This window comes from Marinagarivorans algicola (assembly GCF_001292705.1).
GTDB lineage: Bacteria > Pseudomonadota > Gammaproteobacteria > Pseudomonadales > Cellvibrionaceae > Marinagarivorans > Marinagarivorans algicola.
This window is the reverse complement of the sequence record NZ_LGAK01000032.1, coordinates 1-57,671: the sequence shown is the minus strand read 5'-3', so window position 1 is coordinate 57,671 and position 57,671 is coordinate 1. Positions and strand designations below refer to the sequence as shown.

At 45.0% G+C, this 57,671-nt stretch carries 42 protein-coding genes, 2 tRNA genes and 1 other RNA gene (1 of these 45 running past the window's edge); 25 read left to right on the top strand and 20 right to left on the bottom strand.

What is annotated here, in order from left to right:
- The 9 genes from AC438_RS11660 to pseF all read left to right on the top strand — a co-directional run.
- Window positions 1-4 (top strand) — tRNA-Lys (locus AC438_RS11660) (it extends 72 nt beyond the left edge of the window).
- Window positions 5-89: 85 nt separating this feature from the next.
- A tRNA-Lys gene (locus AC438_RS11655) sits at window positions 90-165 on the top strand.
- 185 nt (window positions 166-350) lie between these two features.
- On the top strand, window positions 351-1,427 hold the full coding sequence (nadA, locus tag AC438_RS11650; protein WP_053981435.1) for a quinolinate synthase NadA: 1,077 nt from the start codon (window positions 351-353) through the stop codon (window positions 1,425-1,427).
- Between the two features lie 897 nt (window positions 1,428-2,324).
- Complete coding sequence (locus tag AC438_RS11645; protein ID WP_053981434.1) at window positions 2,325-3,866, top strand: 2-isopropylmalate synthase; 1,542 nt, start codon at window positions 2,325-2,327, stop codon at window positions 3,864-3,866.
- A gap of 77 nt (window positions 3,867-3,943) precedes the next feature.
- Window positions 3,944-4,807 carry a hypothetical protein gene (locus AC438_RS11640; protein WP_053981433.1) on the top strand — a complete coding sequence of 288 codons (864 nt, stop codon included), beginning with the start codon at window positions 3,944-3,946 and terminating at the stop codon, window positions 4,805-4,807.
- Window positions 4,808-5,317 carry a ribosomal protein S18-alanine N-acetyltransferase gene (gene rimI / locus AC438_RS11635; protein ID WP_053981432.1) on the top strand — a complete coding sequence of 170 codons (510 nt, stop codon included), beginning with the start codon at window positions 4,808-4,810 and terminating at the stop codon, window positions 5,315-5,317. It begins immediately after the preceding gene.
- Between the two features lie 215 nt (window positions 5,318-5,532).
- Window positions 5,533-6,528, top strand: a complete 996-nt coding sequence (pseB, locus tag AC438_RS11630; RefSeq protein ID WP_053981431.1) for a UDP-N-acetylglucosamine 4,6-dehydratase (inverting) — start codon at window positions 5,533-5,535, stop codon at window positions 6,526-6,528.
- Window positions 6,525-7,886, top strand: a complete 1,362-nt coding sequence (gene pseC / locus AC438_RS11625) for a UDP-4-amino-4,6-dideoxy-N-acetyl-beta-L-altrosamine transaminase (protein ID WP_053981430.1) — start codon at window positions 6,525-6,527, stop codon at window positions 7,884-7,886. The genes pseB and pseC overlap by 4 nt, the downstream gene beginning before the upstream one ends.
- A complete protein-coding gene (gene pseF, locus AC438_RS11620) occupies window positions 7,879-8,574 on the top strand; it encodes a pseudaminic acid cytidylyltransferase (RefSeq protein WP_202904753.1) in 696 nt (231 codons plus the stop codon). The genes pseC and pseF overlap by 8 nt, the downstream gene beginning before the upstream one ends.
- A 46-nt stretch (window positions 8,575-8,620) precedes the next feature.
- Here the strand turns inward: pseF and AC438_RS11615 are convergent, their stop codons facing one another.
- From AC438_RS11615 to argC, 6 genes are all read right to left on the bottom strand, one after another.
- Window positions 8,621-10,714 (bottom strand): motility associated factor glycosyltransferase family protein, encoded by a 2,094-nt coding sequence (locus AC438_RS11615; protein WP_053981429.1) that lies wholly within the window; start codon window positions 10,712-10,714, stop codon window positions 8,621-8,623.
- Between the two features lie 109 nt (window positions 10,715-10,823).
- Window positions 10,824-11,909, bottom strand: a complete 1,086-nt coding sequence (locus AC438_RS11610) for a DNA alkylation repair protein (protein WP_053981428.1) — start codon at window positions 11,907-11,909, stop codon at window positions 10,824-10,826.
- 368 nt (window positions 11,910-12,277) lie between these two features.
- Complete coding sequence (gene erpA, locus AC438_RS11605; protein ID WP_053981427.1) at window positions 12,278-12,631, bottom strand: iron-sulfur cluster insertion protein ErpA; 354 nt, start codon at window positions 12,629-12,631, stop codon at window positions 12,278-12,280.
- 166 nt (window positions 12,632-12,797) lie between these two features.
- Window positions 12,798-13,229: a bactofilin family protein gene (locus AC438_RS11600; protein WP_053981426.1), complete on the bottom strand. Its 432-nt coding sequence runs from the start codon at window positions 13,227-13,229 to the stop codon at window positions 12,798-12,800.
- 18 nt (window positions 13,230-13,247) lie between these two features.
- On the bottom strand, window positions 13,248-14,012 hold the full coding sequence (locus tag AC438_RS11595) for a DUF6776 family protein (protein ID WP_053981425.1): 765 nt from the start codon (window positions 14,010-14,012) through the stop codon (window positions 13,248-13,250).
- Window position 14,013: 1 nt separating this feature from the next.
- Window positions 14,014-15,063, bottom strand: coding sequence for an N-acetyl-gamma-glutamyl-phosphate reductase (argC, locus tag AC438_RS11590; RefSeq protein WP_053981424.1), 1,050 nt, complete (start codon window positions 15,061-15,063; stop codon window positions 14,014-14,016).
- 428 nt (window positions 15,064-15,491) lie between these two features.
- Between argC and AC438_RS11585 the strand changes: the two genes are divergently transcribed.
- Window positions 15,492-17,249, top strand: coding sequence for a chloride channel protein (locus AC438_RS11585; RefSeq protein ID WP_053981441.1), 1,758 nt, complete (start codon window positions 15,492-15,494; stop codon window positions 17,247-17,249).
- 65 nt (window positions 17,250-17,314) lie between these two features.
- Complete coding sequence (locus AC438_RS11580; protein ID WP_053981423.1) at window positions 17,315-17,743, top strand: CopD family protein; 429 nt, start codon at window positions 17,315-17,317, stop codon at window positions 17,741-17,743.
- A 934-nt stretch (window positions 17,744-18,677) separates the two neighbouring features.
- Here the strand turns inward: AC438_RS11580 and AC438_RS11575 are convergent.
- From AC438_RS11575 to dksA, 5 genes are all read right to left on the bottom strand, one after another.
- Window positions 18,678-20,072 (bottom strand): sigma-54-dependent transcriptional regulator, encoded by a 1,395-nt coding sequence (locus AC438_RS11575; RefSeq protein WP_053981422.1) that lies wholly within the window; start codon window positions 20,070-20,072, stop codon window positions 18,678-18,680.
- Window positions 20,073-20,077: 5 nt separating this feature from the next.
- On the bottom strand, window positions 20,078-23,068 hold the full coding sequence (locus AC438_RS11570) for an ATP-binding protein (protein ID WP_053981421.1): 2,991 nt from the start codon (window positions 23,066-23,068) through the stop codon (window positions 20,078-20,080).
- Window positions 23,065-23,256 carry a hypothetical protein gene (locus AC438_RS11565; protein WP_053981420.1) on the bottom strand — a complete coding sequence of 64 codons (192 nt, stop codon included), beginning with the start codon at window positions 23,254-23,256 and terminating at the stop codon, window positions 23,065-23,067. Before AC438_RS11565 ends, AC438_RS11570 begins: the two co-directional genes overlap by 4 nt.
- A gap of 119 nt (window positions 23,257-23,375) precedes the next feature.
- Entirely contained in the window at window positions 23,376-24,281 is a 906-nt protein-coding gene (gene gluQRS, locus AC438_RS11560) for a tRNA glutamyl-Q(34) synthetase GluQRS (protein ID WP_082354126.1), read from the bottom strand.
- Window positions 24,282-24,478: 197 nt separating this feature from the next.
- Window positions 24,479-24,916, bottom strand: a complete 438-nt coding sequence (gene dksA / locus AC438_RS11555; protein ID WP_053981419.1) for an RNA polymerase-binding protein DksA — start codon at window positions 24,914-24,916, stop codon at window positions 24,479-24,481.
- Window positions 24,917-25,114: 198 nt separating this feature from the next.
- Between dksA and sfsA the strand changes: the two genes are divergently transcribed.
- The gene (gene sfsA, locus AC438_RS11550; RefSeq protein WP_053981418.1) at window positions 25,115-25,849 is read left to right on the top strand and encodes a DNA/RNA nuclease SfsA; all 735 of its coding nucleotides are present in this window, start codon (window positions 25,115-25,117) and stop codon (window positions 25,847-25,849) included.
- Window positions 25,850-25,881: 32 nt separating this feature from the next.
- Here sfsA and AC438_RS11545 read toward each other — a convergent pair whose 3' ends face one another.
- Together AC438_RS11545 and AC438_RS11540 are read right to left on the bottom strand one after the other, a co-directional pair.
- On the bottom strand, window positions 25,882-26,256 hold the full coding sequence (locus AC438_RS11545) for a Rieske (2Fe-2S) protein (protein WP_238376378.1): 375 nt from the start codon (window positions 26,254-26,256) through the stop codon (window positions 25,882-25,884).
- Window positions 26,257-26,360: 104 nt separating this feature from the next.
- Window positions 26,361-26,660: a TfoX/Sxy family protein gene (locus tag AC438_RS11540; RefSeq protein ID WP_053981417.1), complete on the bottom strand. Its 300-nt coding sequence runs from the start codon at window positions 26,658-26,660 to the stop codon at window positions 26,361-26,363.
- A 324-nt stretch (window positions 26,661-26,984) separates the two neighbouring features.
- On the opposite strand from AC438_RS11540, the gene AC438_RS11535 reads away from it, so the two are divergent.
- The 3 genes from AC438_RS11535 to AC438_RS11525 all read left to right on the top strand — a co-directional run bounded on the left by AC438_RS11535 (window position 26,985) and on the right by AC438_RS11525 (window position 29,588).
- Window positions 26,985-27,671: a M15 family metallopeptidase gene (locus AC438_RS11535; protein ID WP_053981416.1), complete on the top strand. Its 687-nt coding sequence runs from the start codon at window positions 26,985-26,987 to the stop codon at window positions 27,669-27,671.
- Window positions 27,672-27,774: 103 nt separating this feature from the next.
- The gene (locus AC438_RS11530) at window positions 27,775-28,503 is read left to right on the top strand and encodes an HAD family hydrolase (RefSeq protein ID WP_053981415.1); all 729 of its coding nucleotides are present in this window, start codon (window positions 27,775-27,777) and stop codon (window positions 28,501-28,503) included.
- Between the two features lie 218 nt (window positions 28,504-28,721).
- The gene (locus AC438_RS11525; protein ID WP_053981414.1) at window positions 28,722-29,588 is read left to right on the top strand and encodes a hypothetical protein; all 867 of its coding nucleotides are present in this window, start codon (window positions 28,722-28,724) and stop codon (window positions 29,586-29,588) included.
- Window positions 29,589-29,604: 16 nt separating this feature from the next.
- Here the strand turns inward: AC438_RS11525 and AC438_RS11520 are convergent, their stop codons facing one another.
- On the bottom strand, window positions 29,605-30,198 hold the full coding sequence (locus tag AC438_RS11520) for a GspH/FimT family pseudopilin (protein ID WP_053981413.1): 594 nt from the start codon (window positions 30,196-30,198) through the stop codon (window positions 29,605-29,607).
- Window positions 30,199-30,420: 222 nt separating this feature from the next.
- Window positions 30,421-30,954 (bottom strand): inorganic diphosphatase, encoded by a 534-nt coding sequence (gene ppa / locus AC438_RS11515; RefSeq protein ID WP_053981412.1) that lies wholly within the window; start codon window positions 30,952-30,954, stop codon window positions 30,421-30,423.
- Window positions 30,955-31,168: 214 nt separating this feature from the next.
- Here ppa and AC438_RS11510 point away from each other — a divergent pair, with 214 nt between their 5' ends.
- The 4 genes from AC438_RS11510 to rpoS all read left to right on the top strand — a co-directional run bounded on the left by AC438_RS11510 (window position 31,169) and on the right by rpoS (window position 35,433).
- Window positions 31,169-31,837 (top strand): protein-L-isoaspartate(D-aspartate) O-methyltransferase, encoded by a 669-nt coding sequence (locus tag AC438_RS11510; RefSeq protein ID WP_053981411.1) that lies wholly within the window; start codon window positions 31,169-31,171, stop codon window positions 31,835-31,837.
- A complete protein-coding gene (locus tag AC438_RS11505) occupies window positions 31,834-32,784 on the top strand; it encodes a DUF368 domain-containing protein (RefSeq protein ID WP_053981410.1) in 951 nt (316 codons plus the stop codon). Before AC438_RS11510 ends, AC438_RS11505 begins: the two co-directional genes overlap by 4 nt.
- A gap of 185 nt (window positions 32,785-32,969) precedes the next feature.
- Window positions 32,970-33,818, top strand: coding sequence for a peptidoglycan DD-metalloendopeptidase family protein (locus AC438_RS11500; protein WP_238376377.1), 849 nt, complete (start codon window positions 32,970-32,972; stop codon window positions 33,816-33,818).
- A 322-nt stretch (window positions 33,819-34,140) separates the two neighbouring features.
- Window positions 34,141-35,433 carry an RNA polymerase sigma factor RpoS gene (rpoS, locus tag AC438_RS11495; RefSeq protein ID WP_238376376.1) on the top strand — a complete coding sequence of 431 codons (1,293 nt, stop codon included), beginning with the start codon at window positions 34,141-34,143 and terminating at the stop codon, window positions 35,431-35,433.
- 510 nt (window positions 35,434-35,943) lie between these two features.
- Here the strand turns inward: rpoS and AC438_RS11490 are convergent.
- Window positions 35,944-38,340, bottom strand: coding sequence for a DUF5666 domain-containing protein (locus tag AC438_RS11490; RefSeq protein ID WP_053981408.1), 2,397 nt, complete (start codon window positions 38,338-38,340; stop codon window positions 35,944-35,946).
- 584 nt (window positions 38,341-38,924) lie between these two features.
- On the opposite strand from AC438_RS11490, the gene AC438_RS11485 reads away from it, so the two are divergent.
- The 4 genes from AC438_RS11485 (at window position 38,925) to AC438_RS11470 (ending at window position 42,961) form a co-directional block, all read left to right on the top strand.
- Window positions 38,925-39,779, top strand: coding sequence for a DUF6502 family protein (locus AC438_RS11485; protein ID WP_053981407.1), 855 nt, complete (start codon window positions 38,925-38,927; stop codon window positions 39,777-39,779).
- Between the two features lie 114 nt (window positions 39,780-39,893).
- A complete protein-coding gene (locus AC438_RS11480; protein WP_156317068.1) occupies window positions 39,894-41,468 on the top strand; it encodes a DUF5666 domain-containing protein in 1,575 nt (524 codons plus the stop codon).
- Between the two features lie 197 nt (window positions 41,469-41,665).
- Entirely contained in the window at window positions 41,666-42,427 is a 762-nt protein-coding gene (locus AC438_RS11475) for a ParA family protein (protein WP_053981405.1), read from the top strand.
- Window positions 42,428-42,586: 159 nt separating this feature from the next.
- Entirely contained in the window at window positions 42,587-42,961 is a 375-nt protein-coding gene (locus tag AC438_RS11470) for a VOC family protein (protein WP_238376375.1), read from the top strand.
- 119 nt (window positions 42,962-43,080) lie between these two features.
- Here the strand turns inward: AC438_RS11470 and pbpC are convergent, their stop codons facing one another.
- Both pbpC and AC438_RS11460 read right to left on the bottom strand, forming a co-directional pair.
- Window positions 43,081-45,450, bottom strand: a complete 2,370-nt coding sequence (pbpC, locus tag AC438_RS11465) for a penicillin-binding protein 1C (protein ID WP_053981404.1) — start codon at window positions 45,448-45,450, stop codon at window positions 43,081-43,083.
- A 180-nt stretch (window positions 45,451-45,630) separates the two neighbouring features.
- Window positions 45,631-51,747, bottom strand: coding sequence for an alpha-2-macroglobulin (locus AC438_RS11460; RefSeq protein WP_053981403.1), 6,117 nt, complete (start codon window positions 51,745-51,747; stop codon window positions 45,631-45,633).
- 322 nt (window positions 51,748-52,069) lie between these two features.
- On the opposite strand from AC438_RS11460, the gene ssrA reads away from it, so the two are divergent.
- Window positions 52,070-52,459, top strand: a transfer-messenger RNA (tmRNA) gene (ssrA, locus tag AC438_RS16615).
- A gap of 309 nt (window positions 52,460-52,768) precedes the next feature.
- On the opposite strand, the gene AC438_RS11455 is transcribed toward ssrA, so the two are convergent.
- Both AC438_RS11455 and AC438_RS11450 read right to left on the bottom strand, forming a co-directional pair.
- Window positions 52,769-53,848, bottom strand: coding sequence for a recombinase family protein (locus AC438_RS11455; RefSeq protein ID WP_053981402.1), 1,080 nt, complete (start codon window positions 53,846-53,848; stop codon window positions 52,769-52,771).
- Window positions 53,849-53,872: 24 nt separating this feature from the next.
- Complete coding sequence (locus tag AC438_RS11450) at window positions 53,873-55,243, bottom strand: Fic family protein (protein WP_053981401.1); 1,371 nt, start codon at window positions 55,241-55,243, stop codon at window positions 53,873-53,875.
- Between the two features lie 1,198 nt (window positions 55,244-56,441).
- Between AC438_RS11450 and AC438_RS11445 the strand changes: the two genes are divergently transcribed.
- Window positions 56,442-57,344: a hypothetical protein gene (locus AC438_RS11445; RefSeq protein WP_053981400.1), complete on the top strand. Its 903-nt coding sequence runs from the start codon at window positions 56,442-56,444 to the stop codon at window positions 57,342-57,344.
- Window positions 57,345-57,671 lie beyond the last annotated feature (327 nt).

The window sequence follows — 57,671 nt, the reverse complement described above, 5'->3', positions numbered from 1 at the left end:
ACCATATAAAGAAAGTATTTATTGGTGGATAAATATTTTTAGGTGACGGCAATTAATCTTAATGATTGTTTAACACCATTACCAAGTTCGGGTCGTTAGCTCAGTTGGTAGAGCAGTTGGCTTTTAACCAATTGGTCACTGGTTCGAATCCAGTACGACCCACCACTTTTTAAAAGGGAAGCTTAGGCTTCCCTTTTTTTATATCTTTTTTTTGCCGCTATAATGCGCTACCTAGTTTGCACGTGATTTAGGGTTGCACGTGTTTAGGGTTGTACGTCATTTAGGGTTGTGTGTGTTTAGGGTTGCATAAACCTACGCTATTTTAGGATTATATAAATTTAGAGGTTGTTATGACGGTGTCTGAAGTGTCAGCCCCTTCGCATAAGGTGTCATCTGAAAAAAAACGCTCTCCCCAAGAGATTGTTAAAGCGCATTTGGAGCAGTTACCGACAAAGCTCAAGGCCGACCACGCTAATGAGGCTGAGCAAAAAGAAACAATCAAGCATCTCCTCAAAAAGCATAACGCCGCCATAGTTGCTCACTACTATACCGATCCCGTTATTCAAGCCCTTGCTGAAGAAACAGGCGGTTGTGTGTCCGATTCGCTAGAAATGGCACGTTTTGGTAAAAATCATGAGGCTAAAACCTTAATCGTCGCAGGTGTTAAATTTATGGGGGAAACCGCTAAAATCCTCACACCTGAAAAGCGCGTGTTAATGCCAACTCTTGAGGCAACATGCTCTCTTGACTTGGGTTGCCCCATTGACGAGTTTAGTGCCTTCTGTGACCAACACCCTGACCGTACAGTGGTCGTTTATGCTAATACATCGGCCGCTGTTAAGGCGCGTGCTGACTGGGTGGTAACATCGAGTATCGCTAAAGAAGTCGTTGCTCATCTAGATAGCTTAGGCCAAAAAATACTCTGGGCACCCGATAAGCACTTAGGCGCTTATGTGCAGCGTGAAACAGGTGCCGACATACTGTGTTGGGATGGTGCGTGTATTGTGCACGAAGAGTTTAAGGCCCAGGGTTTACTCGATTTAAAGGCGCTATACCCTAATGCCGCTGTTTTGGTACACCCTGAGTCGCCCGCATCGGTTGTTGAGCTAGCTGACGTGGCAGGCTCGACCTCGCAGTTGATTCATGCCGCAGCGACATTACCTAACCAAGAGTTTATTGTGGCAACTGACCAAGGCATTTTTTACAAAATGCAGCAATCTTGCCCTGATAAAACACTCATTGTTGCGCCTACAGGGGGTAATGGGGCAACTTGTCGCAGCTGTGCCAACTGTCCGTGGATGGCTATGAATACACTGGATGCCATGATTGCGGTCTTTGATCAGCAAGATAATGAAATTTTTGTTGACGAGGACTTGGCTGCTCGCGCTATGAAGCCGCTGCAAAGAATGCTAAATTTCAAACGTTAAGGTTATCGATAGTGCGGCGTGCCATGGTTGGCGCTGCATTTATTATCTGTATGTTATTCGTAGTGCACGCGATTACAGTATACGCAATTTAAGTACACGCAATTTAAGTACACTATGCGCTTTTTAAGTCACTAAAGTATAGGGCTTTGCAGGCATAGCAGAGAGTAAATGGTGTACTTGCGACAAATATGCAAAATGGAATTTTGTAGGAGTTGCAGTTGAGGTGCATACACTGAGAGGTGTACGTACTGAGAGATGCGCAGCACAAGCCTGCAGAGGGCTTAGCGGCCTAGTCTGGACTTTATGTGTACTCAGTATTGGTATCTCTGAATAGTGAGTTTGGTGGTCATCTAATATTAAAGCCGCAAGTTATTTAATGAAACCGCAGATTATTGTGATCTGCGGTTTTTTTATGCCTGCTGATATGTGGTACGTATTGCTGCTGAGTTGACTAGCTGTTGCGTTGATTGGCACCGCAAACACGCCGATGTGCTTTATTCTTTATTGTTTTTAGTTTTTATCCTAATAAATGGTAGTATTTAGATTATATTTTTTATTTTTAGGGTTTTTTTTAACTTAATAGTGCAGTTGCATCCTAATTTTTTTATTTTTTTAGGATGCTTGTTGATGTGGTTTTTGTGCGCAGATAATATAGAGGCACTATTCATTACCTATTTAGAGCGACACAGTGTTTTCTCGTATTTCATCTATTCTTTGTCTTATATTTGCGTGCTGGGCGGCTCTTTCTCTGGGCGGTCACGGTTTTTCTATCTTGAGGCTGAGCCGTCCTGCGACCTAACAAAACAACCTCATATGATAGGGCTTTGGTTGTTTGCGCCTGCCCGTCATCCTATTCTTTACTTTTCGGCATGAAAGCCCTACAAGGGAGTTTGCACTATGAGTCACCAAGGTTTAATTATTTTTGACACCACATTGCGCGATGGCGAGCAAAGCCCTGGCGCTTCAATGACTAAAGATGAAAAAGTGCGCATTGCAAAAATGCTCGAAAAACTGCGCGTAGATGTTATAGAGGCAGGTTTTGCTATTGCGAGTAAAGGTGATTTTGAGTCGGTTAAAGCTGTCGCTGAGGCGGTAAAAGACTCTACTGTGTGTAGTTTGGCGCGCGCCGTCTATGCCGATATTGATCGCGCGGCAGAAGCTTTAAAGGGGGCGAATACTTCGCGTATTCATACTTTTATTGCAACTTCGCCGATTCATATGAAATATAAGTTACAAATGGAGCCCGCAGACGTCTTAGCGCAGGCTATTAAGGCGGTCAAGCGCGCACGTAATTACACCGATGATGTTGAATTTAGTTTGGAAGATGGCAGCCGGAGCGAGTTTGATTTTATGTGCTGGATCACCGAGGCGGCAATTACCGCAGGGGCCACCACCATCAATGTGCCCGATACCGTAGGCTACGGCGAGCCACAAGAGTACGGCGCCATGTTTAAGCGCTTAATGGAGGCGGTCCCCAATAGTGATAAAGCGATCTTTTCAACGCATTGTCATAACGACTTGGGGCTAGCAGTCGCTAACTCCTTGTCGGCAGTGATGAACGGCGTGCGCCAGGTTGAATGTACCATTAATGGTCTGGGCGAGCGTGCCGGTAATGCCGCATTAGAAGAAATTGTGATGGCGGTGCAAACGCGCAAAGATATATTTCCTGTGCAAACGCGTATTGTGAGTGAGCATATCGTGAGTACCTCGCGTTTGGTTTCGGGTATTACGGGGTTTCCTGTACAGCCTAATAAGGCGATTGTGGGAGCCAATGCCTTTGCGCATGAGTCGGGTATCCATCAAGATGGCATCTTAAAGCATCGTGAAACTTACGAAATCATGAGGGCTGAAAATGTTGGCTGGAACACCAATAAAATTGTTTTAGGTAAACACTCTGGACGGGCGGCAGTGAAGGCGCGCTTTGAAGATTTGGGTGTTACTTTTGAGGATCAAGATCAACTCAATGCTGTGTTTATTCGCTTTAAAGCCTTGGCGGATAAAAAACATGAGATTTTTGACGAAGATTTACAGCGCTTAGTCTCTGAGGCTGCCAGTAAGGTAGAAGATATTTATGCATTGGTTAGCTTGGACGCGTACACCAAAACGCACCAAAAGCCCGAAGCGCAGATCACTTTTACCGTAAAAGGCGAACAAAAAACCGCCACGGCTACCGGCAGTGGTCCAGTGGATGCAGCATATAAAGCCATAGAACAAATAGTCGCTAGCGCTACAGATTTATTATTGTATTCTGTCAACGCAATTACCAAGGGAACCGAGTCGCAAGGTGAGGTTACCGTGCGACTTGAGCGTAAAGGTCAAATTGTCAACGGTGTGGGTAGTGATACTGATATCGTTATCGCCTCTGTTAAAGCGTATTTGAATGCTTTAAATTTATTGGAACACAGTGCCGTGCGCTCTCATCCACAACATGGCGTTTAGCCAAGTCATAGAGGGGCGCAGCCTCTCTATTAATGATCTAAAAGGGAGGGCAGCGGCGACCAGAACGAGCCTGTACTATGAATGAATTAAACCGCATGCAATATCTTGATGCTATGGGTATCGAGATGTTTGTGCCGCGCAAAATATTGCCTGCTGCCAAAATGAGTACGGCATGCGCTGTGTCTTGTCTTTCGCAGGCGCAAGATTCAGCGCTTACTGGCGGTATGCAAGCGTTAGCCGTGAGCGCTCAAGCTCAGTTGGCTCCGCCGCATGCAACGGGCATGGCTGAGGCGCCTGAAATAGCACCTTCGGCGGCAACACGAGAAATTGTGACAGACTGGCTCGCACCCAGTAAAGCGGCAAACGCTAAGCATGAGACGCCAGTTCAAGACAATACGCCAGCAGAGCGCACTTTGCAGCAAGTCGTCAGTCAGAAAAAACCACAACTATTACGCTTTAACTTAGGCCTGTGGCAACTGGCCAACGGTGCGCTGTTTATTGATACCCGTGAGCCCAGGGCTGCACTGCCTACGACCACATTGCTGCGCAACATTATAGCCGCCATAATGCCTGCTATGCTCGCTGAGGGCCTACCTAAAGCAGATACCATTAATTGGCCGTTACTCGAAAGCCCCATTGCCAACCCCAATGAGCTGGCCCAAGCGCGCGAGATGACGCATGCATTTTTGGCCAGCCGCTTCGAAAAAACCAGCCCCAAATTAATGATTGTTATGGGCGAGCAAGCCTTTGATATTGTGGCCGCAAGCCAGGGTATGACGACCCCCAAATATGGTGAGTCAGTGAGCCCTACGCATTTGCCGAGCCCTGTCATTTATTTGCCAAGCCTCACGCAGCTGCTCAATGAGCCGTTACTGAAGCGTTTTGTATGGCCTGCTATAGCGCCATATTTTTTAGAGTCAAAACCAAAAGGTCGACAGTAAATGTGGTGTGAATTTAATTTTGTGCACAACACTTTGGGTGAACTCAGCGCTAAAGCACTCACACCAGAGTACTTAGCAGCGCTTGTGGCCATCGAAAAGCGCAGTCATTTAACGGCGTGGAGTGAGGCGAATTTTAAAAGCTCGCTAGCATCTCATCATGTGGTGGTGGGTCTTTTTGATAGTACAGGTACGCTGCTGGCTTATGCGGTTGTTTCACTGGTTGCTGGTGAGGCAGAGCTTTTGTTATTTGTGGTTGATGAGGTACTGCAAGGCAAAAAGCTTGGTACCGCCTTTTTGCAAGAGATTATTCGGGCTTTACAGCACTCGAAGAAAGCTCAGGCCTTTTTTTTAGAGGTGAGAGCGGGTAACGTACCAGCGATCACAGTATATGAAAATCTCGGTTTTAATCAGGCCGGTGAGCGGCCTAATTATTATGCAACTCCTTGGGGGCGTGAAGATGCTTTAGTGTATGTATTAGACTGGAGCTGTGAGTTTTTGAGAGCGAAATAAGGCTCCTTACAATTTATACCCAGGGCGGCAATCGCTATGCAAATGCGGTGAATTCTTGCGTCATCATGTTACTTTAGATGTCTTGTTTTCAATAAAAAGGTGTTGAGTCTGTAAAACTTAGTGTCATTAAATGCCTTTGGCATATCCCCTGCTATATTCATAGTCAAAGCGTCAAAATTTCGACTTGGCGCCTACAAGCATCAGGGTACCGTTCTATGTTTAATAATGCATCTATATTAATTACCGGCGGCACAGGCTCGTTTGGTAAAAAACTCACTCAAACACTACTGGCAAAATTTAAGCCTAAAAAAATCATTATATTTTCACGTGATGAACTTAAGCAATTTGAAATGCAGCAACAATTTAATAACGAAACCATGCGTTATTTTATTGGCGATGTACGTGATAAAGAGCGTATTTTGCAGGCGTGTGAAGGGGTCGATTATGTGATTCATGCGGCGGCTTTAAAGCAGGTGCCAGCGGCTGAATATAATCCGACTGAATGCATTAAAACCAATATTGGGGGTGCCGAAAATGTCATCCGCGCTGCACTTGCGAATCGTGTTAAAAAAGTGATTGCCTTATCAACCGATAAAGCCGCTTGCCCGGTTAATCTTTATGGCGCGACTAAATTAGCTTCTGATAAATTATTTGTTGCGGCAAATAATATGGCCGCAGGCAAGGCGATGTTTTCGGTGGTGCGCTATGGCAATGTTGTTGGGTCTCGTGGCTCGGTGGTGCCCTTCTTTAAGCAGTGGTTAGATGAGGGAAATAAAAGTTTACCCATTACAGATAAAAGTATGACGCGCTTTTGGATCACATTGCAGCAAGGTGTTGACTTTGTATTGACCAATTTTTCGCGTATGCAAGGTGGTGAAATCTTTGTACCTAAGATCCCAAGTGTTAAAATTACCGATCTAGCACATGCTATAGCTCCTGGAGTCCCCACAACGATTATCGGGATACGCCCTGGTGAAAAACTCCATGAAACGATGTGCCCACTCGATGATTCTCATCTTACACTTGAGTTTCATGATCACTATGTCATTACTCCGACGATTAAAATGTTTAGAGATGTACATTTTGAAAAAAATGCTATTGATGAGCGAGGTAAAAAAGTTTATCAGGGCTTTGATTATAGCTCGGGTACTAACCCTGAGTTTTTAAGTGTGGAGGCTATTCGAGATTTACATGCGAGTGTCGATTTATGATTCCATATGGTCGGCAATCTATTAATGCATCTGATATACAGGCTGTAGTTGATGTCCTACAGTCAGACTTTTTAACGCAAGGCCCTGCTGTTGATCAACTCGAAAGCGGTTTGGTTGCAAACTTTGGCTCGCGCTATGCAATAGCGCTAAGCAATGCAACGGCGGGTTTACACTGCGCTTGCTTGGCTTTAGGTTTACAAGCGGGCGATGTTTTGTGGACAACGGCTGTTTCTTTTGTAGCGTCTGCTAATTGTGGTAAGTATTGCGGTGCAAGTGTTGAGTTTGTTGATATTGATCCAATAACTCGCAATATATCAATAAGCTGTCTTCAGCATAAACTTAAGCAAAGCAAAATTGACGGTCATTTACCCAAAGTGTTGGTTGTTGTACATTTTGCCGGTCTGCCTTGCGATATGAAAGCGATTGCGGCGCTTGCTCAAGAGTATGGTTTTTATATCATTGAAGATGCGGCACATGCTATTGGTTCGGAGTATGCAGGTAAGCCTGTTGGTGCCTGTCATTATAGTGATGCTGTGGTATTTAGTTTTCACCCAGTTAAAACGATTGCGGCCGGTGAAGGCGGCGCTGTATTGGTGAATGATGCTGCTTTGGCCAAGCGTATTAGGCAGTTTGCATGTCACGGTATAGAGCGCGACTCAGTCTGCTACCAACAGCCACATACATCACCTTGTTATTACGAGGTACAGTTATTGGGTTTTAATTATCGCTTAAGCGATATTCATGCTGCGCTGGCGCTATCTCAATTAAAACGCCTGTCCATATTTGTTGCAAAAAGGCAGTATTTGGTGAATCGATATAATCAATTATTGTCGGGCTATCCAGTTAAATCTCATCAGGGACCATCGATCTTAGGCGATAAAGTAGCATGGCATATTTATGTGGTAGAGTGTGAAAATCAACACGTGCGTGATCACCTGCATGCTTTTTTAAAGCAGCATGACATCCATACTAATGTACATTACATACCGATTTATCAGCAGCCTCTTTATCACGCTGCTATTGGCGCCTCCTCTATTGGTATGCCGTCTATTTCTGCACAATCTTCAAAAGTACAATCTTCAAAAGTACAAGCCTCAAAAGCACAGTCGCCCAAAAAACAATGCTTAAAGCCACGCAGTGAAAAGCCTCAAGATGTTGAGGCTTTAAATTATGATGTGCTATATCCTCATGCGCAATCTTACTATCGCACAGCGATAACTTTGCCCTTATATTTTGATTTGTCGGATGAGCAGCAATTAAATATTATCGCATGCATACATACTTTTTTTGATCAACATTGGGTTCAACTGAACAATGACAGGCACAGTGAAGCGCATAGAGAGGTGAGGCGTGATTAATGTTGCTATTATACCGGCACGCGGTGGTAGTCAGCGTATACCCCAAAAAAATATAAAACCTTTTTTGGGTAAGCCTATTATTCAATACGCAATAGATACCGCAAAAGCCTCGGGTTTGTTTGACCACATTGTTGTCTCGACCGATAGTCAAGCGATTGCCGAATGCGCATTAGCTTTAGGCGCAGAAGTGCCCTTTATGCGCCCTGCAGCCTTAGCAGACCATTTTACAGGCACTCATGCAGTGATGGCACATGCTATTTTAGCGTGCAGTGAGTATTATCATCAAAAAATTCAGTATGCCTGTTGTATTTATCCAACAAGCCCTTTACTCACTGTTAAGTCATTGATTAGAGGACTGGATTTATTGCAGGCTGATGAGTGTGATTTTGTGGTATCAGCGACCGAATACCCCTTCGCGATTCAGCGCGCTATTTTGCCTGTCGGTAATCATTTCTTTGTTCCCCACAATCGCTCGGCTATGGCTATGCGTTCACAAGATTTACCAGTTATGTATCATGATGCCGGACAGTTTTACTGGGGCAGTGCACAAGCTTACATCGATCATGCTCCTTTATGGGGAGATCGCACTCAGGCTATTATTTTGCCTCGTACACATGTTCAAGATATTGATACGTTGGAAGATTGGCAACTCGCTGAAATGAAGTATCAATTAGCTTACCCTAAATAAGCGCTGTAGATAGTGGTCGGAGTGCTAAAGCGAGTAACCTTTACTTCTAGGGAGTATTGTCTTGTAGACGTACGGCTTCTGTGTCAATGGTGGTATCGCACTCTAAGGGTTTATGCTCCATTTTTTTGAATATTTGACTCAGCATTTGTGAGTATATAGCGTTAATTTTTTTGTAATTAACAATAAAATCAGACTTGTTTTTACTAAACAATAGTGTTTGCATTATGAGTGTAAATGCTGAATTTATCGTACCTCGCATTAATAATTTTGAAATGGGATCTGCGTTGAGTATGGCTTTAAAGGCTGTTTGCATGGCGTTATGCAGTTGTTTCTTGTCTTCAATATGAGGAGATAAACTGATTTGATGCTTTAGTTTTTTAATTTTATTAAAGTATTCTGCTTTGAAGTCGTCTTCTGTGATTATTTTTTTATCGTAGCGCACCATGTTTTGCATTCTTATTTTTTCAATAATCAAGTGCTTATCTTGCTCTAAGTTATGAAATACTGGGAGATCACACGGTTGAATAGATGTTGTTTCTTGTATAAGCGCCCCATTATTGGGGTTTAAAATGCTCACATTAATACCTTGCCGTTGTGCTTGGCGTAGTAATATCTCCATGTTATTTTTTGATGCATGTAAAACAGGATTAGTCTTTACGGTTTGGCCAAAATTACCTTCTATATCATAATTTTTACTGCTTGTTTCTTGATTCTCTGCTTGGCTTTTTTCAGTCTCTTTCTTTTTGTCAATATCATGGTAAATACTTAAAGAAGAGTGATGCTCAGCGTCTGTGGGCATACCTAAATCTATTCCTAAAAATATTAGCTGTCTAAAACCCAAAGTTATCGCGGCAGACAAGCCTGCATTAGTGACTGTGGGGTTGCATAGAGTCAGCTTAGCAGGGGTTTGATCGGGATAAATTTGACTGATAAGCTGGCTCCCTAAGTCGTTAGGTTTAACGGCTAGACAGATATCATCAAAAAGCGCGGTCATTTGCGGGGCTGCAGTATTAAGGCAAATCAGTGTGATGCCTTTGCGGTACTCGGCTGTTGTACCATGCTGAATATAAGATGGGGTAATGGCACTGCGCTCCATTTCAATATGAAAGTCGGGTTTGATGCCTGTTTTGGCCAGAGAGCTAAGTGCTGTACCGCAGGTGATGATTATGGCGTTGCTCTGATACTTTTGGATGTAGCCAATATGAGTGTCTAGTGACGGGCCATTACCAATTAGAAATACAGGCACATGATTGATGGCTAAGTTACTATAGATTAAGAATTTATAGTTTTGATTAATGTTGAAAATGGTATGTGCAAGACTTATTTGCTCATCGTCATAAAATCCAACACCTGTTGCTGCTAGGTGAAATTCTTTGCGGTAGAGCGTGTAAAATTCAGTTTCTTTTTTACTATTAAAATGCCTAAAAACAAAGGTATACACAAAATTAAATAAGCCTATTTTGTCACTCAGTAGTTTCATATCTGCCATGGCGTCTTTGGGTTCCACGCCAATAAAAAGCTTTAGCATGCGGCCTTTGCTAGTCATTTTTTGTAAGATAGGTAGCCAGTCAATCACATGCAGTGAGGCATAAAAAGAGTCTTTGTGTGGGTCAAAAATACAAAGGTTATGGATATCTAGTTCGTGGACCATTTGTGCAATGTGATAGCCCAGCCCGCAGCCTGTGACCAACATAAAGCCAATAGGCACATTGCAGTTCTTGTCTTGTTCGGTTTCGAGTGATGTGTAAAAGTCCACCATGCGATTAATCACGGTAGGGTGAATATGATCTTGATTGGATATTTTGGTTTTAGAAAATTTAATATTAGACAGCGTTGGGTGATGTTTGAAATGCTGGAACTGTTCGTGGCAAAACTCTTTAGGGTTGCCCTTGTAGACCGGTTTATTATTGAGTTTAAAATTAACGAGGTTTAAATAGCCCTCTTCGGTGTACGTTAATTTTAACTCTTGAGGCTGATAGTCAATATACTGGCTGTATATTTGTGGAGCAATTTTTTGGAAAGCCGCCATATTGCGCTTAAAGGTGATCTCTAGCTCTAGCTGTAATTGTTGCATCTGCGCTTTGCGAAGCACTTGTTGAATATTTGACGGTTGCTTGGGGCTCGTGTGTGCTTCGGTCATGAGAGTACCTAAAAGTGCCTATCTATTGACGTTTATAAGTCTGAGTGTCGACTTATTGTTTGAATTGTAGATATGAGCAAATTTTAGGCCTAGGGTAATACTGAGGGGCTTATTTAAATGTAAAGCATTGGCTCGCGACAACTTTTCCATTAATTTGTAAGCTAAGCGTATGTTGTCCTAAATAATATCGGCGCGTACTAATCGGTTTGAATGAATAGTGCTTTTTAAGAGTAATATGTTGACCTTGCGTAGCGTTGAATGTTTTAAGCTTAAAAACCTTACGGTTATAACGGCCGTTGGCGCGTAAAAAATCGATGGCGTAATCAATAATCAAGGCTTGATCTTGGGTGCTCATGACAGTGAATTCAAAGCTGAGAGGGGAATTGACTGTGGCAACGGCGCTGCACTTAAGCGCCACGCCGTTAATTTGAGCGGGGTTAAAGCCTAATAATGCTAAGCATTGGGGATGACCAGCTTTGATTAGCGTACGGCAAGCGTGTTTTATAATCCATTGGGTGTGCGTGGTTGTACACTTGTGCTGCCATTTTGCGCAGTGTTGCAGCATGGTAATGGGGTGATCTTTACTGATGTCGTTTAAATTGTTGGCCACTGATTTACGAACATACAAGCTACTGTCACTTTTGAGCGGTTCTAAAATAGCAAAGATGGGTGATGGATCGGCAACTAGGGCTTTGAGTTGTATGCCCCACGGCAAGCGTGGGCGACAGCCCTCACTAGCCAAGCGGCGAACGTGTTCATTGGTGCTTGTTGTCCATTGTTTAAGTTGGGCGAATGCCTTGGTGGGGTAGCGCTCAATAAATGGCCGTATTGCAAACTCCGCGCTAAATAAGTGGGTGATGGCTTCGAGTACTGTAAAAGCGAGTTCGGGATGCTCTATGCCGTGCACGGCTACATAATCAATAATTGGCCAAGCGGCAAAGCGATGTTGCGCCTCGTTAGGGTCACCTTGATCCCAGTGTTGGGGGAGTTGGCAAAGCTTGGGTGCGAACTGCTCGAATGAGGGTAAGTGTTGATGGAGGCAAGCAATAATATGATTCACGCGCGCTTTAAGTGCGAGATTGTCTAGCCCTTGCAGAGCAGATTTTTCAAAATTATCGGCACTAAAGCTGGGTTCTATTGCCGCTAAGCTTTGACTAATATGCATAATAGCGGGGTGAGATAAGCCCTGTTTCATGATGTTACCTTTTTGTAACTCTTCAGAGGTCTCGAAATAATCATTGAATGGGCTGTGCAAGCTCTCGGAGACTTTGTGCTCCTCGACTTTGTGTTCCTACACAGTTTACCCCTTCTTACTCTCCAAGGTCCGCACTCAAAGGCCCGAAAATAACCCATCATCACCTCATAAGGCGAGGCAGTGTATTGCATAATATGTATCTGTTGTACTCTGTCGGCGTGTTATGTCGGTGCGCTTTGTCGATATGTCTTGTCGGCAGGTGTGCTTTGGTGGTGGCCAAGTAGGCCAAAGTGCTGGGTGTTAATCAGCACATCAAGACTGGCTATATGAGATTGTGTATTGTGTGTAACGGTTATTGCTAAAAGCTGTCAGACTGAGAATGAGGCTCCGCAGCCACAAGTCGAGCTGGCATTGGGGTTTTCGACGGTAAAGCGTGAGCCCTGTAAGCCCTCTTGGTAATCAACGCGCGCGCCAACCAAATAGGGGTAGCTCATAGGGTCTACTACCACACGAATGCCTTCCTTTTCTATCAATGTATCCTCTTCATCTAGCTCTTCATCAAAGCTAAAACCGTACTGAAATCCTGAGCAGCCTCCGCCTGTAACGTAAACACGCAGTACCAAATTTGGGTTTTCTTCCTCTTCGACTAGGCTACGCACTTTGGCAATAGCATTTTCGGTGACTTGAATGGGTGTGGGGGTATAGGTTTGCGCTGAACTCATATTGGCCTCAACAGTTGTTGGTAGGCGATTATTGATAACCTGAGTGTTTTAGTCAAGTATTGGCTTTGCCGCATAAGCACGCTGTGATTAAAAGCATGTGATGTGCGGCGTTTTTGCGAATCAGGTGCAATCTTGTTACTGATGGGCACTGCGCAGTACCGCATGGCTAGACTGCGGATGAAGCGGGTTTGTTTTTAGCGACATCGATACTTTCGACTTTGTTGGTGTTATCGGCTGTTTCGTCAAAGTGTACGAGGTTACCGTTAACCTGCGAGCCTTTCACCATCTCGATAATTTTGTAGTACACATTACCCTGAATGACAGACTTCGAGGCGAGCTCCAAATGCTTTGTTGAGCGTACATCGCCGCGCACATTACCGTTAATGACAGCGCTAGGGGCGCGTACTTCGCCTTCTACTAGGCCTTTGTCGGCAATCACTAAACGTGCATCGTTGTTACCTTCAGCAATCACATTGCCAATCACTTGGCCTTCAATTTGTAATTCACCGGCGAAATGGATGTCGCCTACAATTCTGGTGCCGCGCGAAATTAATGTATGGTTGCTGCCGTGGTCTATTGTCTTTTTTGATCCGAACATGGTTTCCCCTAATGACTGTTACCAGTCATAGCTTTTAGTGATAGTTTGCGTTTTTTTACCTTCGATCATAAGGTTAATCGTGACTTGCTGTGGTGTAAAATTTTTAGGTAATTTAAACGTCCCGGTGAGTGTTTGAAAGTAACGAAAGCGAACATTGAGTACTGAGGGGTCGTTCTTTGCTGTTGTATCTTTTGTGTCGTTCGTCGCTTGTGGTATAGCGAGCGTCTGGTAGTTTAAGGCTTGTGCCTGGCCTTGGGCGTCTAGCCCACTAATGAATAGCTCGACTCGACCTTTGACCCAGTGGGTGTGTTTGGCTAATTGTTTGACAACAAGTTTAAAATCGTATTGCTCGGTGACACCATTAGGGCTGACCTGCCACTGCCCAATAGCGGGACCTTTTTGGCCCTTCGGAGGGTTCATAATATTGCGGTAAAAGGTGTTTTCTTCTTGGGTTTTTTGCAATGTACTTTTAAGGGTGAGTAACTCTTGACGAATCGTTTCACTGGCCCCGCGATCAACTTCGGCGCCAGTTTTAGTATTAACCAATTGCTGGGTGAGCGCGTTGAGTTCGGCTTTTAGTGACTGTGCAGCTTCCTGCTGCTCGGCCAGCGCTTGCTCGAGTGTCTCTTGTTGATGGCCGCCTGTATAGTAACCGACCATGTATCCGCCTATTCCGGCTCCGGTAATGGCAATAAATAATGTGAAGCGAATCAACAGATTGAGAGCAGGGCGGTGACGAACAACAACTAAGCGGTGCTGTTTACTTGCTTTAACACTGGCCATATTAAGGTAGTAACGATGCTAGTTCTAAACCGCAGCGCTCCTCTAAGCCAAACATAATATTCATATTTTGAATGGCTTGGCCTGATGCGCCTTTTGTCAAATTATCTTCTACTACGGTGATAACGACAGTATCGCGTCCTTGTGGTTGGTGCACAGCAATACGACACATATTTGTCCCTTTTACTGTGCGCGTTTCAGGATGACTACCTGCGGGCAATACATCGATAAAAGGTTCATTAGCGTAAGCGCTTTCAAATAACGCTTGTAAGTCGATGCGGGTATCGGTGAGCGTTGCAAAGAGCGTGGAGTGGATACCGCGACTTATGGGCAGTAAATGCGGAACGAAGGTGAGCTGAATATCACTGTTTTGCCCAGCGGCCTTGGCAAAATCGCCGAGGCCTTGTTCTATTTCGGGAAGATGGCGATGGCCTGTAGCGCCGTAGGCTTTAAAGCTTTCGCCTATTTCGGTTAATAGCAGGGCGCTATTAGCCCCGCGCCCAGCCCCGCTAGCCCCGCTGGCCGAGCTTGCAATTAGATGCTGAGTGTCAACTAAGTTATTCTCTATGAGTGGCTTAAAGCCTAATAGGACAGACGTAGGGTAGCACCCTGGACAAGCAACAAGGCGTGCGTTTTTTACGGTCTCACGATTAAATTCGGGGAGCCCGTAAACCGCTTCAGGCAGCCACTGCTCAGCGCCATGCGCTTGGTTGTACCAGTGTTCCCATGTTGCAATATCGCGCAGACGAAAATCCGCAGATAAATCGATAATCTTAGCGCCCCCTTCGAGGAGTTCACCTGCTGCAGCTTGGGCAACGCCATGGGGTGTTGCAAAAAAAATGACATCACAGCTTAGCAGAGTTTGGTTGTTGGGTGCGCTAAAGTGTAAGTGATCGTAATGGCCGCGCAAGTTGGGAAATAGCGTGGTGACGCCGCGGCCTGCTTCGGCGCGCGAGGTAATGACACTGACTTGGGCTTGGGGGTGCTGAGCTAACAAGCGTAGCAGCTCCACGCCTGTATAACCTGTACCACCGACAATACCAACTTTAATCACGAACCACCTCTGTTTTGACTGTTGAATGCGTTTTATTATGGTGAGCTACTTGGCATAGCCGCTTCTTTTGGGGTGTAATTAGTTGCACTGAAGCTCATGAGTGCAACCTGTTAATATAGCCGTGCACGCTGACACGCAATTCGGCTAACAGTTCCAAGCGCCACATTGAATTGATAACGGCTATATTTAAGCTGTAGCAGTAGAGTTGCCACAGCGCGACTCCCAATAATCATGGTGTCAAGCGCTAACCAAGCGTTTGCTGTATGCGTTCAAGCCGTATCCGCTAGGTCATAACGGTGACGGCCTTTTGCGTCATCAGCGCTTAGCTTACTCCCAATATTGGAACAATAGCGCGTAAAATAACTTATAGGCATATGCTCGGTGTGTATGTTAATGACCTTTCACCCAAAACAAAAGCTATATCCACTATGCCAAAAGCCTTATCTCATTGGATAAAGCGCGCTGATAGCGCCATTGTCCATTTCCGCCATTCGCTTTCGTACATTGATGCCTTACCGCAATTAACGCTGCTGGGTTTGGTTATTGGTGTGTTTACTGGGCTTATCATTGTGCTTTTTAGGCTTTTTATCGACTGGCCTCTAGCGCAATTTATGCCAGCAGGAGCCGAAAGCTTTGAGCAACTAGAGCCGACTATTCGCGTCATCATGATTTTTACGGGGGCTTTTATCTTGTGGGTGTTTTTACGCTTTATGGGGCCTGAGGCTTCACAAGTGAGTGTGGGGCATGTCCTGCATCGATTGCATCACTTTCAAGGTCGTTTGCCTAAGCGCAATTGGTTTGCACAGTTTATTGGCGGCATTATTTGCTTGTTAAGTGGCTTTTCGGTGGGGCGTGAGGGGCCAGCTATTCACTTAGGTGCCGGTTGCGCCAGTCAAGTGGGTAATTGGCTCAAGTTGCCCAATAACAGTCGCCATACTTTGGTGGGTTGCGGTGTGGCAGCGGCTATTGCAGCCTCGTTTGATACACCAATGGCGGGGGTGATTTTTGCGATGGAAGTGATTGTGATGGAGTATACCATTATTGGTTTTGTACCTGTCATTATGGCTTCGGTGATGGGGGCGGCCCTGAGTCAAGCGGTTTTTACCGGCACTGGCGAGTTGGTGTTGGTACGCAACGATATGGAAAGCCTAATAGAGCTGCCATTTATGGTTGTATGCGGTTTGTTTATTGCTTTAGGTTCTGGGTTATTTATTCGCCTAAATATTACGGCTATGCGTTTGCGCCATTGGCCGCTATCGCAGCGGCTTTTATTGGCGGCATGTGTTACCAGTGCGGTCGCTTGGTGGCTACCCGAAATTATGGGCCTAGGGTACGATACGCTCAATAAAGCGATGACCGGTGAGCTGTTGTTTGGCGGCTTGCTACTGATTTGTTTGGCCAAAATAGTCGTGAGTGCATTTACAGTGGGCTTAGGCTTACCTGGCGGGGTTATTGGGTCTGCGTTGGTGAGCGGCGCTTGTCTGGGTGGCGCGCTGGGCTTGCTGGTGCATGCTTTATTTCCGCAGATATCAGTTGAGCCTGCATTTTATGTGCTGATTGGTATGGCTGGCATGATGGCGGCAGTAATTAATGCACCACTGGCAGCGCTGGTGGCTGTTTTAGAGTTGAGTTATAACCCGCATATTATCTTTCCTGCGATGTTGGTCATTGTGGTGGCGTGTATTACAACGCGTTACTTTTTTAAATTTAGCGGTATTTTTATTGAGCAGCTCAAGCACAGTGGCCGACCGTTAAACTTAAAGCCCGCCCAGCAAGCGTTGCGCCGTGCGGGTGTGCGCAGTGTAATGGATACGGCGCTGGTGGTTGTGCATAAACAGATGGATTACGAGCAAGCGAAAAAAATACTCGCGACTAAACCCAATTGGTTAGTCGTTGATGAGGCCCCCAAATATACAGCCCTTCGAGCGGCCAATTTAGCCGCCTGGCTCGAGGAGGCGCCGGTCGAAGTATTGGCACTTGAAAAAGAAATTGACCTTTTTGCCATTCCTGCTCAGCGGCTTATACTGTCGGCCATTCATGAAGATGCGACGCTATGGGAGGCTGAGCAGGCGATTACGCAAGGGCATAGCGATGCTGTCTACGTTGCGGGTACGCATGCTTCTGTGTTACATGCTATGCAGGGCTTACTCACGGCGGAGCATTTAGATAATTATTATCATTCGTGAGGGTGTTTTGGTCGCGCTTTAATGGCTGACTAATGTGTTTTTATTCAAACAGGTAAGGAGATTTTATGCTTTTTTTGTGGGTTAAAGCCTTCCATATCATGGCCGTTGTAGCGTGGTTTGCGGTGTTGTTTTACTTACCGCGTTTATTTGTGTACCACGCAAGCTGTGATGATGTAGCTGGGCGCGAGCGCTTTAAAATCATGGAGCGTAAGCTCTATCGCGGTATTGGTGCGCCCTCTATGATTTTAGTATGGACATTAGGAGCGTGGATGGCTTATTTGAACTGGGATTATTATAAAACTCAGGGGTGGTTTCACGCCAAGTTAACACTGGTCTTTTTTTTAACCGGTTACCATCATATGTGTGGTGCTTATGTTAAAAAGTTTGCACGTGACTTTGAGCCCCCAAGCCATGTGTTTTTTAGATGGTTTAACGAGGTCCCCGTTTTGTTTTTGGCCGCGATTGTCATTATGGTGGTTGTGAGGCCGTTTTAGACCTTTACACTATCGCTCATTATTGCTGCAACGTGTCGGCTTAAAGGCCGAATAGACTTAAATCAAGAGTGTCTTAACGGTGTGGGTTCAAAAAGGAGACGCTCAAAATAGCGTATGATCAATAAAAAGGGGAAGGCCATTAGCCTTCCCCTTTTTAACAAGTTTTTTATTGTAACTGTTCTTATTATTCAACCGAGCACTATTATGATTATGGTCTTGTGCTCGTAATGGTTAAGCAATTACATGCCTCCCGAGTGATACGTCTACATATTTTTATTATTTATAGTTGTTATAGTTATAATTTTCTATTGTTTTTATTATTTATTGTTCTTATTGGTTATTGGTTTGCTTATTATTATTCTTTATTGTTTTTATTATGACTCCAATAAAGCATGGCGTGTGCCAACAGTTAAAAACCTTTTAAAAACAGTAAGTTATGTTAATTCTATAGGTATGAGCAGGGGGAATTTTGACGCTGCTGTTACCTTTTGGTGATAAAGGTAACGTATATACGGGTCAGGGGTAACACTTTGATCACTAAGGCCTGCATAATCTTTCTTTGTGCCTGATTAGTGTACTTTTAGTGCTCAATTAGCGTTGTTTTCTTATCGATAGATAATATTAGCGAGATTTTATGTCAATTTAATGAAGCTAATGTTGTGATTTTGATACCCCAGCAATAATTTGTTACCTAAAGACGGTGCGTTGACGCACCGATGGTTGGTGGCGGTACTCTAAGTGATGTTAGCTCAGTGTTGTTGCTTTTGGTTGCCTGTCGCTTTTGTTTTGAGTCGCATAAAGGCGCCAGCAGTATTGTGCTCTCATTATGCTGTACAGCCACTTAACATAGGTACTCCATATAAGTGCTTAATATGCAATAAAAAAATCCTTGCTTCTTGGTAAAAGCAAGGATTTTTTTATCAGCAAAGAGGCATTACGAGGTCTTTTCAGGGTTTTTGCCGCGTGTGCGAGGGATGCCTAAGCGTTGTCGTCGCTCCCACAAACATTTACGACTCACACCGAGCTTACGGGCTAATTCCGTTTCATTCATATTGTCTTGGTGTTCTAAAACAAAGCGTTGAAAGTAATCGATGAGTGATAAGTCTTCTTGTGATTGAGGAGACATGGGTTTGGACTCCTCCTGCTCTTTAGGGGTTGGCTCTTCTTCTTCATGGACAAGATCTAGGTCAATATCGAGTAGCGAGTGGCTGAGTTGGTCGCCGTCACATAAAATAACCGCTCGCTGAATAGCGTTCTCGAGCTCGCGAATATTACCTGGCCAGCGATAGGTGGTAATCGCCTGAATAGCTTCGGGTGTCAGTGTGAGCAGGGGCTTTTTGATTTGCTCGCAGTAGCGGCGAATAAAGGTTTCGGCCAGCGAAAGAATATCTTTGCCGCGTTCGCGTAGCGGTGGTAATTTAAGCTGTACAACGTTAATGCGGAAGTACAAATCTTCACGAAATAAACCTTCTTTGGCGAGCTTACCCAGATCGCGATGGGTCGCAGCCACTAAGCGTACGTTGACTTTGTGCGACTCAACCGAGCCTAGCGGGCGTACTTCACCTTCTTGTAAAACCCGCAATAAGCGTGCCTGTGCTTCTAGTGGCAGCTCGCCAATTTCATCGAGAAATAAAGTCCCCCCATCGGCGGCGGCGACTAAGCCTTCACGGGTATTCGCGGCGCCAGTAAAAGCGCCTTTTTCATGCCCAAATAATTCAGCTTCAATAAGCGTATCGGGAATAGCTGCGCAATTGACCGAAATGATTGGATGATCTTTGCGTGGGCTCTCTGAATGCAATGCTTGCGCAACGAGTTCTTTACCGGTGCCAGTTTCGCCGTTGACCAATACCGTCGCTCCAGTAGGGGCAACCTTATGAATTTTGGCGTAAAGCTCTTTCATGACAGAGGATGAGCCGATCATGCCCTCAACAAGGGTTTGATTCTCTCCGATCAAGGCTTTTTGGCTAGCAGCGGCTTTTTCACGCTTTAGAAGCACGCGTTTGACTGCTGTAATCATTTCATCGTGATCAAAAGGCTTGGCAATATAGTCAATTGCGCCCATACGCATTGAGTCGACTGCTGAGCGTAAGCTTGCATAGCTGGTCATGATCAGTACGGGAGTGTCACCCGCTAGCTTGATAAGGTCGGTGCCTGGTTGGCCGGGAAGGCGCAAATCGGAGATAATCAAATCAAAATTAGCAAACTTATATTTTGTGATAGCTTCTTTAACCGAGCCGGCCTCATTCACATCAAATTTATTGCGGATAAGGAGCTTGCGTAGTGCTGTGCGAATAATCGCTTCATCTTCAACAATTAAAATCTTATTCATAAGTATTAACTTGATTGTGTGCTGTTGGGGCTAGAGGAGCCTTGTTCATCAACCTGATTTTGATTGGGTAGGGTAATGATAAAGCGCGTGCCATTGGTTGTGTCTTGGTGTGCAGGGGACTCAATATCCAGTCCCCCTTTGTGGTCTTCTATAATGCTATATACCATCGCCAGACCAAGGCCGGTGCCTTCTCCGGGTTCTTTGGTGGTAAAAAAGGGCTCGAAGATACGGTCTTGTAATTCTTGCGGAATTCCCGAGCCAAAGTCGGTGACGGTGATAGTGGTATGCTGAGGGTTGGACGAGCCCGCTACAATAACATCGCCAAATAACGGGCTAGCATCGCGTGAGTTAGAGAGCAAATTAACAAAGACTTGAATCAGACGCTGACTGTCGGCATAAACACTGAGTGATTCGGGTACTTCGTTAACAAAATTGACTTGGTGTTTCTCTTGTTGCAATGACAATAACGAAATGGCTTCTTGGGCGCAATCGCGTAAGCTGACACTGTGCATGTGATCGGAGGTTTGTTGCCCCGCATGCGAAAAGCTCACCAAAGTTTGTACAATGCGACTGACGCGATCGGTTTGCGATAATATATGCTCAATGCATTCGAGTACTTCAGGGTCTTCAGTGTCGTAACGCATATTTTGGGCAAGGCAAGCAATGCCTGTCACCGGGTTGCCAATTTCGTGAGCGACACCTGCTGCTAAGCGCCCCACCGAGGCGAGGCGCTCGCTGTGTAAGAGCTCTTGCTCTAGCAACTGCAGCTCTGTGACATCTTCTAAAATAATCACTTGGCCATCACTTTGCTGCGATAAGCTTGAAGGGATTGATGCCTTGTGCAATGTAATCCAGTGCGGGCGTTGGTTGAGTTCAATTTGACGCTTGTAAAAACGGTGCTCTGACGAGTTGGAAAAGCGATGCAATAAACTCCCCCAGGGCGCGCGAATGTCTTTGATATGAGAACCTGTAACCTCATCGCGCTCTATCCCGGTTAGCTTGGTCATCGCGCTGTTCCACATCAATATCTCGAGGTCTTGACCAATCGAGCAAGTCGGCAAGGGTAGCTGCTCTAGGGTTTTACGATGATATAAGCGCAGATTGTTAAGCTCGGCAGCAAGTCCTGTCAGTTGATCGCGCACAACAACCAAGCGGCTTTCAATGAGATTGATATCGGGTGCATCATGGGCTTCGGGTACTTTGTAAGGGACCAGTCGATCAATAATATCGCTTGCCATAGCAATACCCATAAGGCTTGATAAGTTGGCTTCGAGTTCGTCACGTAAGCGGCGCAATGCGAAAGGACGATTCTCGTTGGGCTTGATGTTTAGACGATGCAATGCCCGCTCGACTTCGGCTTTTGCTGTGGAGGCGCCAATGCGGGTACTGAGTCGATCGATAATTTCGTCGGGTGAGCGAATATCAAGTGTGAGCCTGACTGGATGGCTTAGTTCATCTTGTGAGCACAGTTCGGCACTGTAGCGCTCGTCATCGCTTTGACGGGTTAAACGAGAGACAATAAGACACGCGAGTGCGTTAATGCCTAGACTCCACAGTGTAATGTCTTGCCATGCATCAACGCCGGTGATTATGTGTACTGGGCCAATAGTGGTGCTCCAGTGATGCTGCCCTAAAATAAGCGGAACAAACAGCCCGACAAACCACGTTCCGCCACCAGCCGCAACGCCAGCGACTAAGCCGCGTCGATTAATCTTAGGCCAGTGGGTGACGCCGAGCACGCTGGGCAATAACTGCAAGGTGCCAATAAAAGCCGTTAAAGCGAGTTGGGTTAACGTAAATTGGTTATTGAGTAATAAATAAAAGGCAAAGCCGACCAGTACAATAAATGTAATTAAGCCGCGGCGCATCCAAATGAGCTGGCGATAGAGGTCGCGTTTGGTTTTAAGTGCATTGCTTGGCAGTATCCACTGATTGAGAATCATGGTGGTCAGAGCCAGAGTCATGGCGACTAAAGCACCTGTTGCGGCAGATAATCCACCAATATAAGCCAATATAGCAATAAGGGGATTACCGTTAGCTAACGGGATGGCGAGCGGGAAGTACTGCGCGGGAATATCCAAAGATAAATGGTAGCCGCCCCATAAAATAGGGAAAATAGGCAAAGCCATTAATAACAAAAATAACGGAAAGGCCCAAGAGGCTAAGCTGCTACTTTGACGCACAGGGTTTTCGACAACTGTCATGTGAAAAATATGTGGCATAGAAACCGCAGTGGCGATAAAAACGAGCATGAGTGTATGCGCGGTGGCACCATCGCTAGCGGTATACAGTGCTAATGCGTGATGAGGATTATTACTCAACCAGTCATCAAGCCCCGATAGCCCGCCAAAACCGACCGATACTACATAGCCGCCCACAATTAAAAGCGCTAAAAGCTTAATGAGCGACTCGAAAGCCATCGCGTTGATGAGCCCTTTGTGGTGCTCGCGGTTAGCGCCAAATAATACGGCAAATACAGCGATACCTAGGCAATACACTAAACCTAGGGATTGTTGCATGCCCAATTGGCCAATTTGTGTTTTTTGCTCTTGCCCTTTAATGAGCAGCATCATGGTATCGGCAACGGCTTGGATTTGTAATGCAATCAAAGGTAGCATGGCCAGTAGCATAAGCAGTGTGACCAGCGCACCGACCAAGTGACTGTGGTACCGAAAAACCAGTAAGTCGGCCATGGAGTTGATTTGGAAGCGTTTCGCTAGCTCCACGAGCGGTCTTAAAGCAAAGCCGCCAAACAAAAAGAGCAGACCTGTACCGATATAATACGCGAGAGCGCCGTAACCAAAGCGATCGGCTAGCTCGATGACCCCATAAAATGCCCATGCACTGGCAAAAATACCAAGCGATAAAATGTAAGTAATTGGGTGAGTGGTGACTTTATCGGGAATCCAATTGCGCTCGGTGGAGTAGGCAATGCCAAAAACCATCGCAACATACATAAAGCTGATTAAAGCGACCTGTGCAAATGAAAAACTCATGAGGCTTTTTGCTCGGCAGCGCGTTTTGCTCTGTATTTTTGCACTAAGTAAGCAACCACCACCACCAGTAGCCAAATACCGAACGGACGATACCAGTGACCCTTAGGATCCATCACCCAGCCAATAAGTGCAGGCGCAAAAATATAGGCGACCAAAGCGAGATAAACGAGTGGGCTGGGCTTATTCATAATATAAACTGAGTAAAATGTGGGCAAATACTACTCAACTTAAGCCCGTCTAGCAATGAGAATGCCTAATGTTGTGAATTTTAGTAACTAAATGTACTGAGTAAATGCCAAAATAGACTTCAAGAAAAACACCTAACATGCCAAGCATCTATGCCCCAGCTAAGCAATTGCTTAGTGTTGGCATGTGGTGGCGGGGTAAACCCCATCTGTTGCAAGCAGGTGTAAATATTTTTCTGGGGTGTGTTGATATCAACCGCCGGTGCACCGTGCTGTTTGCTGAGTTTATAGCCCCGATCATCGAGTAGTACGGGAATATGGGTAAATTGAGGTGCTTGGTAATCTAGGGTCTCAAACAGCATTAATTGATTAAAGGTGACATCAAGTAGGTCATCCCCGCGCACGATGTGAGTAATACCCTGTGCAATATCGTCGGTAATGACGGCGAGTTGATAAGCAAACAGGCCATCTTTACGGTGGATAATGAAATCCCCTGATGCCAGTAAATCTTGTTGCTGTGTACCACATAGCGTGTCGATAAAGCTGACTTGTGTGTTAAGGCCTAGTGTTGACGCGTGTTGTATATTGAATTTGATTGCGCCATCAGTGTGCTGTAGATAACGACAATGACCATCATAAACCCCATTGAGCGTACGCAGTATTTTGCGGCTGCATTGACAGTAGTAGGTTAATTGTTTGGCTTTAAGTTGTGCGAGAGTGCGCTGGTATGCGGCGGTGCGTGTACTTTGATAGAGTATTTCACAGTCCCAGTGCAGCTCGTGTTTGATCAAACATTCCACAATAGCGTCGGCAGCGCCGGCCGGTTCGCGGGGCGGGTCTATGTCTTCCATTCGCACGAGCCATAATCCCTGATGGACTTTAGCATCAAAGTAACTGGCAAGTGCACACGCCAGAGAGCCTAAATGCAACGCGCCTGACGGTGACGGAGCAAAGCGACCAATATAAGGCCGTGACGTGGTTTGTGAGGGTGAAGGGGGTACGCTAGGTATTTTAATAGGTGCGGGCATGCTGGGGTAGCTTATGTACCTGTTGTGTACTAGGGGTGAGTATATTTAAGTACGGGCCTACACGCTACAGCCTCTTGATAAGCGCGCATAAACTGCAGGCTTATCAAGAGGCTAGATATGATGGTACCCGAGTTGCCGCAATAAGAGTGTGGCCGTATTCTTATCAGTAATGAGCGAACGCTGCCACGGCGTGATGATTACCCGCCGACTTGTCTTTCTTTGATTTCTGCGAGTGTTTTACAATCTACACACTGAGTCGCTGTTGGGCGAGCTTCTAGGCGGCGAATACCAATTTCGACGCCGCAGGCTTCGCAATAACCGTAGTCATCGGCTTCTATGAGTTCGATTGTTTTGTCAATTTTTTTGATGAGCTTACGCTCGCGATCACGAGTGCGCAGCTCTAAGCTAAACTCTTCTTCTTGACTGGCTCGGTCAGCAGGGTCGGGGAAATTGGCGGCCTCATCTTTCATGTGGCTGACGGTGCGGTCAACCTCTACCATTAGTTCTTCTTTCCAAGCTAGCAGCAAGTTTTTAAAATGCTCTAGTTGGGTATCGCTCATGTACTCTTCACCATCACTAGGCTGGTAAGGCTTAAAGCCATGCAGGGCGAATTGAGTTGCTTGTGAATCGGGCATTATTGCGGCCTCTTAATCTCTAAAAACCAAAAACTTTCCGTTAGTATTACCGCTATCAAAGTGGCATTGGCGCAAAAATTGGGGCAATCTTTACGATTTCAATAGTGAATCGTTGTTTACTCGCCTCGGCCAAGCCGGCAAACCTAACAGATTCCCCAAAAGTGCGCTAGCCCTAAGGTTAGTTAGTCAGGATATTTAATGATTCTTACGCCATTATTACGAAAAGCGACACTAGTACGACGCTATAAGCGTTTTTTAGCCGATGTGATTTTGCCCACGGGCGAGACCATAACGGTCCATTGCCCTAACACAGGCAGCATGAAAAACTGCATTGTCGAGGGGAGTGACTGTTGGCTGCTGCATAGCGACAACCCAAAACGAAAATACGCATATACCTGGCAGTTAGCCACTACGCCCACAGGCCACCTCGCCTGTATCAATACACAAGTGGCCAACAAAGTGGTGGCACAGGCATTGGCCCAAGGTGTGGTGAGCGAGCTCAGCGCCTACCCTTCTGAAGGGATTCGCACAGAGGTAAAATACGGTGACAAAAGCCGAATAGATTTTATGCTTGAGGCCTCGGGTTTACCTCAATGTTATGTTGAGGTAAAAAGTGTCACGTTATTGGATACACTACAGCCTGAGAACCCTGATGCTGAATATTGTGGTTTTTTCCCTGACGCTGTGAGTACGCGCGGGCAAAAACACCTGCAAGAATTAATGAATATTGTGGCAGAAGGTCGGCGCGCGGTATTGTTGTTTTGTGTGCTACATACAGGGATTCAAAAAGTGAGAGCTGCGCAACACATTGACCCTAAATACGCCGCTTTATTGCAAGAGGCAAAAAAAGCGGGTGTTGAGATACTAGCCTACGGTGCGCATATTTCATCGACTCACATTACGCTGACTACCGCATTGCCTGTAGAGTGCTAAGCGCTGAGTATGCATCATTATAGACCTGAAGGTTATGTTGAAGCTTGATCTTCTAAAACTAGCGTATCGGCTATGCGTTGAATATTCACTGATTGCAATGTATCGCCTGCGCAAGGTCCACTCACACATTCGCCACTGCTCGGTATAAACAGGGCCCCATGGGTTGAGCAGCGTAACAGTTCGGTATCAGGATCTAAAAAATGGTGTGCCTGCCACTCGAGTGGGATGTGCAAATGGGGGCAGCGGTTAATAAATGCAGTAAAAATGTGCGCTTGTCTCACCACAATATAGTGCTCACCATCCATATTCACCCCTAAGGTTTGACTATTGGATGCTGGGTGATCGTTATGCGTTGTTTGGGGTTCTGCAAATTGCTCAAAATGTGCGATAGTGCAAAGTGTTCTCACAAGTTTAGGCCTAGGTTAAAAGGCATTATTGTAACGCGCGCAAGCTATCAGTGTAGAGTCTATTACAATAGAGCTTATTGTATTGTTGAGGTATCAACAATACGTTAATTATTAAGTTCTGCAACTTTAGCGGGCTCTTCAGCGTCGTTAACCAGCTGTGCTTTTAAGGACGCAGGCAAATCGTTCCAGTGTACGTCCATCAACGCGCCTTGTAAGGCGTAAAGCATGACTTTAGAGACGTGAATACCGCGGTCTTTGATGCGACGGTAGGTGTCGACTGCGCCTACATCTTCTAAGTCTTGATAAGTGTTGATACCAACAGCGTGTAAAATATTGACAGAGGCCATGCCGAGATTGCGAAGCTCTAGCAAGTCTTGATTTTTTAATTTAGCATTGGCTGGCATAGTGATAGTCCTAGTGGTTTATTATTATGGCGCGATTAAAAGTTAATTATTCACAGCATCGTGGATCGTTTTTTAGGTTATACAATTTCAGGTTATACAATATGAGAGTCTAAAAGCTTTATGCCCCTCATTAATGTAGACAACGTTTTAATGTTTAGCACAAGATTTTAAATTTAAAAATTATCTTTAGAAAAGTGCTAGCTAGTTCCTGAATTAATTCATTGCTTTCGCTTGTTTAATCTGCAAAGTGTTTAAATAAGCGCCTGCAATAGTAGCTTTTTTAAACAAATACACAATTATTTAGCGCCAAAATGAGGAGCTCGAGTGTTTAATCGCGATAATGCTTTAGGGTGCGATGATTCGCATGTGGTTGATGTTGTTTTTAATGACAACTGTAGTGTGCCTTTACATAAGCAACTAGTCACACCGTTACAGCATTTAATGGCATCGGCCCGACAGGCTGGCTTTTCGTTAAATGTGGCGAGCGGGTATCGAAGTTTTGGTCGGCAGCAGGCGATTTGGGATGCCAAAGCTTGTGGTCATCGACCGGTTTTGGATGCCCAAGAGCGTCCCATTCATTTAACGACATTAACAGCCTGCGAGCAGGTGCGCGCTATTTTACGATGGTCAGCACTGCCTGGCGGGTCACGTCATCACTGGGGATGTGATATTGATATTTATGAAGCTAGCGCGCTACCCAATGGGCAGTCATTGGCTTTGACGACTATCGAGGCAAATACATTATTCATCGATTTTTATGATTGGCTAGAAGATCATTTAGCATATCAAGAGGATTTTTTTAGACCGTATTATGGCAACAATAAAGGCGCTGTGGCGAATGAGCCTTGGCACTTAAGTTATAAGCCGTTAGCGCAAAAATATGAAAAGCTGTGTGACTATCAGGCTTTTCGTCAGCAGTTGATAAACGCTAATATTCAGTTAATAGATGCTGTACTTGAGCAACTACCGTTTATTTACGAGCATTATGTGGCAGCGTATTTTACTGCGTAAAATACATCTGCTAATGGTTAAATGTTATATCGAGTAACCAAGAGTTAGCGATCAACAACATAACGAAGGGTGATATGAAAGATGGACTTAGGTGATTAACTGTATGAATGATGTAGCTTTTGGCTTACCCACAGAAAAAAAAGTAACAAGTAAAAATGTAACAAGCAAAACATTAAAAGCGGTTATTTTTGACTGTGATGGCGTGTTAGTCGATAGCGAACCTGTCTATGCCGAAGCGTTTTCGAGCACTTTAGCGGCTTTTGGTTTTGACTTGCCTGCTTCACTTTTAAGGGAGACTTTACAGGGTAAAAGTATGGCGGATTGCTATGCATGGCTGGCCAAGCATTGGGGGTTTAGTGTGACCGCGCATTTTGAAAAAACGTTACTGGCCAACACTGATCAATTGATTATCAATCGGCTACAGCCCATTGATCATGCCGCGATGATAGTGGCAGCGATCCGCGTACCGAAGGCTGTCGCCTCTAATGGCCTGCGCCAATCGGTATTGGCGAATTTAAAGCGTTGCCAGTTGGATCACTTTTTTGGAGAGCATATTTATACGGCTGACCAAGTGGCTCAGCCAAAGCCCGCGCCTGATATTTATTTATTAGCGGCTAAGCGGTTAGGTGTATTGCCTACAGAGTGTGCAGTGGTCGAGGATTCTCCACTGGGCGTGGCCGCTGCTGTTGCTGCGGGCATGCAAGTGTGTTGGTTAAATCAAGGTACACAAAGGCAAGCGAGTAAAGTCACGCAGCATGAGAAAATACACAGTGCTAGCTCGATGCAGGCTGTAGGACTGTGGCTGGTTGATCAAGGTCTGATGGATCGGTAAGCCAATTCAGGACGGTGTAAACCACCTTAGGGGTAAGTTAAGCTGCTATATTTGTCATTAGAGTATAGGGCATTGCTACTAGGCATATAAATTTTTTACAGCAAGAGCGTTGATAAATATGATGGCCCTTTCATTAGAAATAGGGCCTATCTATTGAGTTGATAAGGCATATAGCGACATGAGAACCATAAAAGCTGCTGTACTTAAGAGGAATAATTGTGGAATCTGAAAAATTTGATTTGGTTTTTAGCGGGCAAATTTTGCCACGACAAGAGCTTGAGACTGTTAAGGCAAATATGGCGGCTTTATTCAAAATTTCATCCGCTCAGGTAAAGGTGCTATTTAGTGGTAAGACTATTGTACTGAAACGTAATATTGATTTAACCGCGGCTAACCGCTATCGCGTTGCGATAAAAAAAGCAGGCGCGCGCGTTGATTTATTAAAAGCAGGAACTGCGTCAACTCAGGTGGCAGCTAAGGCGGCAGAAAAAGCTGCCGCCAGTACTCATACAAGTACTCAAGCCAGCGCCGGTACTCGTGCTGATGTGAATGGCGAGGCCAATGCCAATGCTGTTAGCAATAGCCCTCCAGCCACACCGCCTCAAGCTCCTAGAAGAACACCTCAAGCCCCTGTGGCAAAAAAAACTGATGACTCGAGGGTGAGCCTCGAGGCGCTACCTGTCGGTGAAGGGTTACTCGCCCCCAGCACAGACTCGCCTACGACGGTTGTGGTACCTGATTTTGAAGTGCTGGATTCGGGGAGTGATTTACTCAGTGAACACGAAAAAGCGCAGGTGGCCCCTTTGAATATTGATCTATCGGCTATTACCGTACGAGAGCTAGGGCCTTTAGTTGATGATACCGAGCGCGTACGCATGACCTCCGTCACTGTAACTGAGCTACAAGCTGACATTTTGCCAGCAGGCTCAGATTTGCTTCAAGACTCAGAGCGCCCGCGGATAACGCCTGCAAATATTCAGGCGTTAGATCTTGATATTGCGCCAGTAGGTGCGCGTTTAAATAGCGACAAGCCACCGGCGCCAGCAGCCCCTAATGTTGATCATATTGCACTTGCCGATGACTGATTGTGGTCATGAGGCTTTAGCCCTTTTTCCAATTGGGGCAGTGAATATCGCTACCGCCGGAATTTTTGATGATGCCCTCAGCGTTGTGCTGTGCAATATAAGGGCGACCCGTAAAGCTTAGTGTGACACGTTGTACTAACTGCTTTATTGGTGTGGCAGGACAATAAATAAAGCTGGCAGGTGTATGGCTTGAGCCATTATTCTTGAATTGCAAGCGGGTATGGTTATTAAGGCGTAAGTGACCGTTTAGCGCTAATGGTGTGATGCTGATTAATTCTTCATGGGAGTCTCGTATTTTATTCTGATTTACATCGACAAAAATTTGTAAATGTGAAAAATGACGTGATTGACAAACACCTTGTGTATTACTGCCACACAGAGATGTTGTAATGCCGCGTGCTATTGCTAGCTGTCGCGCTGTTTGCAGTTGAGAGTGGAGAGTGTAAATAACCATGTGTGACTCGGCCTTGGCACGCCAATAACTGAAGCCGGGTATGGCGGCCAATAATAAAATAGCCAAAATGCTAAAGGTTATTAAAAGCTCAATAAACGTTAAACCATACTGTGAGCATTGTGCTTTGTGAAAGGTAAACCATGAGGAAACTAACATCACACACTCCTTTGTAATAGCGACGGCCTAACACTAGTTTAAGAGTGTGTGATTTACTAGTAAATAGTCAAAATATAATGTTAAACGGCGTTATTGTTACTCATTTACTGGAAATAGCCAGAGGCTATTGATGAGCAAAGAGCCCCTTATATTGTTTTAGCACCTGATTTGCAGAGTCAATACTGCAGAGTCAATACTGACTTTAGCACTGTCGATCGAGATTTAGGCTTGCTGGTTATGTAACGCAATAGCGTCGACAATTTCTTTCTTAGCGGTGTCGGCATCTTCCCAGCCGTCAAGTTTAACCCATTTCCCTTCTTCTAAGTCTTTATAGCGCTCAAAGAAATGAGAGATTTGCTTGATTTGGATTTCAGGTAAGTCTTTGTAAGAGGTAACCTTATCGTAAAGCTTTGTGGTTTTACTAACCGGTACCGCTAAAATTTTAGCATCTTCGCCAGACTCATCCGTCATTTTAAGTACGCCAATCGGGCGACACTTCACTACACAGCCCGGCACTAAAGGTGAGCCCATGACAACCAAAACGTCTGCTGGGTCGCCATCACCACATAACGTATTTGGAATATAGCCATAGTTACAAGGGTAGCGCATTGAGGTGCTTAAAATACGATCAACAAATAAGGCGCCAGTGTCTTTATCTAGCTCATATTTAATGGGCTCGCCGCCTTGAGCAATTTCGATGACGACGTTAACTTCTTCTGGCGCATTTTTACCCGTAGGTACATTGTTAAGGCTCATAATATGGTTCCCTATGAATTTATATAAATGATGGTTAAATGATCAATAAATGTAAAATCGGCGGGCATTCTAGCATAGGCAGCACAATTTACAGTGTTCTTAATCAAGCTGAATGTCGTACGAGTCACGCTGTGCGCAGGTTGCGGAGTATAGTAAGGTTCCTATGCTATAGTGCTTCGCGTTTTATATGGGGGTCAAGCTTGAGGATGGGTAAATGTTAGACGATTTAGTACGCGAGGGAGTAGGGATGACCTCGCGGCGTACACGTGAGCGCCTAATAGAGCGGTTAAAAGTAAAAGGAATCAGTAATGAAGATGTACTCAGCGTGTTGGCGGCTACGCCTCGGCATCTATTTGTTGATGAGGCGTTAGCACATCGGGCATATGAAGATACGGCATTGCCTATAGGGTTTAAGCAAACACTGTCTCAGCCTTATACGGTGGCCCGTATGACTGAGCTGTTACTCACCCACTGTAGTCGCTTTGAGACGGTGTTTGAAATTGGTACCGGCTCTGGTTATCAAACGGCAGTATTAGCGCAGCTCTTTAAGCGAGTTTATACCGTAGAGCGTATTGCCGCGCTACAGCAAAAAGCAAAGGCGCGATTGCAAGGGTTGGGCTTTTACAATATTCAATACCGCCATGCTGATGGCCACTTAGGTTGGCAAAGCGGTGGTAGCTTTGATGCCATTATGGGCACAGCAGCAGCGGCCGATTTACCCGAGCAACTACCCAGTCAGTTAAAGTCGCAGGGGGTGTTGATCCTACCTGTGGGTGACAATACTCAAAATTTAACCCTGATTCGACGCGATGGTGATACTTTTTCGACTGCGGTTGTTGAATCGGCTAATTTTGTTCCGCTATTAAAAGGAATCATCGCTTGAATCAATCAAAAAGAACGATTAAAGACTATGCTGTTATAACCTTAAAAGGAATGGCAATGGGAGCTGCCGATGTGGTGCCTGGCGTTTCCGGTGGTACCATCGCTTTTATTACCGGTATCTATGATGAGTTTTTAGGTGCGCTAAAAAACTGTACGCCTGCTGCATTATTGATTTGGAAGCAAAAAGGCTTCACAGTATTTTGGCAGCATATTAACGGCAGTTTCTTAGTGGCTTTATTTACCGGCATTTTGCTGAGTATCAAAACCTTTGCGGCTATTATCGAGCATGCCTTACGCGCTCACCCTATTTGGGTATGGGCATTCTTTTTTGGGTTGATTATTGCCTCAATTGTACTGTTGGCTCGCCATATGACTCAGCGCTGGCGAGTGCGCGATATTGTGGCATTACTCTTAGGGGCAGCGCTTGTTGCGGGTATCTCGCTGGCGGCGCCTACGCAATTACCGGGGCATTGGTGGGTAATGTTTCTAGGTGGTTTTATTGCTATTTGTGCCATGATATTACCAGGCATTTCAGGAAGCTTCTTATTGCTACTGATGGGTTTGTATCCGGTATTTTTAGGTGCGGTTAATCACTTAGAATGGGATTTACTCATATCATTTGGTGCAGGTGCGGTGTGTGGCTTAATGGTGTTTTCACGCGCACTATCCTGGCTATTAAACCATTACCATCAGGTAACGGTGGCGACCCTAACGGGCTTTTTAGTGGGGTCGCTCAATGTGACTTGGCCTTGGAAGGAGCCAGTAGTAACTATGCTGAACAGACATGGCGAAGAAGTTGTTGTGCAAAGCAGTAATGTATTGCCAGCACAATTTGCTACTGTTACCGGCCAATCACCCGATACGTTATTGGCAATTACTTTCGCTATTGCCGGTGTTATGTTGGTCTTAATTGCTGAGTTTTTTGCCAGCAAGTTCGGAAAATCATAATTAAAACTGGTACTTTTGTTTGTTTTCTTGTTTTTTTTAGCAAAAAAAACCGTTTTTTTATATTCTTTAGCAATAATAATCAGGTAGTTATAGCAACTCTTAATAACTATTTATACTTAAAAACTATGTTAAATGCCAAAAAACTGCCAAATGAATATGATTATGTCAAAAAAGCATCACCCTGTGTGAATGCTTTTTTATACATTTTATTGGCTTTTTTATGTGGCCCTTCTTGCGCTAGCCAGTCAAATAAAGCCCCCATATTGAGCGTGCCCCAGCCGGCGAGCTCGACAATATCGCATCACGTGGTTGCAAAAGGCGATACATTGTATGCGATTGCATGGCGATATAACTTAGACTATAAGCACCTCTCTCAAATCAATAAAATCACGCCGCCCTACGCGATTAAACCGGGTCAGGTTTTACAGCTAGCCGGGGTTGCGCCTCGCGTGCCTTATCGCGTGAGTCAGCGTAAGGTGCGCCAAGTAAAAGCGAAATCACCGGCGGTTGCGCCTGCACCTGCACCTGCACCTAAGGTGACTCAAAGCCTAGTGTCTGCACAGCCTAAGCCCTCACCTAAAGTACGACCTCCTACAGTCATTAACCGTTCTAAAAAAAGTACAAAAAAGCCAGTAGTCGTCAAAACCTCGACAGTCAAATCTAAGTCTTTAGTGTGGGGGTGGCCTGTTAAAGGCAAGATAGTTTCGTCTTTTAGTGCCGGTAAGGGGCTAAACAAGGGGATTGATATAGCGGCGAAATTAGGGGAATCTGTACGTGCTGCTGCGGACGGACAGGTTGTTTACGCCGGTAGCGGTTTGAGAGGTTACGGTAATTTGATCATCGTGAAACATCAAAATTCATACTTAAGTGCTTATGCACACAACAGTTTGTTACTAGCAAAAGAAGGTGATGATGTGACACGCGGAGAGAAAATTGCTGAGGTGGGAGGTTCCGGCGCGACAGCCATTAAGCTACATTTTGAAATTCGTCGTGACGGTGTGCCCGTTGATCCACTGAAGTATTTGCCTCGTTAAGCAAGCAGCCCGTGAATTTTTACGGGTACTCAATAAAAAATATAAGCTTTGTTTAAGACTTTATGGGCCAGAACACAAAGAGCAGTTGAATGGATAAACTGGAGTAAAGTTTATACCGCTTTGGCCGAAAACCTTATATACCCTCAATAACAATGATAAAGATAAAAAAGAGGTGGGCTAAAACTGTGCATGATTTTAGCCAGTTTAAGGCATATAAGATTGGGGTGTACTGACATTATTGGCAAACGGATACAGGGTTAGACGTTGACGGAGGGCCATTTTTGATGTTGCACAAAAATAAAATAAGTCTGAGGATGAGAACATGGTTGCTCCACAACTTAGTTCCAAAAACACTACGCGAAAACTAACCCCCACTGTTACAGCGCTTGAAGAGTTTGATGATATCGCCGTGCTTGAGAACGGTAAGGTGATCGATCAACCGGCAATGGATACCCCCGAGCTTGTCGAGGGTGCTTCTTTTGACTCACCGGCGGCTTTTAATGCTGCGCAAGTTGATGAATCGCACACGGTTGTTGCCAAAAAAATAGCTAAAACTAAAGCCAAGTCTAAATCCAAGGCAAAAGCTAAGGTTAAGGTTGAAGGTAGCGTTGAGGCCAAATCTACAGCTTCGGCCAAAGCGAAGCCTAGGGCCAAAGTCAACCTTGAGGTTAAAAGCAGTCCGGAGGTCGCTAAATCTCAGGCTATCAAGTCTGAGACCTCTAATCCCGATACGACTAAGGCGGACCTTTTTGCCGTCGATGAAGAAGAGCAGCAAAAAAATCTTGATGCGACCCAGCTATATTTAAATGAAATTGGCTTTTCGCCGCTGTTAAGTGCAGAAGAAGAGGTCTTTTTTGCGCGTAAAGCGCTTAAAGGTGAGGAGCCTGCGCGTAAGCGCATGATAGAAAGCAACCTGCGTTTGGTTGTGAAGATATCACGCCGTTATGTGAATCGTGGTTTGGCCTTACTTGATTTAATTGAAGAAGGTAACTTAGGATTGATTCGTGCTGTAGAAAAATTTGATCCTGAGCGTGGATTTCGCTTTTCAACGTACGCCACTTGGTGGATAAGGCAAACCATTGAGCGAGCTATTATGAATCAAACGCGTACCATTCGCTTACCTATTCATGTGGTGAAAGAGCTTAATGTGTATTTACGCGCAGCACGTGAGTTATCGCAAAAACTGGACCATGAGCCATCCCCAGAAGAGATTGCTACTTTACTTGATAAACCTGTAGAAGATGTTGAGCGAATGCTAGGTCTTAATGAACGTGTAGCCTCTATGGATACACCGATCGGCCCTTCCTCCGATAAAACGTTAGTCGATACTGTTGCTGATACTCATGTATCTGATCCTGTGGCCTTACTGCAAGACAGTGATTTAAGTGAAAACTTAAATAATTGGCTTGATGAGCTGAGTGAAAAGCAGCGTGAAGTGGTGGCTCGTCGCTTTGGTTTGCGCGGGCATGAATCGAGCACTTTAGAGGAGGTGGGTCGTGAAATTGGTTTAACACGTGAGCGTGTACGCCAAATACAAGTTGAGGCTTTACGTCGGCTACGTGATATTTTAGAAAAGCAAGGCTTAAACGCAGTATCACTGTTTGGTGCGGTCTAGCGGTTAAGTCTTATGGTATGAGTGTGACAAAAATAAAAATACATTTAGGCCATTAATAAAAAAACCAGTCTTTTACGGCTGGGTTTTTTTATGGTTAATAGCCCTGCTCAAGAACGATTGATCTCAATACAAAGCTGGCTTTAAAGTGACATATTACGAGATAAGTGCATCGCGAATAATCTTACCGCCGTTAAAGCGTACATTAATGCGTTCTTCACTAATACCTACACTACGTGCCAGTGTTTTACTGACAGAAACCAGTGTTTGCTCGTAAGGAGTATCGGCGTTGTCAGTTTTACCATTGGCCGCGTTAATCCCTGTTGCTGAAAAATCGATGATGGCTTGAGCGGCCTCGACAATGATTCATTAGTGCCGAATTCTGGCATCTCTGAAGAGTTACCGGCTTTTTTACTTAGCGTTATTATGATGATCGAGGCTCTTAATTGCCAAGGCCTCAATCATCATTATCGCTAATATAGTCGTAGCTCTTAGCGATTGTTTAGGCTTGAATTACGCTTTAGTGGGCGCTTTTTTAGATCTGCTTTCTTCGTTTAAGGGCTCTTGTTTTATCGGTGCTTCTTTGATTGGGTTTCTATCTCTGGGTTGTTGCTTATCTTTTTCAGGGTCTTGTTGAGGCTCTTGTTCAGGTTCCTGCTGGTCGTCACCTTTAGGTGTTTTTGGGGTGTTATCTTTAGGGCTAGTGTTATCAGTATTGTTTTGCGCTGCTTTTAGTGACGCTAAAATAGCATTGAGTTTTTCTAACTTCAGGGCTTTCTCGTTTTCACTTAAGTCGTCCAGCGCTTCAATTTTTGCAATAGTCGCTTCTATTTTGGCAATGGCATCAACTTCGCAGTCACGCTCTTTAGGCATTTTGGGTGTGCCCATCATATCTTCATGTGCGTACTTTTCTTCAACGCGATCTTTGATGTTTTCAAGCTTTTCATCAATTTCGTCTTCGATCATTTCTTTTTCGTGTGTTTCCATGCCGTTGGTATGCTCGCGCTCTTCGACCATGTCATCAACTTCAGCAAGGTTGGCTAAAATTTCTTCGATATGGGCAACGCCTTTAGTATCACCAGCTTCGGTCAATTTAAGCAGTAATGCTTCAAACTTTTCAATGACCGCTTCACGATGCGCTTCAGGGTAATCAAAATCCATTTCTACATCATGCTTCATGCGCTCGATTTTATCAGCCATTTCACGGGTGTCTTCTTTATCCATAACGTGCTGATGATCTTTTACGCGATCTTCGATATCTTTAATGCGCTCTTCAACATCTTGCTGTCCTACTTCTTTATCGGCTTTTTCGGCGCGCTCTTTTGAAGGTCGCTCACGCTCTTTTTTAAGGCGCTCTTCAAGTCGAGTCATCTTGTCTTCGATGTCTTTAAGTTTGTCTTCAGGGGCTTGCTCTGCGCGAGGCATTTCATCTTTGCTCGGTGTGGTGCGCAATGATGTTATGTGTTTGGCTTCTAGTTCGCCATCGGCATTGTAGGTACCGCTGATTAAGAGTTTGTCACCGTCTTCGCCAAGGGTAATTGTTGTGAGATCTACAGATTTGGTAATAACGGTATACTCTTGAATAACGACCATAACGCCATCAGCGGTGGTGAGTAAGCCATCATTTACAGCACTTAAAGTCGTGTGTAAGCGGCCCGATTGCTTTTTGTCTTGCTCGCGCTCTTTATTGATACGAGTTACGCTCTTAACAATACGTTTACCTTGCTTATCTTTAAAGCCGTCAACCACTACGGTGTCGCCAGGGGTGATGTCTTCCATATTAAAGTAGCGCTCTTTGGCTTCTTTATCGCTGTAATCGGTATCGTCTTGTAGGCGGTATTTTTTACCGTTAACGGTCATTTCGCCTGTTTGTGTGTCTACTTCTTCTACGTTACCCATCATGCGTAAAGTAGCGGCGAGTTCACGTTTTACACTATCAACATCAATACTACCATCGGCGTTAACATCGCCTTTAATAGTGACCAATTCACCGGCTTTAATGTCGTCCTTATCACCGTTTTTGATATCTTCATTGTCGATGTTTTTAACGGGACGACCGTCAATTTCTAAATGTTCTTTGCCTTCTTTTTTAACGAGCTTACCTTTGATTTCTACACGTTTTTTTCGTTGGCTGTCTTTTTCGTCATTTGTTGGGCGTTCTTTTTGGGTAATAACCACAACTTTACTGGCCACTAATACGCCGTCGATTGTTTCGCCGCGTACAAGTACACGTACGCCATCGGTTAGCTCGTCACCTACAAGGTTAGCGCTCGCAAATTCAATGTTTTTGCCTTCAAGGCGAAACGTGTTGCCATCGCTAGTGTTTAAGCTGCTCACTATGCCCGACAAGCGCTGTTGGGTATTGGTTTGCTCTTGGCGAATATCAATACGTGTTGCAACGATTTGACCATCGGCATTCGTGCGGCCACTAACGCGCACCACAACGCCTTGCGCTAAGGGGGCCAAAGTCACAGAATCAATCGCATCATCGAGCTTTGTATCGCCGTCGATTAAAACAGTTTTACCCATAACGGTCAGAGTTTGCGCATCACTATCAACAGTTTCTACTTGGCCGGCTACTTTGCTAAAAAAGCGTATACGGTTGGCTTTGGCGCCTTTTTTATCTGTTTTTTCACCGTCAACTTCGACGACCATGCCTACATCGAGTTCATCTTCGGTAGCGGGCTCGCCATCAATGGTGACTTCAGCGGTATCAGTATCGTAATGCACACCATTAACAATAACGCTGCCAAAGCCGTCAATTTCGCCAATAGCTGTAATGGCAACGGTTTTTGCTTGGTCATTGAGCGGGGTATCAATGTTAGCTGTTGTTTCGCTAGTACCGGTACAGCCTGCCATAGCTGCAGTAATAGCGGTGGCTAGAATCAGTTTCGAATGAATGTTTTTCATGATGTGCCTCTTTAATGTTATGTGCAGTAGTGAGTGCTGTTGTTATTTTGCGTTAAGCCAAGTACGGGCTGATCTTGATGCTATTAATGCTTGTTGATCTTAAGTACCTGTGTGATTCATGAGTCATGCTGGTGTATTGAGTGACTCTTGTAATGGCCTCAGTAGGTGCCTTGCTGCCATATATGATCATATTAATATCATATATGGTTTTTTTATAGAGGGTAATAACGTTTTAAGAGGTTTGTTGGTGTAATTGAGATCAGGGTCTCGAGGTGTGCAAAACAAAGTCACTCTTTTCATTATTTAAAGTGATTAATCTACAAATTAATGTAGTGTGAGAGTATTATTCTCATATATGGTTATTGGCAGGCTGCTTGATTGGGCTGCTAGGTAAGGCTGGTTTGGCAGGAAAGGGCGCTTTAAAGTGGTTTCTTTTAAGAAAACCGGTTTTCAAATAGAGGTGATTTTTACGTTGATGCATATAGTGCTATGTGTGTAAGTACTATGCGTACAAGGGCTATGTATATCAGCGTTTGTAATAACTAATCGAGCACACTTAATATTTTATTATCAAGCGGGGCCTCATGGGGCAAGAGTCAGATAAAGCATTAATAGAAGCGGCATTGAGCAATTTACTCGACCCTATTGCCGCTATGCTATTGCGCAACGGTGTAACTTTTCAGGAGTTTACGGCGCTGGCTAAAGGCACCTATGTGGCAGTGGCGCAGCGCGACTTTGGTGTGCGTGGCCGGCCAACCAATACCGCAAAAGTATCGGCGTTGACAGGCATTGATCGCAAAGAGGTGAAGCGCCTTAAAGACTTATTAGCGCAAGGCGCTCGCGTAGCCGAGGCGCGCGAGGGGCAAGATAAAATGTCGCGTGTGGTGCGCGGCTGGTATGAAGACCCAGAGTTTTTAAATGAGCAGGGGCACCCTGCGCACTTGCTCTTAGATGATGGCACGCTAAGCTTTAAAGAGTTGGCGCGCCGCTACAGTGGCGGCCTACCGTTTAACGTGGTACTTAAAGAATTAATACGGGCCGGAAATGTGGTTGAGCTAGACGGTGGTGCGTTACGCGTACTCAAGCCTTTTTATACCCCGCCAGGGTCTGACCCACAGGCAATGCTGCGCGCCGGTACGGTGATTAACGAGCTTGCCAATACCCTGTTGCATAACCTTTATTTAACCCATGAAAGCCCCAAAAAAACACTGCGCTTTGAGCGCCGGGCCAGTAGTAATCATATCCTGGCTAAAGACGCTCAAGCCTTTAAGGATTTTTTGAATCATGAGGGGCAAGCCTTTTTAGAGCGTGTTGCGCAGTGGATTGTGGCACATCAAATTGACCCAAATGCCCAGCCCCCGTCTCATAACCCTACAGAAATAGTGCGCCTTGGTGTGGGTGTTTATGGTATTGAGAGCCCAAATCAAGGAGAGCGGTAAATGTTATTTGACTTTAATTTGCCTTATTTCAAGCGGCCTTATTGCAAATCATCTTATTTCAAGGTGTTTTATTTTAAGTTCTTTCATTCCAAGTTAACAAAGTGTTTGGCGTTTATGAAATTAATAGTATTAAAATGTATAGCGATGGGTATTTTGGCTTTGGGCTTAACCGGTTGCGGTGAAACTGAAGGCGATTTATTGGGTAATAATAGCGGTACTATTATTGATGGCAGCGGGGCGCCCGAGCCGGATATTGCCGGCACGGTGACAGGGGTGGTCAGTGGTTTTGGTAGCGTATTTATTGATGGGGTACGTTATGCCACAGATAATGCCGAGGTTTATATTGATGGTGAGCTAAAATCTGAAGCTGACTTGAATCTAGGTGATTTTATTACTGTATTTACTTTGACTGAGGATGACGACGGAGAAATTGCTGCGCAAACTATTTATGCCGAATCTGCGGTGCGTGGCGCCATTACTCATATAGATACTAGTGTGGGTGAGCTGACAGTGTTAGGTCAAAAAGTGACTATTAATGATGAGACCTTTTACGGCGAAAGTACGGTAACTATCGATGCCTTTGGTGTGGGTGATATTATTGATATTCGTGGTCCGAGTAACAATAGCGGCAGTGTTGTAGCAACGCGGATTTACCCTAGCGACAATCGTCAGGCAAGTTTGCGCGGTGTTGTTAATGCGCTTAATATTGCCGAATCGACATTTTTAATGTCTGGCATTGAAGTGCATTACGGCGCAGCTAGTGAGCTTCCTGATGCCTTGAGTGATAGCTTACCTGTTGTCATAAAAGGTACTTTTGATAGCGTACTACAGCGCTTTATGGCTCAGAGCATACGTCAGCGCAATGATGCGGTTAGTCATTTTGAGGGTATCAATACGAGCATTAAAGTGCGCACCGAAGGTGTAGTGGGCGATATTATTGCTGATGCCGATAGCGCTACTCTAGGTGCGATCGGCTCATTAATATTGGATGGGCAAAAAATACATATTACCGAGCAAACCCTGTTGATTAATAGCGATGCGGCACCCGCTACATTTGCTGAATTAACTGATGGGCAATATCTTATTGTATTAGGCATGACTGATGGGCAAGGACAAATTATTGCTGAAAAGGTAATTGTTAAGGCGCTCAAACGAAAGTGGGTGCAAACCACACTCAATGGTATAATTACTGACATCACCCAAGCGACACCTTCATCTGTTAAAAGAGCCGCAACAGGCGAGATTATTATTGAAGGCACCACAGTATTGATTAATGAGCACACGCGATTTGTGGCTTTAGATGCAAGCTTTATGAAAAAGCGCATCAACTTCGAAGATCTAGGTGTTGGTGATATAGCTGTGGTGCGTGGGACGCGTGAATATGAAGCTGCCAATGATTCATTCAGTGCACAAGGTATTGAAGGCTTGAGCGATAGCGAATGGGTGCAATTGCTTGACTCAAAAGAGCAAGGCACTGCGGCTCAGCTATCTGGTTTTACAAAGTCGCTGCAAAAAGGCAGCTATCAAAAAAGTGCTGACCCCGATTTGACTGAGGGCCCTATAACCGCGCGTATTATTGAGCTCAAGCGCGTGAATACCTTAAAAGAGAAGGGGCCGATTAAAGAAGGGCCTGTTCAGCCTAGCCCTATTAAATCTACGCCAGTTAAAGAAGGCCGTGGCGGTATGTAGTCTTTTTTAGGTTTGGGGTACCCAGATGACGTACTGATCACAGGGGGGAAGGCAGTGGCTTAGTCATAAAAATGAAATACAAATATGTTAGCTAATCGGTTAAACTTGGCGTTATTATTAACTGCGCGGTACTTAATAGCTCATTGACGCTGATGACTTTGCTTGCGCGGTAGATGTTTGTGATGTTAAGGAGCCGTATGCAGTCTATTGCAGTTTACAATTTAAAAGGTGGTGTAGGGAAAACAACAACAATTGTTAATCTAGCCTATTTAGCCAGTCAAAATAAGCATAATACCTTGTTGTGGGATTGGGATCCTCAAGCGGCATCGACATGGTATTTTAGAGATAATATGTCGACAGGTAAAAAAACAAAAAGCCTTAAATTGTTTAGCCAGGGGTTACCTATTGGCGGACTAGAGCTAAGAACTCCTTATCCGCGGTTGTCGTTGATTCCTGCGGATTTAAGCTTAAGAAAAATAGAAGGCGCATTAGAGTTACATAAAAATCCTCGTAAATTACTCGATAGCCTGATTGCGCCATTGAGTGAAAATGCCCGCTTTTTGTTTCACGATTGCCCGCCAAGTTTATCACCAAGCGTAGAGTATTTAGTTTCAAAAGCCGATATTGTTTTGGTGCCAATTATTCCTAGCCCTATGTCCGTCAGAGCTATTGCCCAAGTGGTTGACTTTTTTAGTCGGCAAAAATACCAACCTAAGCGTATTGTTGGCTTTTTTAATCAAGTTGATATGCGGCGCAGTGTACATAAACAGACTGTCGCTAACGCTAAAGCAATGCCTATTCAAATGCTTAAAACGTGTATTCCCTATGATAGCGCCGCCGAAAAAATGAGTGAAAAGCAAGCCCCGCTAGCGGCCTATGCAACTAAGGGACGAGCCGTAAGAGCCTACGAAAACTTATGGAAAGAGCTCAAGCGTGAGCTTAATATGGTGGCGAAATAGTATAGGGTCATAAATAATTAAAGCGCTCTTTTAGCCTGCCTATCCATAGATTACGTTTTGAGATACTGCTTTTGCACTAGACTGTGATCAGCCCTCGGTAGGCAGGCGGTGAGCCGAAAGCCTATAATGCGTTTTAATCGTTCACTCAAGGGTGTGCCCATGCCTGTCAATATTATGCCTCCAGAACATGAAAAATTAAATTATGTTGAATTTCCTGCTAACAATTTACTGGCCACTAAAGCCTTTTTTGGGCAAGTATTTAATTGGCAGTTTCAGGATTATAGCCCTAGGTACATCGCATTTACTCATGCAGGGCTTGATGGAGGTTTTTACCAAAGTCATGCCTGCTCTCATAGTGCACAAGGTGCTGCGTTATTAATATTTTATAGTCACCATTTAGAGCGGAGTCTCGACAAAATAAAAGCAGCAGGTGGGGTTATCACAAAGCCTATTTTTGACTTCCCTGGAGGCCGTAGATTCCATTTTACTGAGCCGAGTGGTAATGAATTTGCTGTATGGTCTAGGGTAGCGTGATACGGCACACGAATGCAGCGCACTCATTATTTGATAACGCGATGAACCAATATGTATGCTGCCACTGAATACAGTGTGTATTTTTGAAACTGAGTATCCAGTAGTGCATTTATTACTTATTACTGCGCCAGTGTAATGATAATCTCTATGCTTGCCGAGCGGCCGTGGTCATCGACAACTTTTAGCGTATAAGTACCAACCGTTGCTGACCAAAAAAATGTTTGATCGGCCGCTTGGCTACCCAAATATTGCTGATTGGCAAACCAATACAGCTGTGCAACATTTGTATCGGCTGTTGCTTTTAAGGCGAGTGTGTTGTGGTTTTTTTGTAGTGCATAGGTTAATTGATTGCTCGGTGATGTAATACGCGGGGCAAGGCCACTACTGGCGGTATCATCTAGTGTGCACTCAGGCATAAAAGCCGGCGGTAATTTTCGCTGAATACCGGCCTGATTAAATAATTGCAATAAGTCACTGGGCCAAAATTCAAAAACGCGCTGGGTTTGTGTTTTGGGATTGGGGTTACATGCACGTAGTCCCGTTTTTTTATCTAGCCATATTTTGCGATAAATATTGCCACTTTTAATAGGCGATTTACCTGGAATAAACAAACTTTTACGTAAGGTGGGGCAGTGCTGGTTAGGGAGTTCGCCGGTATCTTTACACACATCAATCAAGCGAAGATTAAGTGGCTTGCCTTGGTGGGTAAGGCGTAACTTTGTGGCGGCTTTGGGGGGGACAGTGGTAATATCGGGCCAATAATTGCGTATAGGCTGCTCATTAGCAATAGCCTGAATAATATTAAAAAATAATGGCCCTGCTGCTGCGCGCCCTACAAAATTAGGGTTGCCCTCGCCATCAAAATTACCCACCCAAACAGCCAATACATAATGCCCAAAAATACCCACAGCCCAAGCATCTCTAAACGCAAAAGAGGTGCCTGTCTTCCAGTACACATCATAGGGTTTGGCTTGATACAGTTTTTGTAACGGCGTATTTTGGTTAACTTTGGCCGTGCTTTTTAGCATATTTAAAGCAATATAGGCCGCCTCTGGGCTTATTAGTTGCGTACCCTTTTTGTCACTTGTTAAAAGGCTACGTGTTTTTTGGTGCAACCCTAAATTGCCTAGCATGGCATATAGCCCAGCCAGCTCATGCATCGTTACCTCTACACCACCTAACGCTAGGGCTAAACCATAAAATTCAGGTGAGCGCAGTTGGCTAATACTGGCATTAAGTAATAGCTGGTGAAACGTAGGCGCCGTGAGCTGCGCCTGTAAGCTAACCGCAGGCACATTGCGGCTGAGGGCTAAAGCGTGGGTGGCTAATACCGGCCCCATAAATTGTTGGTCATAGTTTTCGGGAGTATAGGCACCAAAGCGTTGTGGTGCATCTTTAAGTAATGAATAGGGATGTATTAAACCTTGATCAATGGCGCCAGCATAAATAAAAGGTTTGAGTGTAGAGCCCGGCGAGCGCTTAGCGCGGGTACCATTGACTTGACCGTGAATACTGCGGTTAAAAAAATCAACCGACCCAAGCTCTGCCTCAATATGCATAGTATTAAAGTTTAATAATAGTGCAGCCGTATTATTAATGCCCGAGTGTTTATGGCGTGTAATGTATTGCTGGGCCTGTTGGCGAACAAGTTTTTGCAGTGGTAAATTAAGGCTTGTCGTATAGCTTTGTGCCGGCTTGTAGCGGTGCTGCAGTATAAGCCTGTTAATAAAATGTGGCGCTACAAAAGGCAGGTTTTTAATTGATTGAATATTGACATAATCAATAATTAGTGGCTTATCGCCATTAACTCGTCGAGCAATTTTTAACGCCGCATTAAAACCTGTGTGCGTGGCAATATTACGCTTATTAGGGTTTTGTGGTATTACGGCCAATAAGGTGGCCTCTGGCTGAGTGAGTGCGTGGGCTGGTTTATTAAAGTAGATCCAACTCGCCGCGCCGATACCTTCAATATTAGCCCCATAAGGCGCTAGGTTTAAATATGCTTGCAGTATTTGTGCTTTAGAGTAATGGCGCTCTATTTGTAAGGCGCGTAGCATTTGTTGTATTTTGCCCACAATAGAGCGGCTATTCATATTAAAGCGTAAACGCGCAACTTGCATGGTTAATGTGGATGCGCCAATACGCCTTGTTCGTTTTATATAGGTGTCGTTAATGGCGCGCGCGAGTGCGGCAATATTAACACCTGGGTGTTGGTAAAAATATTTATCTTCGTAGATGATGGTCGCTTGCTGAACATTTTGGGTGATAGCCTGCAGCGGCGTATACAGCCTAAAACGCTCATCATTGGCCAGTGTCAGGCGCAGCAGTTCGCCACTTCTGGAAAAGTACGCACTGGAGTAAGAGGTGTGTTTGATAAGCTCAGGTTTTGGGCTTAACCAATACAGAATAAAGCCTACTAGCACGCTTAACCCCAATAGTGCAAAGCCATAAAATACCATACGGGTAAACGAGGGAGTAAGTTTTATCATGGTGTGGCACCTAGCCCATTAGGCACGCGTTTAATGATCATTTTTAACAACCATTTCTAGCGACTCTTTTTAAATATTATTTTTAACAGCTATTTAAAAGTAGTATTTTAAATTAACCGCTTTAATACAGAGCCCTTAAGGCCGTGTATTAAAGCGGTCTATTAATGTTGGTGTTAAGTATTAATGATCGAGTACTTCAAATTGACCAGCGGCTGTGTGTGCGTAAGTGGTTAAGTCATACATTGACTGTGCAGTTGCCGCCGGAACAATAAAGCGGCCGCGAGCAGTCACTTTTGCTTGGTAGCGTATTTCGGTGATTTGTGGTGTGACTGTGCCATAAAATACTAAACGGTCTTCGCGAATATCGATGTACTCGGGTTGCCAATACGGGTTATTGCCATTGCGGTAGCCCTCTAAGCTTTCGCGCAGTATTTCAAAGCCGCCAGGAAGTAAATCAATAATAGCGGTATTCGCTATTGCTTGGCCGGTTAAGCTACGGGCGCGCAATACAACGCTGATCTCTTCGCCTTGTTTGGCTTGGGTAATGCTTTGGCCTTGTTTATTTTGGTATTCACGGGTAATTTCTATATTATTAGCGGCCGCTTTTGCTGGCGGTACTGTGTTGTAACCGTTTTGTTGTAAGGCATAAAACACTGGGGCCTGAGCTTTAAGGGTAAGGCTGGTTGCATTGGCATCAAAGTGAGCATAAGGAAAGCCCTGAGTATTCAGGGTTAACGGCTGTAGGGTGGTATTATCGCTAGCGCCGGTAGTCGCATTGGAAATGGTCTGGGTTAAGTGAATGGTTTGATCAATCCCTTTGGCTTGCTGCGCTTTGCTGTAGGCACTTAATGCAAGGGTGGCAAAAGAAGCGCTTAAAGTATTGTATTGGTTGCTCCACAGCGGGGTTAAAAATTGCTGCATGTCTTGCTCGGTAATACCTAAAGTGTCGGCATTAAAATGTCGAGTTGCAATATAAATATACTGTGCATTTAAAGCTAATGGCGAATGGTAACCACTGCTATTTTGCCTATTGTTAAAGGTACTGCTGTCGCTCAGTTTATAGTGTTTGATGAGTTTAGTGGCCTCTTTGTTTTGTTTTAATAACTGGTAAGTGGCTGCCATATACACCGCAGTAATATCATTTTGCCAATTAAAATGCTGCTTGTTTTGCTTGCGTGCGGCTTTATGTTGGGTGAGTACTTCTTGTAAATTAACCAAGTGGTTGGTAGTGACTTGGCCGCTGCGGCTTAATAAGTACAGTGCATAAGCTTGTAGGTGCGCCTGCTCTAAAATACGGCTGTCATCAGTATGGGTGTTAATGGTGGCGCGGGCTAATTGGCGTAAATAGTCATACCCTCGCGTTAATAGTGCACTGGGCACCGATAAACCTAGCGCTTTAGCATCGGTTAAAAAGTGCAGGGCATATAGCGTGGGGTAGTCATGCGCGCTGTCTAAGGGGGGGCGTGTTGTCAGGTTGTAATGACTGGGCCAATGGCTAAAGCTGCCGTTGTTGTGTTGGCGTGCGCTTAACGCTTGCAGTAATTTTTGGTATTTGGCTTCTCTGCTTTTAGCGTCATCTAATTGTGGATGGTCAAAAAAGCCTAATAATGGAAATACACGGCTGACAATTTGCTCGGTACACATGTGCGGGTAGTAATGCAAATACCCCAGTAATCCATCGGTTAAGGCGATAGGCGCACTGGAGGCGGTAATTTTATTATTGGCGAGTGCGGGCAATAATTGCCTAGGCACCGGTAATTGTTGCGCTTTATTAAGCGTACTAGAGCCCGTAATACCGGCGCTCAATGTACTGCTAAAAGGCGTTGCAGGGCGCACGCTTAAACTGGCACTGCGTGTACTGGTATGGGTTGCGCCGCTGGCATCGGTAAGTGAAGCGCTAAAGCGTAGTTGAGCGGCGCCAATGGCGTGTGTAGCGCGCACTTTAAATACCGCTTTGCCCTCACCTCCCTCGGCAATAATATGCTCTTGTTGGCTGTCAGCATTTGCATTGGCCCCTATTAATTTAAGATGCTCGCTGGTGCTTAAAGTCACGGTAATACGTGCGCCATCGCCCGAGCCTTCTATGCCGTTGGCTATGCCAAGTGCAACGTCAAACTCATCGCCGGGGGCCGCAACGGTCAGTGCATTGGGGCTTAGTACAAAGGGACCGCGTACTAAAGTGTTGGTGGTGGCTGTACCTAGCGCTTGGTCATTAACGGCAACGGCCATAATGCGTAGGCTGCCTGCGAAGGTATCGGGTAGTGTAAAGCTAGCACTTTGAGTTTGGCTATTAGCCTCTTTAATACCGGCCCAAAATACAGCGGGTTTATCGGTTTTACGGCTAAAGGGGTTAAGGTTATTAGCGAGTGCTTTTTGCATAGCGGCTGCACCACCACCAATGCCGGCGTGTTGTTTTAATAGGTTAAATTCTGGCAATATTAAGTCTAAAATTTGTTGGGTACTCACCTGCAGTGCCCGCTTTTTCATAAAGTGTGCAAGGGGGTTAGGAGTATTATATTTAGCGACTTGCAAAATACCTTCATCGACGGCAAAAATAGCAATACGTGATGGCGTTGCGGTACTGTATTCAACCTGCAATGTTTGTCCGGGTTTTATTTTTGTAGGAGCTTTTAGGTTCACAGTAACTTGCCTTGCGCTACGGTCAATATTAAAAGGCACAGCGCTATAGCTGAGTGGGCTGATAAATACCTCCTCCGAGTCTATCGCGCGTACAAAGGCCACATTAATATAAGCGTTACCTTCAATATTATAGGGCAAGGTAATATGCTGAATACTGCTCGTGCTTTGGCTGGTAAACCACTGGTGTGCATGTACATGGTCACTTTCTATCGTAATTAAACCGGCACCGGTATAAGGCGCAGTAATACTGAGCTCTATGGTGTCGCCAGGGGCATAATCGGTTTTGTTAAGCTTTATATTAAGTTCGGCATTTTTTTCGAGCTTGCCGCTAATATTGCCTTGACCTGCTACTGAGTAGTGGGCGCGGCTAATGATTGTGTTGCCTTCTTTGAGCTCTAGTACAAAGTCGCCCGCGTTATCAGTGTTTAATGTGTGGCTATAGCCTTGCTCGCCAATATTAATGGCTTGCTTGTTAACGGTAATACGCTTTTTAACCGATTGATAGCTATACGTGCCATTGCGCTGTTTCACTAAGGTACTCACATAGCGCTCTTCGATTAAAGCCAGATTAAGTGCGTTGCGTGCGGTGGTATTAAGCTGAGAGTCAATATTAATAAACTCTATAGTGTGCTCGCTACCGCGTTTTAAATAACTTAAATTGCTGGCACTTTTGTGGCCTACAAGGGCTTTTAGCGGCGACACCCACTGGTTAATATTAGCTTGTACACTGCGCCCGCCATCAGCTTCATAGCCTTGGGTATGCAAATTAATATTATAAGTGCCGGCACTGTATGCGCTAAGGTCTATAGTAAAATTGGCTTGGCCTTGGGCATCTGTGGTGGCTGTGGGTAAATCGGTCGTGAGTGTTTTAGCTTGTGCTTGGTTGTTTAATTGTGGGTCAGTAAAATGGTACTCGCTGTATTGCTTAAAATAAAAGCGTATAGGGTTAAGTGTGAGTTTGGCGGTTGCGCGGCGGTTTTGTGCCGGCGCACCAAATAAATTATTAAGCTGCATATGGGCTAATAATTGCGAATCGGTTATCCAGCCCTTAGTGGTGATGTTGGCAGGTTTACTTGTTGTAGTATTTGCGGCCTTATCGGCTAGCGCAAAATGCGTGGTAATTTTTAGACGATCGGGCTGGAACTCTTCCACTTGAAAGTCAGCAACGCCAAGCTGCTCGCTGCGGTAGCGCCTGCTGCCATTGTTACTCATTAAATACACAAAGACGCTGTAGCGGCCAGTGTTTGAGGTGGCCTGCGTATTAAAAGGCAGCTCTAAAAAACCGTACTTAGGTAGCTGAATACGCCGGGTTAATACGCTATTACCTTTAGGGTCGCGAATATCAATTTCTAAGGGTATTGCTGTAGGTGTGGTGAAGTTTTGGCGCTTAACAATAGCGGCAATATTAACGGTATCGCCTGGGCGGTAAATACCGCGGTCAGTAAAAACAAAAGCACTTAAAGGGTTTTGGTTGCCGTATTGCTTACGCACGCCGCCAACATCAAAACGCGAGTAATTTAATTGCCGGCTATAGTGGCGGTAAGGAATAAAGGCTGTATCTATTATATTGTTGTTATTATGACTGCCGTCGCCACGATTTTGCGTAACCACATAAGCGACAGGGGCTTTACCACGGGTATAGTTTTGCGCGCTAGCAAAGTGTGCGTGGCCTGTTGCGCTGGTGGTGGCCTGCATAATGGCCAAACCATTTTTACCTAATAGCTTTACTGTGGCACCCGCTACGGGCAACCCTGTTTTTATTGATTGCACAAAAACATCTTGGCTTTGGTCACTATTATTTTTAACCAGTAAGCCTAGATCAGTAATTAATATCAGGCGTTTGTCTTCTACACCGTATATTGGCTGGTTGCTGATGGGGTTCCAGGCTTGTGCTTTAACTAAAAACAAACCTAATGCGCTGTCGTCTTTTAAATGGCGGCTTAAATCATAAGAGGCATAATTGGCTGTGCGTGGATGACTATGGCTGATAGTCATTTTATGTTCAGAATAAGTACCAATGTTGTCGGCGTTAAAGTTATAGCCATGAAACTCTGGGCTACTAATATCGCCGTGGGTTTGGCTTATTAGGTGATTAATTTGGTTGGGTAAAACTTTATGTAATTGCATATTAATGGCATGAATACCTCGGCTAACCAAGGGTATTTTATGCTCGCCACTGTGTGATAATAGTGCGCCTTGGCCCATAATGCTGACTGTGCGAGGGTAGGCGGGGCTTTGTAACAGGGCGTCTTGGTTGTTGTTAATGGTAAAGCCATTAACAGAGGTTAGCCCTTTGTTAATATGTAAATATAAGCGGCGCTGCTGCTTGGTGTCGTACTTAAAGCTGTGCACTTTGGCGGTACTGTGCTCGCTTGCAATGGGTGTAAGGGTTAGCGGCAGTGCACTGTTGGCTAAAACCTCTGCGCTGACTTCGGCAGCGCTGCGCCAAGCGCGTTTATTTGCTGGGTTTTGCTTAGGTAGTAAATGTAGCTCAACACTATTCATCACATCTTGTACGCTCACGGCATCGCTAAACTCTAGTGTGAGGATTTGATCGGGTTCGCCGGTGTCGTTATTAATAATTTGGGTGTCGCTATGGGTAAGCTTAAAGTAATCGCCCGCACTAGGAATAACCACCGAGCGGCTAACACCTTTTACAGTTTTGCCCGTACGCAGTGCCTGTACACCAGCGGCCAAAGTAATGGTCATGCGGCTTTCTTGTTCCGCCAGCGTAATATCACCACTGCGAATATAAACGCTCCGCTGATGCGGCCCATGACTGAGTGTATAGGGGTAATCGCGCCATGTGGCTTCGCTTTGGCCTGTGGCTATTTTTAAAGTGAGTGCTTTTTTAAGGCTGTCTATATCGACTGGGTGACTAAAGTGCAGCGTGCCCAATACTTGCCAAGCAGGCGGGCGTTTATGGGTGGCTACTGGGTTGCCCGGTGCGGGTGTTTGTGGGGTTAAGTCTTGATAAAATTGTGTGTCTGTAATGGTTACACTCAGCGGGGCGGTCGTAAAGCTAGCCTGTGGTTTACTAAGTATAATATGGCGACTAAAAAAGCGACTTGGCGGGGCAATATCATCGTTATGGGTAAAGCGTACGGTATAGGTTTGCTCGGCAGGCCAAGATTGCTTAGGGGTAAAGACTAAGCGGTTTTGGCTTTGCCACTGCCATTGGCCAGCCACATTTGGGGTAAGGGTAATATTGGCGGCTTGCTCGGCGGTGAGTGTTTTGCCTTGCAAATCAAGCTTGGCTACACCGGCTTTTTGGATGGCTTGGCTAGCCTCGAGTTGACGACTGTAGTGTTGGGTGTTGCGCGCTGTTTTTTGGGGTAGGGTGCTTTCGTCGACTGTAAAATCAACCACTAAAGGCGCAGGTGTTACATAGGCGCTGCTAGGGTCGCCTTGTGTGCCTTCTATATAAGTGTCGGCTTTGGGTATGCTAGCTACGGCTTGGTAGCCTAGGGGTTGCGGTCTGTTTTGGTAGGCGTTATAGCCCCAGTAAGCACCAGCTACCAATGCGCTCAACGTAAGTAAGTAAATACTATAGCGCCAGAAATGTGCTTTGCAGGCCTGCCCAAAGCGGCACAACCATGCAGGTGGCTGCCAGCTGAGCGAGCCAAAGAGCTGTTGCATTAATGAGGGGGTAGGCATAGAGAGCTTCCTTTTGGGCGTGCGAGGCTGCCTGCGGCGAGCCAAATATGCAAAAGATACTAACGTTTATTGCGCTAGGGTGAAACCATTTACACCCTACATGCAATAAACCTTGCTGTAGCGCTGATGCGAGCTTATAATGAGCGACTTGATTTTGTTTGAGTGGGTAGCCACTTAGCCATAGTTTTAAAGCCAAGCTGTAAATATGACGGCAAACGCTGAAAAACACCCCATTTTGATTGGACTAGGGTGCGGTGCATTGCGCTTTAGCTTATAAAAAGCTTTTTAGTAAGTGGTAAGTATTTGCTGTTTACGCAAAAAAGGGGGCGATTAGGATTCGACGCCGGTAACAAAATCTTAGGTGCATGTCGTGAGGGTAGCCAATCACGTAAATCCAAAGCTGCATTTTTACAGTTGCCAATGATGACAACTACGGTGCCCAATTAGCTGCGTAAGCAGTTGATGAAGCACTTCTAGCGGCTCGCCGCTAGCGGTCTATAGCAAGGTGTCAGTACCGCGTTATAGACTGTCATATAGAACTGAATAGCTGTGTTGTATAGATCGTGACAGCATTGCAAAACTTAAGCGAACTCGCTCGTCGCGCCCTGCCCGTTGGGTAGCGAATGAGTTAAATCAATTAACGGAAACTAAGCATGTAGAGCCGAAGATGGAGTGCTGGCGGACGCGGGTTCAAATCCCGCCGCCTCCACCAAATACGAAACCCCAACTGTTCTCAGTTGGGGTTTTTTATTGCCTGCATCCCGCGCTACAGCCCTTGTATGGTAAGAGTTTACGGACTTCGCCCTCTTCTTAATTTCGGACTATCCCAGGCGAATATTCTCGAAATTGCCGAATACTCTCTGCGCCTCTCCCTGCCTCACAAGACTCAAGTCCATGACCAGAGAATAGAGAACCCTTTAAAATCAATAACTTATCGACGGACTTGGGGAAAGATTTGTTTGCAGCATTGGTAGGCGTGGGTACAAACTACCGAAATAGAGAGTAAAAAATAATATGAAAATCAAAGTACATGACTTCTCGCGGATGAATACAACTGCCGATACGTCCTTACCAATTCTGGGCGATCTGCTAGCAATTCAAGAATCATAGCCATTAAACCGTCGAGACTAAAAAAAATATTGAGCCGGTCGGCATGCACCGTAACTTTATCGATTAACTGATAGTAAGCGTATTTTCTACCTTTATAAGCCGACGACAACCATGGCGACATGGCTCGGCCATCAGCACCGAACACTCGTCCCCTCAACATAAAAATTGAACCCTCATCGGATGATGGTCGACTTTCGCCTCGACGACTGCGGGCATCTAACAGTACAGTTACTTTGTTCCACAAATCTCGATCAATAATCGGCTCATGTGCGCCATCTCGCCATGCATCATCGTAAAAAACTTCACCCAAATAGACGCGATTCTTCAACAGCGTATAAATTGCATTGCGATTAAAAGTTTTACCACCTTTAAGCTTGCCTGCTCGAGTGCGCCAGCGCTTGGTATTCACACCTCGCGCATTCAAATCATTCAGAATCGCAGTGACAGATTCTTCGTTGGCGTATCGGGTGAAAAACTCCTGCACGACTTTTGATTCGACTTGATCAACCACCAAGCGATCATCCTTAACAACGTAACCTAACGGGCATGAGGTACCTTGCCAGCGGCCAGACTCCAACGTGGCAGCGCGCTTTTCTTTTACTCGCTGACCGACCATCTCCCGCTCAAATTCAGCAAAGGAAGTAATGATATTCGTCGCCAGCCGCCCCATATGATGAGACATATCAATCTGCTGAGTCACGGACACCACTGGCACATCATGCGCGTTTAATTCAGCCATGATTTGCTGAAAATCGGACAAACTTCTTGTCAGACGATCTAGCCGATGAACAACAACCACATCAATCAGACCAAGCTTGACGTCATTAAGCAGCGATCGAAAACCCGCGCGTCGCATATGGCTACCGGAATAGCCTCTATCTTTATAAATCGTATCGACCAACCGCCAGCCTTTGCCAACTTGAGAGCTGATAAACTCCGCACAAGCCATAAATTGAGCGCTGACCGAATCAAAAGGATCGTGGCTGCTCATTATTATGCGCCATTTAAAATAGACTCAGCCTTTATTAGACTGATGATCAGCCTTCCATGTGGAAAATTCCGACGGGCGCAGGCCGTAACGAGCCAACACGCCTTCATGCAATCGTCTCAGCTCTTCGATGACTAATGCCTGTAAATCCTTTTGCTCTGACTCGGGGATTTTTGCTTTAACAGTTTGCCGTATCACAGCATAGGGATCGTGTTCGGGACTGGTCACAACCAAGTGAATCGTTTGTTTAATAAAATCTCGCCATGCTAAGCGTAAGGGATCTGGCTCTGCTAAATCTTGCTTGATGGCCAAATACTCTTGCGTAGAACGTTCATAAGCCCATACGTAAAGATCTCGCAATAATTCGACCCGCGCCATTTCGTACACACATAGTGTGGCTCGACTGTATGCTTGCTCCGGTACATCAAGAAACGTCAATGGGCATAGATTGGCGCGAAACAAAGGTAGATTTGCAGCCAAACGTGATGTTCGTTTATTGATATCGGCAAATGGCTGTAAATAAGGTAAATGCACCATCATAAAAAAAGATTGCTCAAAGGCGTCGCCAATTTGGCTGGCCTTATTTAAAACTAGCTTCAAAGTGCTTTCGATTTGTGCCGGTACCGACAACGGCCGGTAGACGCTCTTGCTAATATCAACTGCGTGCTGGCGAATTCGCCCTTCATCTGCAGGGTTTGGCAGCAAGTTTTCTGACAATGCGCTGTGTATATTCATCAGCGTATAGTGATTGCATTCAGCTGTATCGATATTTTCAACCAACAACTCGATAGCGGATTTATGGTTTAGAATCATTTGCGTTTCAATCGCAGCTTTGCCCTGTGCCGATCTTCCATGCTCAATCAGTTCACGAGTCTCTAAACGGGAATAGGTATTTCCTTCTAAATGGCTTGATGCCCACGATAAATCAATCAATAGTCGATTTAAAATGGCGCGCGAGTACGTACCAGCAGGTTCCTGACTATCCGTAGTTTTGCCCATTTTGTGCAATTGCCGGCGCAATGACTCTGACAAATACCAGGTTTTATTTGGCTGATAGGAATTCAGAAAATCCAGTTGATAGCCTACTGGCTTGCGGGCTTCAAGCGGCAGATTGATATAGCTTAAAATATCCTGGCTATCGGCGGATACAGGAATGAAGGCAGGAAATGCATCTCTATTATTTGTTTGCATGCCCGCTTTGAGCGGGGCATTCACGCCAAAATATCGGCGAGCACGACCTTCACCATGGGCAATCACCAGCCCTTCATCAATGAACTTCGCAATCTGTCGCTGGGCTGTTCTTCGAGCGATATTTGAGTGCTGCGTTATAAGCTCAGCCAGCGTGACACCCTGAGGAGATGCCTTAATGCTGGCAAGAAGTTCAGTGGTAGAAGGCATAAATGGTTTGGCGCTCTTATAGGTAATAGATGGCGCAATTATGGCGCAGTTTTCAGAACTGCGCCACTTTTAATGATTTTTATGGCGCAGTTTAGTTTTTCTTCGAACAGTAGCGAACGACTTTTCATATTGATAATTGCCACCAATAATAAAAAAACCCCATTCAATATATTTGAATGGGGTTTTTTATGCCTGCTTGTTAATGCGGGTTGGGTTTAATGTGTTGCGGGTTTGCGCAATATAGGCAACGGTTTGTGCTGTTATTGCTGTTGGCTGCCCGAAGTATATGCCTGCCGCCATTCATTGTTTATCAATCCATGTCAAATTATTATCGCGCAGCCCCAGTCGTTACCCCGCTAGGGCGCTACATCTTTATTCCTGAAGGCTGCATACTACTCATATTGGCTATCCTGCCAAGGCTCTCACATAGCCCGCTGCGTGGTGAAGCGAGTACCTGTCTTTGCAAGTCCTTGCAGGTGTTAGGTTGCCGTGTTAAGAGTTTTGACTGCCTGAAAGAAAATTATCGACTCATAGACCAATAAGTGGCGCGCTAAACTACATTTCTGTTGGCGGGATCTGGCAGACTGGGTGGCTTAAATGGGCTGTTGTGATAAGTGTGGCTGCAGCACAGCGCCAGCAGAGAAAACGCATGCCTGTCCCTGCTAGTGTGTGGTGAAAGCAGGGTGCTAAATGTAAATTCACGCCTTGATCTGGCACCGCCGCGTATCGATTTCTCTGGCGCGTTCAAGCCATCCATGGGCACTCCATACGCGTTCCCGACGCATAAGGGCCCGAGAAATCAATCCCCGGCGGCTTTAAATGTGCGTGCCGGTGAGTTTGTTAAAATTAAATGGTATTAATTTTGAGTGTTTATGCTTGGAGGTTATCAAAGCGAGTGCCTGTCCTTGTAAGTGTTTGCTTGCTCATAGTGCACCTTTTTAAGTAGTGAGGTGATTTTACCACCTCTTCATCGGTGACCAAAATTAGTATGCCACTACAGTAGTTAATTATTATGCAAAATTTTGAGTGAGTGTCCCTGCAAATGATATAATCAAGTGGTCAGGGTTCGTATTGGCTATTTGTGGAACGGTAATTTGGGGTTATGGCGACATACCATTTAAATAAACATAACAAAAACAGGCAATGCGACGCCAAAAAACGGCGCGCTTGCTGTTGGCGTTAGTAATCAAGGAAGTTTATGGAGAATACTGAGAGAAAAACAAATTGGTTCGTCCGATGTATGATTGTTGTGTTTTGCGTTCTGATCGCCGCGATGATTGCCTTTAGTTACTTTTATATAGAGCCTAAAGGCGAAATTAATTCAGGTGTTATTACACTGTTGTCGCTTTTGCTTGTGTTGGTGTTATCAGAAAGCTTTGATAATTTCTCTATTGGTAAGCTGGTGTCCATATCTAGAGAGGTCAAGAAAAAGGGGCAGGAAGTCCAAAAGTTGGAAAAGGATAAAGCTGGTCTGTTAAGTCAGCTTATTACTATTTCGAACACTCAAATTCAGAGTCAGCAGCATACAAATGTTTATGGTGATTACCATGCATCCAAGGCTGCTTCGGTCGAAAGAGCAACGGAACAAGAAGTTCAAGCAAGAGAAACCGATGAAGAAGAGAGTAATAAATCACCCCAACGAGAATATAGAACTGACTGGCGTAAGATCGAAGCTATGGCAATGGAAAAATACATTACTAAAAAGGGAATTCACTCTTCAAACGTTATACCCGAAGCTAAACTTGTCACCCAATTTCATGGCATTGACCCTGTAAGCAACCACCAACCAATTTTTGATGGTTATTACAAAGACGATGATAAAGAAATTTTTGTAGAGTTTAGACCAAATCGTGGAATGCATCTGATGATGCGAGATCGCATTTACATGATGCTTTCAAAACTAAATCACTACCAAAATGTTAAAGGCGTGAATACGCACCTTGATCTTGTCTGGCTGAACGTTCCGGATGAAGAATCTAGGCCGAGGTCTACTGAGAAATTTCTCCAAGACTTTGAGCCGGCAATTGCTTCAGGCCTTCTAAGAATAAGTGAAATAGATTTTACACAAGAAGAAGCAAATGAGTGTAAGCGTGAAGCTTGAAATGGCAGCGTAACTTAGACAGGCATGCCAAAAAGAAAATGACACTAAGTTTTATCGACTATTGTATCGCCATGCCAAAACAATCGCTAATAGCCCATTAATTCAATAAAAGGCATAAAGAACCCAAGCTAATAACGTGGGGTTATTGGGTTGGGCAGGAGTGATGGTGGGTAATGCGGAAAGGGGTTATTGCGGGTGGTAGACATTTTGAGGACACCCAAAACACTTTAGTGCGGAGGTATTACGGGGGAGTTTTAACTGCAGGCTATAGCGCCCATTAATAAATCATCAATACAAAAAGAATACTAGATACAGCGTTTAAATTAT

Excerpts from the sequence above, each read along its gene's own strand:
- pseC (WP_053981430.1), top strand. The coding sequence starts at position 6,525 with ATGATTCCATATGGTCGGCAATCTATTAATGCATCTGATATACAGGCT.
- rpoS (WP_238376376.1), top strand. The coding sequence starts at position 34,141 with ATGGTTGCTCCACAACTTAGTTCCAAAAACACTACGCGAAAACTAACC.
- AC438_RS11520 (WP_053981413.1), bottom strand. The coding sequence starts at position 30,198 with ATGTTAGTTTCCTCATGGTTTACCTTTCACAAAGCACAATGCTCACAG.
- erpA (WP_053981427.1), bottom strand. The coding sequence starts at position 12,631 with ATGAGTTCAGCGCAAACCTATACCCCCACACCCATTCAAGTCACCGAA.
- AC438_RS11480 (WP_156317068.1), top strand. The coding sequence starts at position 39,894 with ATGAAATTAATAGTATTAAAATGTATAGCGATGGGTATTTTGGCTTTG.
- AC438_RS11615 (WP_053981429.1), bottom strand. The coding sequence starts at position 10,714 with ATGACCGAAGCACACACGAGCCCCAAGCAACCGTCAAATATTCAACAA.
- AC438_RS11585 (WP_053981441.1), top strand. The coding sequence starts at position 15,492 with ATGCCAAAAGCCTTATCTCATTGGATAAAGCGCGCTGATAGCGCCATT.
- sfsA (WP_053981418.1), top strand. The coding sequence starts at position 25,115 with ATGATTCTTACGCCATTATTACGAAAAGCGACACTAGTACGACGCTAT.
- AC438_RS11640 (WP_053981433.1), top strand. The coding sequence starts at position 3,944 with ATGAATGAATTAAACCGCATGCAATATCTTGATGCTATGGGTATCGAG.
- nadA (WP_053981435.1), top strand. The coding sequence starts at position 351 with ATGACGGTGTCTGAAGTGTCAGCCCCTTCGCATAAGGTGTCATCTGAA.
- AC438_RS11530 (WP_053981415.1), top strand. The coding sequence starts at position 27,775 with ATGAATGATGTAGCTTTTGGCTTACCCACAGAAAAAAAAGTAACAAGT.
- rimI (WP_053981432.1), top strand. The coding sequence starts at position 4,808 with ATGTGGTGTGAATTTAATTTTGTGCACAACACTTTGGGTGAACTCAGC.
- AC438_RS11485 (WP_053981407.1), top strand. The coding sequence starts at position 38,925 with ATGGGGCAAGAGTCAGATAAAGCATTAATAGAAGCGGCATTGAGCAAT.
- AC438_RS11510 (WP_053981411.1), top strand. The coding sequence starts at position 31,169 with ATGTTAGACGATTTAGTACGCGAGGGAGTAGGGATGACCTCGCGGCGT.
- pbpC (WP_053981404.1), bottom strand. The coding sequence starts at position 45,450 with ATGATAAAACTTACTCCCTCGTTTACCCGTATGGTATTTTATGGCTTT.
- AC438_RS11460 (WP_053981403.1), bottom strand. The coding sequence starts at position 51,747 with ATGCCTACCCCCTCATTAATGCAACAGCTCTTTGGCTCGCTCAGCTGG.
- AC438_RS11475 (WP_053981405.1), top strand. The coding sequence starts at position 41,666 with ATGCAGTCTATTGCAGTTTACAATTTAAAAGGTGGTGTAGGGAAAACA.
- pseB (WP_053981431.1), top strand. The coding sequence starts at position 5,533 with ATGTTTAATAATGCATCTATATTAATTACCGGCGGCACAGGCTCGTTT.
- AC438_RS11445 (WP_053981400.1), top strand. The coding sequence starts at position 56,442 with ATGGAGAATACTGAGAGAAAAACAAATTGGTTCGTCCGATGTATGATT.
- AC438_RS11540 (WP_053981417.1), bottom strand. The coding sequence starts at position 26,660 with ATGCCAGCCAATGCTAAATTAAAAAATCAAGACTTGCTAGAGCTTCGC.
- AC438_RS11565 (WP_053981420.1), bottom strand. The coding sequence starts at position 23,256 with ATGAATAAGCCCAGCCCACTCGTTTATCTCGCTTTGGTCGCCTATATT.
- gluQRS (WP_082354126.1), bottom strand. The coding sequence starts at position 24,281 with ATGCCCGCACCTATTAAAATACCTAGCGTACCCCCTTCACCCTCACAA.
- dksA (WP_053981419.1), bottom strand. The coding sequence starts at position 24,916 with ATGCCCGATTCACAAGCAACTCAATTCGCCCTGCATGGCTTTAAGCCT.
- AC438_RS11580 (WP_053981423.1), top strand. The coding sequence starts at position 17,315 with ATGCTTTTTTTGTGGGTTAAAGCCTTCCATATCATGGCCGTTGTAGCG.
- ppa (WP_053981412.1), bottom strand. The coding sequence starts at position 30,954 with ATGAGCCTTAACAATGTACCTACGGGTAAAAATGCGCCAGAAGAAGTT.
- AC438_RS11490 (WP_053981408.1), bottom strand. The coding sequence starts at position 38,340 with ATGAAAAACATTCATTCGAAACTGATTCTAGCCACCGCTATTACTGCA.
- AC438_RS11610 (WP_053981428.1), bottom strand. The coding sequence starts at position 11,909 with ATGAAACAGGGCTTATCTCACCCCGCTATTATGCATATTAGTCAAAGC.
- AC438_RS11570 (WP_053981421.1), bottom strand. The coding sequence starts at position 23,068 with ATGAGTTTTTCATTTGCACAGGTCGCTTTAATCAGCTTTATGTATGTT.
- AC438_RS11470 (WP_238376375.1), top strand. The coding sequence starts at position 42,587 with ATGCCTGTCAATATTATGCCTCCAGAACATGAAAAATTAAATTATGTT.
- AC438_RS11575 (WP_053981422.1), bottom strand. The coding sequence starts at position 20,072 with ATGAATAAGATTTTAATTGTTGAAGATGAAGCGATTATTCGCACAGCA.
- AC438_RS11595 (WP_053981425.1), bottom strand. The coding sequence starts at position 14,012 with ATGGCCAGTGTTAAAGCAAGTAAACAGCACCGCTTAGTTGTTGTTCGT.
- AC438_RS11600 (WP_053981426.1), bottom strand. The coding sequence starts at position 13,229 with ATGTTCGGATCAAAAAAGACAATAGACCACGGCAGCAACCATACATTA.
- AC438_RS11450 (WP_053981401.1), bottom strand. The coding sequence starts at position 55,243 with ATGCCTTCTACCACTGAACTTCTTGCCAGCATTAAGGCATCTCCTCAG.
- AC438_RS11645 (WP_053981434.1), top strand. The coding sequence starts at position 2,325 with ATGAGTCACCAAGGTTTAATTATTTTTGACACCACATTGCGCGATGGC.
- AC438_RS11455 (WP_053981402.1), bottom strand. The coding sequence starts at position 53,848 with ATGAGCAGCCACGATCCTTTTGATTCGGTCAGCGCTCAATTTATGGCT.